44 protein-coding genes, 7 tRNA genes and 1 pseudogene (1 of these 52 only partly in view) are annotated in these 57,671 nt (G+C 67.9%); 33 read left to right on the top strand and 19 right to left on the bottom strand.

Annotated elements, in window-relative coordinates; translation table 11 throughout:
- Both Q9K23_RS18510 and Q9K23_RS18505 read right to left on the bottom strand, forming a co-directional pair.
- Positions 1-695, bottom strand: the beginning of a protein-coding gene (locus tag Q9K23_RS18510) for a serine/threonine-protein kinase (RefSeq protein WP_053778827.1). 1,114 nt of this gene lie to the left of the window's left edge; 695 of the gene's 1,809 nt are visible here — the first part of the coding sequence; it begins with the start codon at positions 693-695; its stop codon lies beyond the left edge, outside the window.
- A 60-nt stretch (positions 696-755) separates the two neighbouring features.
- The gene (locus Q9K23_RS18505; RefSeq protein WP_053778798.1) at positions 756-1,346 is read right to left on the bottom strand and encodes a hypothetical protein; all 591 of its coding nucleotides are present in this window, start codon (positions 1,344-1,346) and stop codon (positions 756-758) included.
- A gap of 102 nt (positions 1,347-1,448) precedes the next feature.
- Between Q9K23_RS18505 and Q9K23_RS18500 the strand changes: the two genes are divergently transcribed.
- Positions 1,449-2,606, top strand: a complete 1,158-nt coding sequence (locus Q9K23_RS18500) for a pyridoxal phosphate-dependent aminotransferase (RefSeq protein WP_053778799.1) — start codon at positions 1,449-1,451, stop codon at positions 2,604-2,606.
- Between the two features lie 23 nt (positions 2,607-2,629).
- Here Q9K23_RS18500 and Q9K23_RS18495 read toward each other — a convergent pair whose 3' ends face one another.
- Positions 2,630-3,256 carry a TetR family transcriptional regulator gene (locus tag Q9K23_RS18495; RefSeq protein ID WP_053778828.1) on the bottom strand — a complete coding sequence of 209 codons (627 nt, stop codon included), beginning with the start codon at positions 3,254-3,256 and terminating at the stop codon, positions 2,630-2,632.
- A gap of 24 nt (positions 3,257-3,280) precedes the next feature.
- Positions 3,281-5,545, bottom strand: coding sequence for an MMPL family transporter (locus tag Q9K23_RS18490; RefSeq protein ID WP_053778800.1), 2,265 nt, complete (start codon positions 5,543-5,545; stop codon positions 3,281-3,283).
- A 190-nt stretch (positions 5,546-5,735) separates the two neighbouring features.
- Here Q9K23_RS18490 and Q9K23_RS18485 point away from each other — a divergent pair, with 190 nt between their 5' ends.
- The gene (locus Q9K23_RS18485; protein WP_053778801.1) at positions 5,736-6,368 is read left to right on the top strand and encodes an alpha-ketoglutarate-dependent dioxygenase AlkB; all 633 of its coding nucleotides are present in this window, start codon (positions 5,736-5,738) and stop codon (positions 6,366-6,368) included.
- 9 nt (positions 6,369-6,377) lie between these two features.
- Here the strand turns inward: Q9K23_RS18485 and Q9K23_RS18480 are convergent, their stop codons facing one another.
- The 4 genes from Q9K23_RS18480 to Q9K23_RS18465 form a co-directional block, all read right to left on the bottom strand.
- Positions 6,378-7,250 (bottom strand): oxidoreductase, encoded by an 873-nt coding sequence (locus Q9K23_RS18480; RefSeq protein WP_020794149.1) that lies wholly within the window; start codon positions 7,248-7,250, stop codon positions 6,378-6,380.
- A gap of 51 nt (positions 7,251-7,301) precedes the next feature.
- Positions 7,302-9,026 (bottom strand): adenylate/guanylate cyclase domain-containing protein, encoded by a 1,725-nt coding sequence (locus tag Q9K23_RS18475; RefSeq protein ID WP_053778802.1) that lies wholly within the window; start codon positions 9,024-9,026, stop codon positions 7,302-7,304.
- 91 nt (positions 9,027-9,117) lie between these two features.
- Positions 9,118-10,227, bottom strand: a complete 1,110-nt coding sequence (locus Q9K23_RS18470) for a hypothetical protein (protein WP_053778803.1) — start codon at positions 10,225-10,227, stop codon at positions 9,118-9,120.
- 180 nt (positions 10,228-10,407) lie between these two features.
- Positions 10,408-10,483, bottom strand: a tRNA-Lys gene (locus tag Q9K23_RS18465).
- 184 nt (positions 10,484-10,667) lie between these two features.
- Here Q9K23_RS18465 and Q9K23_RS18460 point away from each other — a divergent pair.
- The 3 genes from Q9K23_RS18460 (at position 10,668) to Q9K23_RS18450 (ending at position 10,959) form a co-directional block, all read left to right on the top strand.
- Positions 10,668-10,740 (top strand) — tRNA-Glu (locus Q9K23_RS18460).
- A gap of 37 nt (positions 10,741-10,777) precedes the next feature.
- Positions 10,778-10,854, top strand: a tRNA-Asp gene (locus Q9K23_RS18455).
- A 28-nt stretch (positions 10,855-10,882) separates the two neighbouring features.
- Positions 10,883-10,959 (top strand) — tRNA-Phe (locus Q9K23_RS18450).
- 64 nt (positions 10,960-11,023) lie between these two features.
- Here Q9K23_RS18450 and Q9K23_RS18445 read toward each other — a convergent pair.
- Positions 11,024-12,973 carry a DUF222 domain-containing protein gene (locus Q9K23_RS18445; RefSeq protein ID WP_082366141.1) on the bottom strand — a complete coding sequence of 650 codons (1,950 nt, stop codon included), beginning with the start codon at positions 12,971-12,973 and terminating at the stop codon, positions 11,024-11,026.
- A gap of 152 nt (positions 12,974-13,125) precedes the next feature.
- On the opposite strand from Q9K23_RS18445, the gene Q9K23_RS18440 reads away from it, so the two are divergent.
- From Q9K23_RS18440 to Q9K23_RS18425, 4 genes are all read left to right on the top strand, one after another.
- Positions 13,126-14,202, top strand: a complete 1,077-nt coding sequence (locus tag Q9K23_RS18440) for a hypothetical protein (protein WP_020791527.1) — start codon at positions 13,126-13,128, stop codon at positions 14,200-14,202.
- An 80-nt stretch (positions 14,203-14,282) separates the two neighbouring features.
- Positions 14,283-14,355 (top strand) — tRNA-Glu (locus Q9K23_RS18435).
- Between the two features lie 35 nt (positions 14,356-14,390).
- A tRNA-Asp gene (locus tag Q9K23_RS18430) sits at positions 14,391-14,467 on the top strand.
- 48 nt (positions 14,468-14,515) lie between these two features.
- Positions 14,516-14,592: transfer RNA gene (locus tag Q9K23_RS18425), tRNA-Phe, on the top strand.
- A gap of 173 nt (positions 14,593-14,765) precedes the next feature.
- On the opposite strand, the gene Q9K23_RS18420 is transcribed toward Q9K23_RS18425, so the two are convergent.
- Positions 14,766-15,677, bottom strand: coding sequence for a cytochrome c oxidase assembly protein (locus tag Q9K23_RS18420; RefSeq protein ID WP_020791532.1), 912 nt, complete (start codon positions 15,675-15,677; stop codon positions 14,766-14,768).
- Between the two features lie 138 nt (positions 15,678-15,815).
- Here Q9K23_RS18420 and Q9K23_RS18415 point away from each other — a divergent pair, with 138 nt between their 5' ends.
- On the top strand, positions 15,816-16,457 hold the full coding sequence (locus Q9K23_RS18415; RefSeq protein ID WP_053778829.1) for a CoA pyrophosphatase: 642 nt from the start codon (positions 15,816-15,818) through the stop codon (positions 16,455-16,457).
- A 124-nt stretch (positions 16,458-16,581) separates the two neighbouring features.
- Positions 16,582-17,133 carry a YceI family protein gene (locus Q9K23_RS18410; protein ID WP_020791534.1) on the top strand — a complete coding sequence of 184 codons (552 nt, stop codon included), beginning with the start codon at positions 16,582-16,584 and terminating at the stop codon, positions 17,131-17,133.
- A 138-nt stretch (positions 17,134-17,271) separates the two neighbouring features.
- Here the strand turns inward: Q9K23_RS18410 and Q9K23_RS18405 are convergent, their stop codons facing one another.
- Positions 17,272-19,668 (bottom strand): helix-turn-helix transcriptional regulator, encoded by a 2,397-nt coding sequence (locus tag Q9K23_RS18405; RefSeq protein WP_152972934.1) that lies wholly within the window; start codon positions 19,666-19,668, stop codon positions 17,272-17,274.
- A gap of 8 nt (positions 19,669-19,676) precedes the next feature.
- The gene (locus tag Q9K23_RS18400) at positions 19,677-21,521 is read right to left on the bottom strand and encodes an Hsp70 family protein (protein ID WP_305950230.1); all 1,845 of its coding nucleotides are present in this window, start codon (positions 21,519-21,521) and stop codon (positions 19,677-19,679) included.
- Between the two features lie 447 nt (positions 21,522-21,968).
- Here Q9K23_RS18400 and Q9K23_RS18395 point away from each other — a divergent pair, with 447 nt between their 5' ends.
- The 5 genes from Q9K23_RS18395 to Q9K23_RS18375 all read left to right on the top strand — a co-directional run bounded on the left by Q9K23_RS18395 (position 21,969) and on the right by Q9K23_RS18375 (position 28,452).
- The gene (locus Q9K23_RS18395) at positions 21,969-22,634 is read left to right on the top strand and encodes an IniB N-terminal domain-containing protein (protein ID WP_305950229.1); all 666 of its coding nucleotides are present in this window, start codon (positions 21,969-21,971) and stop codon (positions 22,632-22,634) included.
- A 215-nt stretch (positions 22,635-22,849) separates the two neighbouring features.
- Positions 22,850-23,977, top strand: coding sequence for an IniB N-terminal domain-containing protein (locus tag Q9K23_RS18390; protein WP_053778809.1), 1,128 nt, complete (start codon positions 22,850-22,852; stop codon positions 23,975-23,977).
- Positions 23,978-24,260: 283 nt separating this feature from the next.
- The gene (locus tag Q9K23_RS18385) at positions 24,261-25,016 is read left to right on the top strand and encodes a hypothetical protein (protein ID WP_053778810.1); all 756 of its coding nucleotides are present in this window, start codon (positions 24,261-24,263) and stop codon (positions 25,014-25,016) included.
- 102 nt (positions 25,017-25,118) lie between these two features.
- Entirely contained in the window at positions 25,119-26,942 is a 1,824-nt protein-coding gene (locus Q9K23_RS18380) for a dynamin family protein (protein ID WP_053778811.1), read from the top strand.
- Positions 26,929-28,452, top strand: coding sequence for a dynamin family protein (locus Q9K23_RS18375; protein WP_053778812.1), 1,524 nt, complete (start codon positions 26,929-26,931; stop codon positions 28,450-28,452). The genes Q9K23_RS18380 and Q9K23_RS18375 overlap by 14 nt, the downstream gene beginning before the upstream one ends.
- Here the strand turns inward: Q9K23_RS18375 and Q9K23_RS18370 are convergent.
- Complete coding sequence (locus Q9K23_RS18370; RefSeq protein WP_020794195.1) at positions 28,439-29,347, bottom strand: alpha/beta hydrolase; 909 nt, start codon at positions 29,345-29,347, stop codon at positions 28,439-28,441. The genes Q9K23_RS18375 and Q9K23_RS18370 overlap by 14 nt on opposite strands.
- Before the next feature lie 102 nt (positions 29,348-29,449).
- On the opposite strand from Q9K23_RS18370, the gene Q9K23_RS18365 reads away from it, so the two are divergent.
- The gene (locus Q9K23_RS18365) at positions 29,450-30,367 is read left to right on the top strand and encodes an alpha/beta hydrolase (protein WP_053778813.1); all 918 of its coding nucleotides are present in this window, start codon (positions 29,450-29,452) and stop codon (positions 30,365-30,367) included.
- Here Q9K23_RS18365 and Q9K23_RS18360 read toward each other — a convergent pair.
- Positions 30,364-31,560, bottom strand: a complete 1,197-nt coding sequence (locus Q9K23_RS18360; protein ID WP_053778814.1) for a CaiB/BaiF CoA-transferase family protein — start codon at positions 31,558-31,560, stop codon at positions 30,364-30,366. The two genes, Q9K23_RS18365 and Q9K23_RS18360, sit on opposite strands and share 4 nt — an antisense overlap.
- A gap of 148 nt (positions 31,561-31,708) precedes the next feature.
- Between Q9K23_RS18360 and Q9K23_RS18355 the strand changes: the two genes are divergently transcribed.
- Genes Q9K23_RS18355 through Q9K23_RS18335 form a run of 5 tightly spaced genes read left to right on the top strand, consistent with a single transcriptional unit; the run spans position 31,709 to position 36,830 of the window.
- Positions 31,709-32,776, top strand: coding sequence for an MBL fold metallo-hydrolase (locus Q9K23_RS18355; RefSeq protein WP_053778815.1), 1,068 nt, complete (start codon positions 31,709-31,711; stop codon positions 32,774-32,776).
- Between the two features lie 48 nt (positions 32,777-32,824).
- Entirely contained in the window at positions 32,825-33,586 is a 762-nt protein-coding gene (locus Q9K23_RS18350) for a crotonase/enoyl-CoA hydratase family protein (RefSeq protein ID WP_053778816.1), read from the top strand.
- Positions 33,583-34,992 (top strand): family 1 glycosylhydrolase, encoded by a 1,410-nt coding sequence (locus tag Q9K23_RS18345; protein WP_261978130.1) that lies wholly within the window; start codon positions 33,583-33,585, stop codon positions 34,990-34,992. The genes Q9K23_RS18350 and Q9K23_RS18345 overlap by 4 nt, the downstream gene beginning before the upstream one ends.
- A 50-nt stretch (positions 34,993-35,042) precedes the next feature.
- Complete coding sequence (locus Q9K23_RS18340; protein ID WP_053778817.1) at positions 35,043-35,951, top strand: LysR family transcriptional regulator; 909 nt, start codon at positions 35,043-35,045, stop codon at positions 35,949-35,951.
- 3 nt (positions 35,952-35,954) lie between these two features.
- On the top strand, positions 35,955-36,830 hold the full coding sequence (locus Q9K23_RS18335) for a LysR family transcriptional regulator (protein ID WP_053778818.1): 876 nt from the start codon (positions 35,955-35,957) through the stop codon (positions 36,828-36,830).
- Between the two features lie 246 nt (positions 36,831-37,076).
- Here Q9K23_RS18335 and Q9K23_RS18330 read toward each other — a convergent pair.
- A protein-coding gene (locus Q9K23_RS18330; protein WP_305950557.1) for an IS3 family transposase occupies positions 37,077-38,353 on the bottom strand; the annotation gives its coding sequence in 2 pieces (ribosomal slippage) (positions 37,077-38,071 and positions 38,071-38,353; 1,278 coding nt in all).
- 490 nt (positions 38,354-38,843) lie between these two features.
- On the opposite strand from Q9K23_RS18330, the gene Q9K23_RS18325 reads away from it, so the two are divergent.
- The 4 genes and pseudogenes from Q9K23_RS18325 to Q9K23_RS18310 form a co-directional block, all read left to right on the top strand.
- Positions 38,844-39,902: an IS110 family transposase gene (locus tag Q9K23_RS18325; RefSeq protein ID WP_053778617.1), complete on the top strand. Its 1,059-nt coding sequence runs from the start codon at positions 38,844-38,846 to the stop codon at positions 39,900-39,902.
- Between the two features lie 196 nt (positions 39,903-40,098).
- Positions 40,099-41,193: an HNH endonuclease signature motif containing protein gene (locus Q9K23_RS18320; RefSeq protein WP_160319637.1), complete on the top strand. Its 1,095-nt coding sequence runs from the start codon at positions 40,099-40,101 to the stop codon at positions 41,191-41,193.
- Positions 41,194-41,324: 131 nt separating this feature from the next.
- Positions 41,325-42,635 (top strand): ISL3 family transposase, encoded by a 1,311-nt coding sequence (locus Q9K23_RS18315; RefSeq protein WP_305950137.1) that lies wholly within the window; start codon positions 41,325-41,327, stop codon positions 42,633-42,635.
- Positions 42,631-42,819 (top strand): annotated as a pseudogene (locus Q9K23_RS18310) (HNH endonuclease); the annotation flags it as partial. The gene Q9K23_RS18315 and the pseudogene Q9K23_RS18310, both read left to right, overlap by 5 nt.
- Positions 42,820-43,795: 976 nt before the next feature.
- Here the strand turns inward: Q9K23_RS18310 and Q9K23_RS18305 are convergent.
- Complete coding sequence (locus Q9K23_RS18305) at positions 43,796-44,932, bottom strand: thiolase family protein (protein ID WP_053778269.1); 1,137 nt, start codon at positions 44,930-44,932, stop codon at positions 43,796-43,798.
- Between the two features lie 320 nt (positions 44,933-45,252).
- Between Q9K23_RS18305 and Q9K23_RS18300 the strand changes: the two genes are divergently transcribed.
- Entirely contained in the window at positions 45,253-46,410 is a 1,158-nt protein-coding gene (locus Q9K23_RS18300; RefSeq protein ID WP_053778268.1) for an acyl-CoA dehydrogenase family protein, read from the top strand.
- A gap of 7 nt (positions 46,411-46,417) precedes the next feature.
- Here Q9K23_RS18300 and Q9K23_RS18295 read toward each other — a convergent pair whose 3' ends face one another.
- Both Q9K23_RS18295 and Q9K23_RS18290 read right to left on the bottom strand, forming a co-directional pair.
- Positions 46,418-48,478: an NAD(+) synthase gene (locus tag Q9K23_RS18295; protein WP_020793078.1), complete on the bottom strand. Its 2,061-nt coding sequence runs from the start codon at positions 48,476-48,478 to the stop codon at positions 46,418-46,420.
- 96 nt (positions 48,479-48,574) lie between these two features.
- Positions 48,575-49,978, bottom strand: coding sequence for a wax ester/triacylglycerol synthase family O-acyltransferase (locus Q9K23_RS18290; protein ID WP_053778267.1), 1,404 nt, complete (start codon positions 49,976-49,978; stop codon positions 48,575-48,577).
- A gap of 169 nt (positions 49,979-50,147) precedes the next feature.
- Here Q9K23_RS18290 and Q9K23_RS18285 point away from each other — a divergent pair, with 169 nt between their 5' ends.
- The 6 genes from Q9K23_RS18285 to Q9K23_RS18260 all read left to right on the top strand — a co-directional run bounded on the left by Q9K23_RS18285 (position 50,148) and on the right by Q9K23_RS18260 (position 56,725).
- Positions 50,148-50,681, top strand: a complete 534-nt coding sequence (locus tag Q9K23_RS18285) for a nuclear transport factor 2 family protein (RefSeq protein WP_020794157.1) — start codon at positions 50,148-50,150, stop codon at positions 50,679-50,681.
- A 207-nt stretch (positions 50,682-50,888) separates the two neighbouring features.
- Positions 50,889-51,881, top strand: coding sequence for an acyl-ACP desaturase (locus Q9K23_RS18280; protein WP_020794158.1), 993 nt, complete (start codon positions 50,889-50,891; stop codon positions 51,879-51,881).
- Positions 51,882-51,940: 59 nt separating this feature from the next.
- Positions 51,941-53,101, top strand: a complete 1,161-nt coding sequence (gene dusB / locus Q9K23_RS18275; RefSeq protein ID WP_261978059.1) for a tRNA dihydrouridine synthase DusB — start codon at positions 51,941-51,943, stop codon at positions 53,099-53,101.
- Positions 53,102-53,281: 180 nt separating this feature from the next.
- Positions 53,282-55,705: an LCP family protein gene (locus Q9K23_RS18270; RefSeq protein ID WP_305950228.1), complete on the top strand. Its 2,424-nt coding sequence runs from the start codon at positions 53,282-53,284 to the stop codon at positions 55,703-55,705.
- A gap of 123 nt (positions 55,706-55,828) precedes the next feature.
- Positions 55,829-56,485, top strand: coding sequence for a phosphate signaling complex protein PhoU (gene phoU / locus Q9K23_RS18265; RefSeq protein WP_020791567.1), 657 nt, complete (start codon positions 55,829-55,831; stop codon positions 56,483-56,485).
- Between the two features lie 93 nt (positions 56,486-56,578).
- On the top strand, positions 56,579-56,725 hold the full coding sequence (locus tag Q9K23_RS18260; protein ID WP_020791564.1) for a hypothetical protein: 147 nt from the start codon (positions 56,579-56,581) through the stop codon (positions 56,723-56,725).
- A 125-nt stretch (positions 56,726-56,850) separates the two neighbouring features.
- On the opposite strand, the gene pstB is transcribed toward Q9K23_RS18260, so the two are convergent.
- Complete coding sequence (gene pstB, locus Q9K23_RS18255) at positions 56,851-57,627, bottom strand: phosphate ABC transporter ATP-binding protein PstB (RefSeq protein WP_020791566.1); 777 nt, start codon at positions 57,625-57,627, stop codon at positions 56,851-56,853.
- Positions 57,628-57,671: the final 44 nt, after the last annotated feature.

The following is a 57,671-nucleotide window of genomic DNA, read 5'->3' as shown; positions in this document are numbered from 1 at the left end:
GCGGCCACCACATTGGTCTGGGTGCTGCCCTCGAACGGTGGCCGGCCGCACAGCAACTGGAACAACGTCGCGGCCAGCGAGTACTGGTCGGCGCGACCGTCGATCTCGGTGCCCAGCAGTTGTTCCGGGGCCACATAGGCGACGGTCCCGAGGAAGACGTTCGCCGACGTCAGGTTGCTGACGTCCTGCTGGGACTTGGCGATCCCGAAGTCGGCGAGCAACACCCGCGGGGCGGTCACCGGGACCGCCCCGGCGGCCTCCTCGACGAGGATGTTGGCCGGCTTCACGTCCCGGTGCAGCAGCCCGTGGGCGTGGGCCGCATCGAGTGCCGACGCCACCGACGTGGCGATCGCCGACACCATGGCGGGGTCGAGTCCACCCGGACGCCGGCCCAGCAGCGCACCGGCGTCCACACCGTCGATGTATTCCATCGCCAGCCACAGGTGGCCGTCGTGTTCCCCCGAGTTGTAGATGGTGACGATCGAGGGATGCACGATGCTCGAGGCGAGTTCGGCCTCGCGGATGAAGCGGCGACGGAACATCGGGTCGCGGGACAGGTCGGCCGGCAGGATCTTGACGGCTTCCTTGCGCGGCAGCGACGGGTGTTTGGCCAGGTAGACCTCACCCATGCCGCCGCGCCCGATCAACCGTTCGATCGTGTAGCCGGCAAACGACTCACCGGGTGTGTAGACCACCGTCACCCCTCCTCGCGTTCAGGCTCGAACATTACCGGGTGACGCGCGCGCAAGGAGCGGTCACACGACCTCACGCAGGCAGTATCCGACGGGGTGCGGTTGGGTGAATGACCACTTGGTGGCATCGGTATCGCATTCGACCGACACGTCACCGCGGCTGACCGTCTGTCCGATCACGGTGGCGTCGACGGCGCTCGCCCCGCAGTCGACCAGTCGGTAGTCGGCCAGACGCCCGCCCTCGACCGGGATCTGATAGCACTTGCCGGCCGTGAAGTTGGGGGTCAGGCAGACTCCCCCGTCGCCGCCGAAGGTCAGGGTGGAGGTGTTGTCGGCGCTGCAGGTGTCGCCGGCGGCCACCGTCGACGCGGCGTAGAAGGCCAGTGCATCACCGGTGTCGCAGTCGACCTTCGTGGCCGCGACCTTGGCGGGATCGTCGTCGGGTCCCAGCGTCAGGCATTCGCCGGTCGCGATGTCCGATGGTTTGTTGACGGCATCGCTGTCGGTGCCCACGCTGACCGAACAGGCCGCCAGGAGTGCGAAGCCCATGCAGCCGACGATCACCGCGGCGCGCCAGGCCAGGCGCGCTCCGGGCCGGATCAGGGACGGTTCAGGAGTAGAGAGTTCGGGGGCAGACGGTTCGGGGGCAGACATGGCAGGTCCTCTCGTGTCGGGTTTGTCTGGACCGACAGCGTCACGTGCGCCGCTTGCGGGACACTTGGGATCGCCATGGAAGCGGTGTGACAGCCTGAAGCCATGGCCACCGTCACCCGCCTACAACCGTTCACCACCACGATCTTCGCCGAGATGTCGGCGCTGGCGGTGACCCACGACGCGGTCAACCTCGGGCAGGGTTTCCCCGACACCGACGGTCCGGCGTCGATGCTGGCGGCGGCATGTGCGGCGATCACCGCGGGCGACAACCAGTACCCGCCCGGGATCGGTGTCCCGCGGCTGCGGCGTGCGGTGGCCGACGACCAGCGCGCCCGTTACGGCCTCGACTACGACCCCGACACCGAGGTGCTGATCACCGTCGGCGCCACCGAGGCGATCGCCGGTGCGGTGGTGGGCCTGACCGAGCCCGGTCGCGAGGTGGTGATGATCGAGCCGTACTACGACTCGTATGCGGCGACGGTGGCGATGGCCGGCGGGGTGCGGCGCACGGTTCCGCTGGTCGGCGACGGCGACGGGTTCCGGCTCGACCGGGGTGCGCTGGCCGCGGCATTCGGCCCGCAGACCGCGCTGGTGCTGGTGAACACGCCGCACAATCCCACCGGCACGGTGCTGTCCGACGACGACCTCGCCGAGATCGCCCGGCTGTGTGTCGAACACGACGTCGTCGCCGTCACCGACGAGGTGTATGAGCATCTGCTGTTCGACGGACGTACCCACCGGCCGCTGGCGACATTCCCCGGGATGCGGGAGCGCACGCTACGGATCTCGAGTGCGGCCAAGACATTCAACTGCACCGGCTGGAAGGTCGGCTGGATCAGCGGCCCGGCCGAGCTGGTGGCGGCGGCGCGCGCGGCCAAGCAGTTCATGACCTATGTGGGGTCGGGACCGTTCCAGCCGGCCGTCGCCGTGGCCCTCGAACAGGAGCAGGACTGGGTGCTCGCGAATGCCGCCGCGCTCCAGGACAAGCGAGATCTGCTGTCGGCCGCGCTGATCGACGCCGGATTCGAGGTACATCGCAGCGAGGCAACGTATTTCGTATGCGCCGACCCGCGTCCGCTCGGCTACACCGACGGCGCGGAGTTCTGCCGGATGCTCCCCGCACGGATCGGCGTGGCGGCGGTGCCGGTGAGTGTCTTCGCCGACCACACCGAACCGTGGGATCACATGGTGCGCTTCGCCTTCGCCAAGCGTGACGACGTCATCGCCGAGGCCGCCAGGCGCTTGCGCCGCCTGGCCTGACCCGGCCGCGGCCGGGGACCGGATCAGATCGGCAGTCCGGCCTCGAGCAGGTCCACCGCGTCGAGCAGGTGGTCGAGTACACCGTCATCCGACATGTCGGGCACACCGCACGCGATGTGGAACATCACTCCCCCGGCCGCGGCGACGAACACCTGCAGCCGCCGGTCGTCGGCCTCCACCCCCAGGTATCGCGCGAAGAACTCGGTGGCCTGTGAGATCGCGGCGTCGGCCTCGATCTGATTCGCCACCCGCAGGGTCGGCTCGCTCGTGATCAGCCGTGCCCGTACCGGACTGGACGCCCAGGGGTCGGCCATCGCCAGTCTGTAGTACGCCCGGATCAGCGCGCGCAGCAGATCGAAGCGACCGAGTCCCGGCGGGATCGCCGCGAGGGTCTCCTCCCGCAGGTCGTCTAGGTCGTCGGCGATCACCATCTGTTCCTTGGACACGAAGTACCGGAAGAAAGTGGTGTGCGAGACCCCGGCCTCGCGGGCGATCTGCTCGACGGTGGTCTGCGCGTACCCCTGACTCTCGAACAGGCGCAGCGCGGCCTCGCGGATCGCGGCCCGGGTGCGTTGTTTGCGTTGACCGCGCAAGCCCAGCGGGCGACCCGGGGACTTCCCCGGATCGCCCGACCGGCAGCGGTCCGACATCGTGGTCATGACCTCAGTTCTCTATCAGCTCGTCACGGTTGCTTCCGCCGAGGCGTCCCGCTCATCGGTGGACCCGTCGGACTCCGCGGCCGCCGACGGCACGCCACGGTTGCGGACCGCACCGCCCTCGATGTCGAAGTCGACGACCAGCTTGTCGAGCCACTTCGGGAGACCCCAGGCACGATCACCGAGCAGCGCGATCACCGCCGGGACCACCGTCATCCGGATGATGAAGGCGTCGAAGAACACCGCGATCGCCATGGCGAAGCCGAGCATCTTGGACGTGGTGTCCGGCGCGAGCATGAACGCGGCGAACACGCTGATCATGATGATCGCGGCCGAGGTCACCACGCGGGCGCCGTGCCGGTATCCGGCGATGATCGCATCCTTCGCCGACATGCCGTGGATGTACTCCTCGCGCATGCGGGTCACCAGGAACACCTGGTAGTCCATCGCGAGGCCGAACACCACACCGATCAGGAAGATCGGGAGGAACGACAGGATCGGCTTGGTGTGGTCGATCAGACCCAGCCAGCCCTCCTGGAAGATCGCGACGGTCACGCCGAAGGTCGCGAGCACCGAGAACAGGAAGCCGATGGTGCCGATCAGCGGAACCCAGATCGACCGGAACACACCGATCATGATCAGGAACGCGAGACCGACGACGACCAGCAGGTACGGGATCAGCGCCTTGTCGAGCCGGTCGGAGAGATCGGACATGATCGCGGTCTGGCCACCGACGTGCAGTTCGGCACCGGCCTTCTCCACGGTGGGGGCGTAGTCACGGATGTGTTCCATGAGGTCATGGGTGGATGCCGACGCCGGTCCGCCGTTCGGCGTGACCATGATCAGCGCGGTGTTGGCATCGACATTCGGGTTCTGCTGCGACGGGCCGTTGCCGATCCACGTCAGGGTCGCCGCATTCGCGACATCGGGCAGGGTCTTGATGTGGGCGACCGCGGCATCGGCGATGCCGGCCACCTGGCCGTCGTCGTCGTGCAGGACCACCAGCAGGGGGCCGTTGATGCCCTCGCCGAAGCCACGTTGCAGCAGGCTCTGCGCGGCCACCTCGTCGTCGCTGGTCAGCTCCATGCCCAGATCGAGTTTGGACGTCGGGATCGCGGCGACGATCAGCACTGCCAGGCCGGCGATGATGAACGGGATCGGGCGACGGGTGACGGTCCGGCCGAACTTGACGCCCAGCGTGTCCTCGGTGGCCGACTCCTCGGCGTGCTTGATCCACGGGATCCTGGGCGCGAAGGTGAACCGCCCGGTGGCCGAGAGCAACGCCGGGATCAGGGTCAACGCACTGAGGACGGCGACCGCCACCGCAACCGCGGCACCGGCACCCATCTGGGTGATCAGCGGGATGCCGACCACCATCAGCGCGACCACCGCGATGATCACGGTGAGACCGGCGAACACCACCGCGGTACCCGCGGTGCCCACGGCCCGTCCGGCGGCGTCGGCGCGATCACCGCCCCGGCGCAGCTCGCTGCGGTAGCGGGACACGATGAACAGTGCGTAGTCGATCGAGACGGCGATGCCGAGCATCGTGACGATGCCGGTGGCGGTCTCGTTGACCGTCATGAACTCCGAACCGAGGTACAGCAGCAGCATGGTCAGTGCCACGCCGACGATGCCGGTGATCAGCGGGATGAACGCGGCGACCAGTGCACCGAAGGCGACGATCATCACCACGAAGGCGATCGCGAAACCGATCAGCTCGGCGGTTCCCCCGGCCTCCATGACCTGCATCAGCGAGCCGGTGGCCTCCACCTGCAGACCGTTGCCGCGGTTCTTCTCGAGGATGTCGACGAGTTCTTTCTTCTCGTCGACGGTGAGGTCCATGATCTTGATGTTCTGACGGACCTGGATCAGACCCACCTTGCCGTTGTCACCGAGTACCGATGCGGCGAGTGCGGGTTGCGCCTGGGCCACGGCCACCGGGTTGGCGATCGAGTCCGCGTCGACGACGTCGGGCAGCGTCTTGAGGTCGGCGACGAGGGCGTTGATCTGCTCGGTGTGGTTGGCGAGGCCGTCGTCGGCGGCCACCAGCACGCTGGTCGATGCATGCTCCTGCTGCGCCATGACCTGCGGGAAGTACTCCTGCACCTGGCTGGTGGCGGTGCCGGAGTCGGTTCCGGGCAGGTCGAAGTCCTTGGCCAGGGTGGGTTTGAGTCCGGCGACGGCCGAGCCGACCCCGATCAGGACGATCAGCCACGCGGCGATCACCCACCACTTGTGTTTGAACGAGAACCGGCCGAGCCGGAAGAGCACTGAAGCCATGTGGGGGTTCCTCTGTCGACTGGACGCAAGGTGTCGGACACGATGTCAGCAGCACAAAGTGTGCATGACTAACACTTGGAACTTTCTACTCCACTTTTTCCCGTACGGCCACCATCGCCCTCGGTCTGTGAGCAAGGGCACGCCTCCGATCGGGCTAGAACATTCGTTCGACAGCCGCTACCCTGGCGGTATGACGTCCGTCGGCATGCAGGGTTCGATCTTCGATCTCGACGACACCGAACCGCAGATCGGGCGCCTGGGCCATACGGTGACCCGGCGCGAACTCACCGACGGCGCCTGGGTGGATCTGCGGCCGGGCTGGATCACCGGCGCGGATGCACTGTTCGACGCACTGCACGAGAACGCGGCGTGGCGTGCCGAGCGCCGCCGGATGTACGACCGCGTCGTCGACGTCCCCCGGCTGCTCGCCCAGTATCCCGCCACCGCGACACTGCCCGATCCGCTGCTCGCCGACGCGCGGGACGCGCTGAGCGCCCACTACCGCCCCGAACTGCCCGAGGGCTTCGCCACCGCGGGGCTGTGCCTGTACCGGGACGGGGCGGATTCGGTTGCGTGGCACGGTGACCGGTTCGGCCGGGGCGCCACCGACGACACCATGGTCGCGATCCTCTCACTGGGCTCGCCTCGCCCACTCGCGTTGCGCCCCAATGGTGGTGGGCCGTCGATACGCTTCCTCCTGTCGGCGGGCGACCTGCTGGTGATGGGCGGCAGCTGTCAACGCACCTGGGAGCACGCGATACCCAAGTGCACCGGTGTCGGCCCCCGCATCAGCGTGCAGTTCCGCCCGCCGGGTGTGTGGTGACCGGTTGCGCTACAGCGTGATCGAGGTCCCGGTGAGGTTCTCCGACGCAGTCCACAGGCCGGTACGGATCCGCTCGTCGCGGGCCCGTCCGCTGAACCCCGACTCCCCTGGCGCACCGCGCATGCCGAACAGCTTCGTCGGCCCGTAGAAGGTCCCGTTCACCGCGTCCGGCGCGGTGGCCGCGAACAGGGTGGGCAGCGCGCCGTCGGCGGCGGACTGGGCGAACAGATTGCCGACCACCATCACCTTGTCCATGATCGACTCGGTGTGTCCCTGGAGTCCGGTGGCCGCATAGCCGGGATGGGCGATCAGCGACTTCCTGCTGTCACCGGCGGCGGTCAGCCGTTCGGCGAGGACCTGCCCGAAGATCAGGTTGGCCATCTTGGAGTCGCCGTAGGCCTGCCAGGCTCGGTATCGGCGCCGTTCCCAGCCGAGATCGTCGAGGTCGATCCGCCCCAGCTGGTGCATACCCGACGACAACGTCACCACCCGGTCGGCGACCTTCGGCAACACCAGTGCGGTCAGCGCGAAGTGCCCGAGATGGTTGGTGCCCATCTGCATCTCGAATCCGTCGGCGGTGCGCCCCAGCGGCACCGCCATCACGCCGGCATTGTTGATCAGGACGTCGACGCCGGGCAGGCCGTCGGCGAAGGACCGCACCGAGGCCAGGTCGGCGAGGTCGAGGGCGGCCACCTCGGCCCGCTCACCGAGTTCACGTGCCACCGCGTCGGCCTTGACGGTGTTGCGGCAGGCGAGGATCACCCGCGCACCGGCGTCGATCAGCGCTCGCGCGGTCTCGGCCCCCAAGCCGCTGTTGGCGCCGGTCACCACGAAGGTCCGTCCGGACTGGTCCGGGATGTCCTTGGTCGACCATCCGCTCATGTCTCTCCCCCTGTGGTTGCCGCCCCGGTGCACCGGGGCGGGTTGTTCGATTCAGTCCGACTTCAGTACGCCCGCGGTGCCGAGCCAGCGTGCCGGGCGCAACAGCCCGGTGAGCATCTCGCCCACCGATGCCGGGCCGCGCGGCACCAGCGCCTCGGGCCCGTAGATCGCGGTCGGCTCGGCCCGGCCCCGCATCACCCGCTCCCCCAGCAGCGCCCATTCGCCCGCCTCGTCGGCGGCGTCGGCGATCGCGGCCCCGCTGGCGAGCACCGACACCCGGCTGGTCTTGGCCATCTCCGAGAGCCGCGCACACTCGTTGACCGGGTCGCCGATCACGGTGTACTCGTAGCGCCGCTCGGCGCCGATGTTGCCGGCGAAGGCCACCCCGAACGACACGCCGATGCCCCACTGGACGTCGAGGGCCTCGGTGAGCGCGCGGGCGAGTTCACGTGCCGCGGCGAGTGCGGCGCCGGCCGGGTTGTCGATCTTGACCGGCGCCCCGAACACCGCGAGCGCCGCGTCACCCTCGAATTTGTTGACGAATCCCGCGTGCTGGTCGACCACCTGGGCGACGATCTCGAAGAACTCGTTGAGCAGGGCCGCGGTGTCCTCGGGACGGCGTTCCTGGGCGATCGTCGTCGACCCGATGATGTCGACGAGCAGCACCCCCACCTCGGCGTTGGTGCCGTGCAGGCCCATCCCCTTCTCGATGGCGAGCTCGGCGACGGTGTCGCCGACGTGGCGGGCGAACAGTTCACGCATGCGTTCACGCTCGTCGAGGCCGGTCACCATCTCGTTGAAGCCGTGCTGCAGCACGCCGATCTCGGACGAGTCGTACACGTCGACATGGGCCTCGAAGTCTCCGGCGCGCACCTTCTCCACGGCCGTCCGTAGTTCGGTGAGCGGGTCACTGAGCGACTGCCCCACCAGCACCACCACACGCGCGCCCGACGCCAGCCCGACCACGGCGAGGACCAGTGCCGCCCAGTCCACCGAGCCGGTGACCCGGGGCAGCAGATCGAGGTGACGGCCCGTGTTGAGGATGACCAGACCGATCATCGGCACGGCCGAACTGACCGCCCACACCGCCAGCATCCGCCCGCGCACACTGTGCACGATGGTCGACGCGGGATCGTCGGCGAGGGCCACCATCATCAGCGGTCGCGACGCCCGCTCGGCGAACAGATAGGTCAGGCACGCGCAGGACGTCCCCGCGAGGGTGAATGCGACGGTGACGCCCAGCAGGGTGCTCGTGGTGAGATCGCGCGCCGACAGGATGACGTAGCTGAGCACCGCGGCCGCCCAGGCGATCATGGTGCCGACCACCTGTAGACCCGGAATATGTTGCACCGCAACACGCCTGGCATGATCGGCGGGCGATCCGAGCTCGAACCACCGGACCTGGGGCCGGAGCATCACCACCCCGAGCACCACGTTGACGACGATGCAGACGACGACGGCGGTGACGATGTCGGGGAAGTTCGGGGCGCCGATGGTTCCCTCGACGGTGAGCTGGCCGCCGTTGTAGGACAGCTGCACCAGCAGGAAGGTCTCCAGGCCGATCAGGGCGTTGCTGATCACGATGGATGCGACGGCCACCGCCATGGCGCGCCGGGCCAGTCGACCGCGATCGGCAGCACCGAGCCCCGCCCACTCCCGCGCGCCGGGCTCCCCGTCGACGCCCCAGACCCGCGCGGCGTAGCGCCGCCGGGCCCGAGTCCATCGGGTTCCGCCATCCGACGCCGGAGCCACACCGGTATTGCGTGCTGGCCTCATGCGCCTTCCCTGCCGTCGATATCACTGCAAAGCGTACCGAATGAGCAGGGTCACACCAGGGCCGATCGCCCTCTGGTCATACCGAACGCGGTCACCGAGGGAGTGCGGTGAACTCCTCGGTCTCCGGGGCGTCGTCGGAATCGGGGGTCGCATCGCCGGCGATCTCGTCGTCGGGGGTCTCATCGCCCGGCTGCCGGCCGTCCCGTCGCAGGACGCGGCCGACGACGAGCATCAGGATCATGACCAGAAGCGCCGACCCGCCACCGACGAGCAGTGCCGTCGCCGTGCGGTCGGAGTTGTCGACCTGCACGACGGGCGCCGCGAGAACGCCCTGCTCCCCGGCCGGGGTGAGGTTGTCGTCGGCCGATTCGAGGTTGTTGGAGATCGAGTTGAGCACCGTCGTGAGCTGGCCGACGCCCTTGCTGACCGAGTTCGCGGCGGCGACGGTGTCGCCGCGGGCCGATGCGAGTTGCCCCAGTCCGGTGTTCAGCTGCTGGGCGGCCTGCTGCGCCTGGGCCACCCCCTCGTCGAGGTGCCCACTCGCCTCGTCGACGGCGTCGCCGAGCGTCTTCATCTCCTTCTTGAGGTCGTCGAGGTTCCCGAGCTGACTCGAGATCTCCCGCGACGACGACTGCAGCGCGGTCAGGTTGGTGAGCAACTCGCCGCTGCCGGGAACCTTGTTCTTCTGCAGGAAGGTGATGACGGGGCTGATCAGCGAATCGAGCTGCCCGGCGGTGGAGGCCAGCGACTGCAGGTCGCCGAGGCCGTTGGACATCGCGACGGTCATGCTGCGCACATCGCCACCGGCGCCGGAGGTGCCGGGTGCGGCATCGAATGCCGACACGATCTGACCGGACGCGGTGTGGGCGGTGTCGACGGCGTCGAAGACACTGTCGGCCCCCTCCGAGATGCTCTTGATGCTGCCGGTGGCACTCCCGAGGGCCGACGTCATCAGTCCGAACATCATCTTGGCCGACGCCACCGACTCGCGGGCCGACTCGATCTGCTCTGTCGACGGGTCCGCGGCGGACGAATGCTTGTCCGGACCGACCGCGAGGAAGGTGACACTACCGGCGATGACGCCCACCAGCACCACGGTGAGAAACAGCGGGACACCGCCGAACAGCTTCCGCATCACAGGACCGAGTGCCCGCTTGCGGCGGGACGGTTCGTCCCCGAGTCGGTGACTGTTCGCGGACATCGAGTTCCCTTCAGGAGATGACATGACCACGGCCGGACATCACCTGCCCGGCCGGCGCCACCGTAGCGCCACTTCCTGAGAGCTTCTGACCTCACCGCGACCACGGACGCCCATAACGGCAGTTACGACGTGGTCGACGGTGCATGGCCGTCGATGACCGACGGCGATGCCGATGGATCGTGGTGCCCCCACCAGGGCTCGAACCTGGGACCTGCGGATTAAAAGTCCGTAGCTCTACCAACTGAGCTATAGGGGCAGGCAGGCCCCGCCGGAGCGGAGCCGAACAGAGTTTACCCCGACCGTCGGCGCGGTCACGCAACCCCCACCCCCGGTATGTCGGATTGGCCAAAATGCATGCCTGACCTGCCGATTTGTGTTTTTGTCGCGCGGTGTCCTAATCTGATTCAGCTCCCAACGGAGCGCCTCCGACCGGAGAACCGGCCCCCTTCGTCTAGCGGCCTAGGACGCCGCCCTTTCAAGGCGGTAGCGCGGGTTCGAATCCCGTAGGGGGTACGCCTGAACTCTCACGAGTTCGGACATAAATGAATATGGCCCTGTGGCGCAGTTGGTTAGCGCGCCGCCCTGTCACGGCGGAGGTCGCGGGTTCGAGTCCCGTCAGGGTCGCCAAGGTTTCGGTTCATGACCGGCACCGTTCGGCCAGGTAGCTCAGTTGGTACGAGCGTCCGCCTGAAAAGCGGAAGGTCGCCGGTTCGATCCCGGCCCTGGCCACCAAGAGATCACCCACCGGAAACGGTGGGTTTTTTCGTATCCGGGTTACGACCGGAGGTGACCGCCCTCAGAAGGGCGGGTCGGGCGAGTCCGTCTGGGTGGCGGGTGTCTGGGTGGCGGGTGTCTGGTTGCGGGCACGGTTGCGTTGCCGCTCGAGTCGTCGACGGCGATGTTTGCGGGCCAGTGTGGATTCCCGGTCCAGGATTCGTTCCCCATCCGGTTTGCGGTGCGTACCCGGCGGTCCGGGCGTACCCGGCGGTCCTGGTGGGGTGGGTGGGGCTTGTGGTGGGTCGTCGAAGCGGTAGCGGCGTAGGCCGGGGAAGAAATCTTCCATGGTTTCCGCCGGTCCGGGCAGGATCAACCCTTCCGGGGTGGTGTATTCGATGATCAACCGGCCGGTGTGGGGGTCGCGGTGTTGATCATCGACCCACTCGGAGTGTGTTTTGTGGAGATGGTCGAACCGGCACTTCGGATTCAACCCGATCGGGGTGGTCTGCCCACCCGCCGCCGGATTGTGGTGGTCGTATTCGGTGACATGATCGAGATCGGCATCGAATGAGCTCCGAGTACACGCCACATCGGCACACGTGCCATAGGACAGACGCACGTACTCGTCGAGGGCGGCGGACGGCCGGTACGGATCCGAAGGCAGGGTCGGCGGCAACACCACATCCTCGGGCCGCACACCCCGGGGGACGAGCCGCGTGAACCGGGCGTTCGGGTGGGAGGCGAGGTCCCGCACGAATTCCGGGGCGATCACACCCTTGCCGAACAGATACCCCGGTGCCGCACCGGCGGGTAGATCCGAGGAACCAGTGGACGCAACATCCGGTGTGACAACCGGATTCGCGGGCGTGTCGATACCGGCCGGTTCCGACTCGACCGCCTCGACCGCCTCGGCCGCCGCGTCACGCTCGAGGCGGGCCGACCGACGGGTGTCGTCAGGTGTGGGAGTGTCGTCGGGTGTAGCAGTGTCGTCGGGCCGCTCGGTGGCACCGGTCGCCGGGGCGCCGAGATCGAGCGGAGTCTCGGAACTGTTGCCGCTGTGTACTTCCGGCTCAGGTTCGGGTGTGGCAGGTGCGGGTCGGGGTTGGGGTCGGCCGGTGACGGTGTCGAGGTCGGCGACGGTGGCCTCGTTGGCCAACAGGTGGATCACGTACTGCACCTTCGGGATCGACCCGGCCTCGGGGATCTCGGCCGGGCAGTCCTCCCGCCCGCATTCACACTCGAACTGGGTCCCCGACAGTAGAGCGAACATGGCATCGGATTTCCGGTTCTGCGAGGATCGCCCATCATGTGGGCACACCGTGTTCGCGAGGGCACCGATCACGAGACCACACAGTTCGACCCGGTCGGCGGCCATGGTGCCGGTGATCTCCCCGGTCCCGTCAGTGCTGAACGAGGTCCACACACCCCGTTTGTCCAGGCATCGTTCCCGGGCTTCACGGACGGCGTCACGGTCGTGGCGGAACACGACTCGGTCGGTCATGTCGGTGATGGTCTTCTTCGACCACAGTCGTCGGCGTCGGCGGATCAGCTCGGCGATCTCGGCGTCGACCTTGGGTGCCGATTCGCGACCGTGGACCAGCGCGGTCCGCGATACCACCACCTTCATCAACTCGGGGGTGATCCAACCGTCCCGCAATACTTCCGCCACGTGGGGGAGGTGGTGGAGAACGGCGATGGATTCGTCCATGAGGAGTTCGGCGGCGCGTTGGGTGATGCCACGCACTCGGGAGATCTTCTTGGCCAGGTCGACGAACCCCGATGGTGCCCCGGCCACACCGCGGTCGGCGTCGACGTGGCGGCCGATGAGTTCCATCACCGACCGATAGGTCGACCAGGCGAGGAACGACCGCCCTCGATCGATCTCGCGTAACCCGATCAGTAGGTCGTTGGTGGAGGATTGTTCGGGTGTTTTCGGGTCGACCCCACCCAATAGATCGGCATTGTCGAGTGGCAATTGCGGCCAGCGGGAATCGGTGAACGACAGTGATGTCGTGGGTGTGTTCGTCATCTGATCACCTCCCCCAGAGTGCTTGTGACCTGCAGTAAAGAACTGTTGTTCGATTACAGATCACGGTACACGAGGCCACCGACAATACTCCGTCGTCACCGAATTTCCCCGACCCCTGTGGACAATTCCGGCAACGCGGCAATACTTCAGTCATGCCCGCGAGCCGTACCCCCGCCGTCACCCGCACCGTCAACGGGACATCGGCGGTCGAATGGTTCCTGATCTTCGCCGTCGCCACGATCCTGGTCACTCGCGGATATCTGGCGGCCACCGGCTATCCACAGGTCGGCGGCGGCACCCTGCACATCGCACATGCGCTGTGGGGCGGTGCACTGATGATGCTGGCCCTGGTGGCCGGCTGGATGTTCCTCGGACCGACGGCCCGAGCCGTGACGATCTTGTTGGGCGGCATCGGATTCGGACTGTTCCTGGACGAGGTGGGCAAATTCGTCACCAAGGACAACGACTATTTCTACGGCCCGGCCGCGGAGATCATGTATGTTCTCGTCCTACTGATCCTGGTGATCGGCAGAGCGGTTCGAGATCTTCGGAAGCCCTCTGCCGCAGAGGCATTGGCCAATGCCGCGGCCATCGCCGCCGACGGACTCACGAATGGACTCACCCCGCGCAGACGTGCGGCGGCCCTCCGATTACTCACCTACACAGGCGAAACCGATGCCGACGCCGAGATCGTCGCGCACATCCGTGCACTGGTGGACGCCGCACCCGACACCCCCGACCGTCTGTTGCAGCTCCGTGAGCGATGCATCCGGGCGATCCCCGGCGTGTGCCGCAGCCCCAAACTGCTCACCCTCAGCGGCTGGCTGCTGGTGGCCGGATCGGCGGTCGCGGTGATCGTCGGCATCCTGCAGTGGACGCTCGATCCCGAGCGCCTCGCCGAACTGAACATCACCCTGGAACTCGGCACCGACGACACCACCGGATGGATCCTGTTCCTCAGCGGCGCACTGACCCTTCCACTGGCGCTGCCGGCCATGATCGCACGCAACCGCACCACCGCGGCGTGGCCGCTGCGATCACTGCGGATCGGGGCGATCGTCTACACCTTCACCAACGCCCTCGTCGACTTCGCGACCGACGGTTTCGGGGCGATCGTCGGCCTGACGATCGGTGCGCTGACCCTCGCGGTGATCTCGTACCACCTGGTGGAGCGCGAGACCGCACACGCGACCCAAGACGCCGCCGAAGCCCCGGTTCCATCCCTCTGACCAGGCGATTTACTTTTTGGGCCGAATGTGTCCTACGCTAGTGCAGCTCCCATGCGGATAGCTTCCGCGTGTGAGACCAGGCCCCCTTCGTCTAGCGGCCTAGGACGCCGCCCTCTCAAGGCGGTAACGCGGGTTCAAATCCCGTAGGGGGTACGCCTGAACTCTCACGAGTTCGGACAACAGAATATGGCCCTGTGGCGCAGTTGGTTAGCGCGCCGCCCTGTCACGGCGGAGGTCGCGGGTTCGAGTCCCGTCAGGGTCGCCATCTCGGCGTCGGTCCGGTGCGCATCAGCGCATCGGACCGATGTCGTCCGGCCAGGTAGCTCAGTTGGTACGAGCGTCCGCCTGAAAAGCGGAAGGTCGCCGGTTCGATCCCGGCCCTGGCCACCAGCCGGGAGCGTCGCGCCACAGTTGCGCGGGTGATCCCCGGGCCGTACCGCGTCACCATTCCGGTGATCCACTCCACGCCCACCGGATTCGCACTGTGCACACCGACGATCGGTGGCCACCCGCCGTGCTCGGCGAGGTACGGGTCGCCACCGGTTTCCGAACGCGGCGGACGCTCACCGGAACCGCTCCCGCAACTCCGGATGCTCCTGCCACCACAGCGTCGGGGCCTGCTCGTCGGAATCCCGGGCCGATTCCTCCGCACGGGCGTCGACCACCTCCTCCACGAGACGTTCCTCCGCCCGGAACCGCGAGAACACGACGAGCAGGAACGGCAGCCCGATCACATCGCCCAGAATCCACAGGATGCCCGCCCCGATGGTCTGGTCCGTGCGGATCGACGGTCCCCAGGTGCGGTGGAGGGACTCGTAGTACGACGCCGCCACGATCGGCCCCTGCCACAGCACGACGCCGAGCACGCCGCCGCCGATGGTCTCCGCGAGCGAGAGCAGCAGGGTCAGCGACTGCGCATGCCGACGCGGCACCGGATCGAGCTGGAGGCGAGCGTAGAAGTAGCCGAGCCCACAGAGCACGAGCAGCAGCCGCGTCAGGACGTCGAGCACGTCGGACCGCAGCATCGCCGGATACCACCCGGTGAGGTAGATCAGCCACGGCGTCACGATCACTCCCGCCGAGGTCACCACCGGCGACGCCGACACCCGGGCGAACCGCGTGCCGAGGGCGGCATCCACCCGCTCCTGCCCTCGCGGCCCCAGCGCGGCGCGTATCACCGTCAGCGGCATCGCCAGGGCGAGACAGAACGGCACCACGAGCAGCAGCAGGACCACCTGCAGGGCCCGCACCCAGAACAGGGTGTCGGAGTAGACGCCGATGAAGCTGCACGCCGACACCAGCCACACCACCCCACCGGCGACACCGGGAACGGCCCGCGCCCAGGGCAGCCCCGAACGCCGCAGACAGACCAGATAGGCCCCGACGGCGAGGAGGACCACCGGAACCGTCACCACGTCGACCTGCCAGGAGGTCGGCACCGACCCGAGGTCGAGCGGCGGCGGAGTCGAGCTCATCCCTCGAGTATGCACTTCTCGGATCATGTTGCTCTGCAATCGATTCCACCAATATCGGATATCGACGACATAGCGCACGAACCCCACCTGGCGGCGGTGACCACCCACGTGTCGGGCCGCCGTGGTGAACTGGTGGACATGGTCCGCCTCGAACGCAGCGTCGCCACCGAACGCCTCACCACCTTCGATCGCCGCGCGGCATCGACGAGCGGCACCGCCGCCGCCGTCACTCTCGTGATCGTCGAGCAGGACGACCAACAGGGCATCTGGCTGCTGCGCCGACCGATGGGGATGCGGCGTCATGCGGCACAGTTCGCCCTGCCCGGCGGACGCCTCGATCCCGGGGAGAACCAGATCGACGCGGCACTGCGCGAACTGCACGAGGAGATGGGTGTCCGGCTCGACGCCGACACCGTGCTGGGCCGCCTCGACGACTACGCCACCCGCTCGGGCTATGTGATCACGCCGGTCGTGTGCTGGGCCGGACGGGCCCCCGAACCCACCCCCAACCCCGACGAGGTGTCGGAGTGGTACTTCATCCGCTTCGAGCACCTACTGGCCGAACCGCGCTTCATCTCCATCCCCGAGTCGCCGCGGCCGGTGATCCAGATGCCGATCCCCGGCGTACGTCGCGATCCGGCCGACACCTCGCCGAGCGGGCGCACCTCGCTGGTCCACGCCCCCACCGGAGCCATCCTCTACCAGTTCGCCGAGGTGGTCCTGCGGGGCCGGGACACCCGCGTCGACGGATTCGAGCAGCCGGTTTTCGCCTGGTCATGAGAACTTCGAAAAAAATTCTCCCGATCCGGGAATGAAATCGGACCGCAGTCCGCTTATAGTGGTGATGGGTCGAGGAGCGGCCCACCAGACCTCAGCAGAAATCCGCAGAGCGTAGGAGCACCCCATGAGCACCCCCACCGTCACCGCACCGATCGCAGCCGGCACCTGGACCATCGACCCGGTCCACTCGGCCGTCGCCTTCTCCGTCAAGCACCTGATGGTCAGCAAGGTCCGCGGCAAGTTCGACACCTTCAGCGGCACCATCACCATCGCCGAGGACGGCACCCCGTCGGTGCAGGCCGAGATCGACGTCCGCTCGATCACCACCGGCAACGACCAGCGCGATGCCCACATCCGCTCGGCAGACTTCTTCGACGCCGAGCAGTTCCCGACCGCCACCTTCGTCTCCACCGCAGTGACCCCGAAGGGTGACGACTACGTCCTCACCGGCGACTTCACCCTGCACGGCGTGACCAAGTCGGTCGACCTGCAGCTCGAGTTCAACGGCGTCAACCCCGGCATGGGCAACGGCCCGGTCGCCGGCTTCGAGGCGAGCACTGTACTCAGCCGCAAGGACTTCGGCATCGACATCGAGATGCCGCTCGAGGGCGGCGGCGTCGTGGTGGGCGACAAGATCACCATCACCCTCGAGATCGAGGCCGGTCAGGGCGCCTGATCAGACCTCTCACAGGAGGATCGGCCCACGACGAGTGGGCCGATCAGAAACGGGATCGGTACCGCATAACCCCGCGCGGTATCGGTCCCGTTTCGTCTGTCCGAGTAACCTCCGCGAATCTGTCGGGAAGCCGCCCGCTCATGCACTCAACTCGTCCCCGAGCTTCATCGCACGGAGCATCGCCAGCATCTCCGCCCGGCTCTGCGCACCGATGCGCTGACGGATTCGGGCCACATGGTGCTCGACGGTCTTGGCGGAGATGAACAGCCGCTCGCCGATTCCCTTGTAGGTGATCCCCGACAGCAACAGCGTCGCCACCTCACGCTCACGCTCGCTGAGGACGGCCACCGACGACTTCCGTTCGGCTTCCGCGTCGTCGGCGGCGACCGGCTGCCGATAGGTGCGCAGGGAGCGCGCCACCTGCAGCATCGCCGCCCCCACTCGCGGATCGTCGGCGATCAGGGCGGCCTGCCCGGCCAGGCGTGCCCCGTCCCAGGTGTACCCGAACTCGTCGAGGGTCCGTGCGGCCTCCTCCACCTGGTCCGGGTCGACCTCCCCACCGAGCACGTTGACCCACACCCGGCCGGCCCGCGCCAGCACCGCGGCCTGTGGGTCGGCCCGCCCCGCCTCGGCCAGTGCGCGTGCGTGGGGAACCAGATCGTTCGGTGCTCGACCGGCGATCGCCGCGTGCACCCCGTACCAGTGCACCGCCGCCGACCACTGTGGTGCGTCGCCGATCCCGGCGAGCACGGCGGTGATCCGCTCGACAGTCGGCGTCATCTCGTCGAGCTTCCCGAGTTGCGCCGCGGCGACCCACAATTCGCCGACGAACAACAGCCCGAACAGGTCGGGGGTGTACTCGCCGAGCGGATCGATCGCCGCATCCCACGCCGCCCGCAGCGTCCCGGCATCGCCCTTGCGCCGCGCCACCGCGACGCGCAGTGCGGCGACGGTGAGAATGTCACGCTGTCCGGTGTGTGCCTGACCGGTGGTCTCGCGTGCCACCGCCTCGACCTCTCGCGCCGCCGCGGCGACGTCTCCCTCGAACAGGGTGACCCACGCCAGCAGGATCCGACGGCGCAGCCGGTGTATCGGCGGCAGTGCGTCGGCGGGTGTCCGCGTCAGCACCGTCCGTGCCCTCGACGCCTGGCCGCGATGCAGGGCGAGGAGTGCTGCGGTGGCCGCAGCGGTGTCGGCACACAGCCGGGTAGCCGAGCAGTCCCGCTCCAGTGCGGCGGCACAGATCAGCGTGTGCAGTGCGGCGGCATCGGTTCTCGCGAACGACTCGGCGAGCCCCCGGGCGGTCATCGCCTCCACCTGTGCGGCCAGCCTGGGTGTGACGACCTGACCGTCGGCACCGTCGCCGAGCCCGCGGATGCGTCGCGCATCGCCCGCGGTGGCATCGACGATCGCCCAGATCCGGGAACACCCGCCCGCCGGCATCGGTGACCCGCCGTCGGCGGCGTCGGCCAGCCAGGCATACAGCCGTGCCGCGCGCGGTGCGTCGCCACGCACGATCGCGATCACCGACGCCACCTCCACCGAGCGCGCGCTCTGTGCCCGGTCCATCCGCCCCCAGAGCGCATCGATGGTCTCGGTGGCGCTGCGCAGATCGCCGGCCAGCACCTGAAGCCGCACTCCCTCGAGGCGGCTGTCCACCGACCGGTCCACGCCGTCGGAGGACAACTGCGCGGCCAGCCGGTCCGAGACACCACCCGCACCGGCCAGCAGATCTCGCAAGGCCACCTCGATGTCACGCACGCGGGTCCGCCCGAGAACCGCGATCACCTGCCGGTGCACCTCGGCGACAAAGGCTTCCGGGCCGCCGGCGAATCCGGAACAGCGCGCGGCATCCAGCAGTTCGGCGGCACGTCCGGCGTCGACGCCCAGGGTCGCGCAGACCTCGGTGGCCCCGATCGGGACGTCGAGCGTCGCCAGCGCCAGCACCGCGACCTCCGCCGGGTCCATCTCGTAGAGGCGCTCGCGGATCTCGTTGCCCGTCACCGCCTCCAGCCCCTGCACATCGATTCCGGCACGCAGGGCCGCCACCGCCGCCGCCACCAGACACTGCCGGCCCGCGGTCCGCGTGTGCAGCGTCGCGGCCACCCGACGGTCGGTGATGCCGACCTCCGCCGACAGCTCCGCCTCGATCTCCGCAGACGTCAACGGCGCCAACCGGATCGGTGGATACTCCCGGGTCAGGGCGGCGAGTACGGGTCGCAGCGCGGCCGAGTGCCGGGTGGGGCGGGTGGCCGCCACCACGACATGCGCACCACCGTCGACGATGCCCGCAACGGTCCGCAGCTCGGGTTCGGTGAGCAGATCCAGATCGTCGACGACGAGGGCGTCACAGTCCCCGACGGGCACGCGGGTGTGCGTGGCGACGCGTAGACCCGCCTCGCGCAACGCCTTTCGGACCTGCGACAGCAGCGAACTCTTCCCCGAGCCGGCCACGCCGAGAACGGCGAGGGCACGAGGCCGTCCCGGGTCCTCCGACAGCACCGACAACAGTTCGGCACCCTGCTCGGTCAACATGACCGGCACTATTCGGCACCGGGATTCGGCGCCGCGGTGGTCGCACCACCGCCGGCGCCACCGGTCGGGATCGGTTCGGTGATGACCGGGGGCGGCTCCGTGGTGACACTCACGCTCGGCTCGGTCTCCGACGGCTCGGTGGTGTGGGTGGCGGTCTCGGTGGGGACCTGCTGGTTGCCGACCTGCGGTTCCTCACCCACCTCGGGGGCGGTGGCCGCGGGTGTCGTCTCCGTGGTCGTCGTGCTCGCCTCGGTGGTCGTGGTCACGGTGGCCGGCGGTGTGGACCCGCCGCCGTCGTCGTGGGTCACCGCCCACACCGTCCCGGCCGACAGTGCCAGCACTATCGCCGTCCCCGCCACGATGAGGGCACGCCGTCGGTGTCCGCCACCGGTGTCCGCCTCGGCAGCGTCGTCGCCGCCACCGTCGTGGGTGTCGGTGAAGCTGAGCACCGGACGCCGTGGGCCGTTGCCGACGGGCGGTCCGCCCTCGGCATGCGCAGCCCGGTCGGCAGGTGGCGGGGTCGGCGGCGGGCGGTGTCCCGTGCCCGGGGCCGGTATCGCGCCGCTGCGCGGCTGTACCGGGAGGGCACTGCTGCGCGGCTGTACCGGGATGGCACTGCTGTGCGGCTGCACCGGGATGGCACTGCTGTGCGGCGACTCGGGTACCGACGCCCGCGCCCCGGCCGCACCGGCGAGGCCACCGGCGGCCGCACCCGCCACTCCCGCCGCACCGGCCATGCCGCGCCCCGACGCGGTGTCGGGGGCCCCGCGCACCGGGGTGTCGGCCGAACCGCGGGGTGCGGGCATCGGCGGCGCCGAACGCCCGGCGATCCGAGCGGCACCGCGGGCCACGGTCGACGCCGGATCACGCTCGGTGAGCACGGGCAGATGGAATTCACCGGACAGTTGCTGCGTGAGCAGGCCGATCGACGCACCGCCGCCGATCGCCGCGATCGCGGTGAGGTCGGTGGTCGCCCGCCCGGCCCGGTCGAGCGCCTCCCGGATGGCCGGTCCCAGCCGCGACAGCGGGTCGCCGAGCAGATCCTCGAACTCGGTTCGGGTGATCCGGACGTCGCCGCGGTAGACCGGCAGGTCGACGTCGACCATGGCGACGGTGGCGCGTGAGAGTTCCTCCTTGGCCGCCCGGCAGCGTCGGCGCAGACCGGTCAACGCCGCGGTGAGATTGGCATCCGGGTTGGACAAGACCGTCGGATCGTCGATGACCTCCGACAGCACGAACCGCATCACCGCATGGTCGAGATCGTCCCCGCTCGGCTCGTCGACGCGAACGACGTCGCCGAGGACGGAGCCCGTCGCCGGGTCGGCCACCGCGACCGACGTTCCCGACGCACCGGCATCGACCACGGCCAGCAGCCCGGTGCGCGGCATGTCGGCGAGGGTCCCCAGCTGTGCGAGTGCGCACGTGAGATCCGACTCGAGATGGGCATCGGCCCGCACCCCCGCCTCGGGCAGTGCACCGCGGAGGGCGTCGACGGCCTGCGCGGTCCAGTGTGCGGGATATCCGACGACGACCGGTGGGGACTGCCGGAACTGTGGGGCCAGGGTTCGCATCACGCTCGCCACCGCGGTCGCCGTGACCGCCTCCGGCCGGTGCGCGGATCCGTCCGGCGCGGTCAGCGGGACCGGGTCGCCGACCCGTTCGACGAACCCGGCGAGCGTCACACCACCGCGGCTGGATCTCGGATTCTCTTCTGGTGTACCGACTTCGGGCTTCTGATTGGGTATCGAGGTGAGTACCGCCGAATGTCGGGTGACCACCTCGACCGGCGGCGGGAAGGTACACGCACGCAGGTTGCGCGTCCCCAGTGAGACCCCAAGGGCTGTCGCGACCATCGATCCGTCTCTTTTCGTGCTGAACCGTTCCGGGGCCTCACACCCCGGACCGTGATGGCGGGTCGGCGCTCCCGTGGAACCGGCCCGTGGCCGTCCCGACGCGATCGATGATCGGTCCCGTCCGGCGACCTGAATCGAGTGAAGGCGCCCCCGGCGCCGGATGCGCGAGTAGCGAACTACTCGAATCCCTTGGGGGTTCCCCGCACATCCCCCATCGCGAACACTGCGGGTGCGGCGTTCGGCGGACCGGGGATCCCCTACGCATACCGAAAGCGTACTAGGCACAGGCCCCTAGTGGACAGCATCCGGGGTTCGGGCCGATACCCGTGATCGGGGGTCGGTCGCCGGACTACCCTCGGACTGGAGACGACGTCGCCGACACACTCCGACGCCGGCACTCGGCCCGCGTGAAGCGCACGCGTGACCTGAGCCGAGAGGGGAGAGACCGTGCCCGCCAATGCATTGCTGCAGTTCGTGATGGCGCTGGCACACGACCCCGCGGCCGCCGCAGCCTTCGCCGACCACCCGGAACAGGCCATCGCCGACGCCGACCTCCACGGCGTGTCCGTCGCCGACATCGAGAGCCTGCTCCCGATGGCCACGGGCAGTGCGCCGCCCCCGGGGGCCGCCGCGGCACCGGCCACCGACATCTGGGCGGGAAGCGGTGTGGCACACGCCTTCGACGCCCTCGACGACGTCTCCATGCCGATCACCCCCCACGACCCGGATGCGCTGCACACCGACGGTTCGGGCGCAGTGCACACCGACGGTTCGTCGGTACCCTTCGGCGCCGCACCACCCTTCGGCGCCGCACCACCCGTCGGCGCCACACCACCCGTCGGCGTCGATCCCCCCGTCGGGGACGATCCAGGCACTCCCCCGTTCGACCCACCCGGCTTCGACCAGCCGGCATTCGATCACCCCGGTTTCGACCAGCCCGGTTTCGACCAGCCGGGCTTCGACCAGCCCGGTTTCGATCACGCCGTCCCCGATCAGCCCGGCCCCGACGTCACGGACCACTCCGACATCACCGGCCACACCCACGGACTCGATCCAGATCTCGGCGAGAACGATTCCGCCGGATCACTTTTCGATTCGCTCCCGGATCTCTGATCCGGTCCGCCCGACATCCGGGTACCCACCCCCGCGCCGCCGCCGATCCCCCACGATCCCCGGCGATCCCCCACACCCCCCCGGTGATCGGCGTATCGATTCCCCTAACTCGCACCCCGAGGACGGTGGTTCGACCCCGTTTGGTGGCGGCCCGTCGGCTCATAGCGTGAAGTCATGTCTCCGCGAAGGGAGGCCGGAATCACAAGGAGATCCCCATGAGTTCGATGATCACCGAGAACGCCTTGGTCGAGTTCATCAAGAGCCTGTTCGACGACGAGAGCAAGGCCGCCGCCTTCAAGGAGAATCCCGGCAGATGTCTGGACGACGTCGGCCTCGGCGACGTGACACCCCACGAGGTGAGCCAGGCGATCACCGTTGCAGCACAGAGCGTTCCGGCTCCATCAGGCTCAGGGACGGGCTGGACGCCGAATATCCCCGATCACGGGAGCCCCGCACAGATCCTGCAGCAGGTGACGAACAACTACTACCAGCAGATCAGCAACACCACGATCATCGGCGACAACAACACCGTCGAGACCACCCAGACCAGCGCCAACGGCGACGGGTCGGTGGCGGTGGGCGGTGACGCCCACGGGCCGATCGCCACCACCGGCGGCGTCGCCGGCAACGACAACGAGGTGGGCAACACGACCGATGACCACAGCGTCGAGGTGGACAAGTCGGTGCACGGCAACAACAGCGGCAACACCCAGTCCACCGACATCGCCGACAACAGCTCCAACGACAGCCACAACAAGGTGGGGGTGACCACCGTTCCCACCGCGCCGGTGTCGCCACCCGTCGCGGTCACCACACCGCCGTTCCCGACGACCGCCGCAGTGGACCCGGCAGCCGCGGTGATGACCGGCGCCCAGCTGACCGGCGGGGAATCGTTCGCGCCCTTCGGCGACGTCCCGACCATCCTGCCCGGTGAGCACGGCCTGCCGTTCATCGCCGACCCCGCACCGGATTCCGGCTCGGGCACCGGCATTCCCGACATCACCGACACCGGGCACGACACCCCGGGCGATCCGTTCGACCTCCCGGGGACGCACGACCCGTTGGGTCCGACGAACACCGATCCCCTGACCACAGATCCGCTGACCACCGATCCGACCGCCGGCGGGCTCGGTGCGGAGCACGCCGACAACACCGGTGTCGATCACGTCCCAGACCTCGGCGCCGATCCCGGATACACCCCCGACCACACCGGATTCGTCCCCGACACCGGCGGGTCCGAGGTGTCCGCCGGCATCACCGATCCCGGCGGTGGAGACTACGGCGTCGGGGACCCGGGCGGGGGCGATCTGGGCGGGGGCGATCTGGGAGGCGGTGGATTCTGATCTCGGACAGCACTATTCGAACAACGTCACAGCGTCGACACGTCCGGCGGCCATCTCGGCGAGATGGCGGCCGGACGCCGTCGGGTGTGATGGGCGTGATGGGCGCAGGGGACCGATCCCCGATCGACACCCCTTCAGGCCCCCACCATCCCCCGACAACCCCCACCCCAGAGGGGGGACCAACCCCGTTTCGACTCCACGGCCGAGCCCATAGCGTTGGTCACATCGTTGAACACCACTCAGCGACTCCCCACCGAAACCCTTCCCCGACAAGGACAGAACAATGACCAACCAATGGACCGGCGGACAGCAGACAGCCGGAATCGATTCCTCCACAACCACTTCGGCATCCGGCACCGGATCGGTGGCGGTGGGCGGCGACGCCTCCGGACCGATCGCCACCACCGGCGGCGTGGCCGGCGACGGCAACTCGGTCGGCAACAGCTACGACGACCACAGCACCTGGGTCGATCAATCGGTACACGGCAACAACAGCGGCAACACCCAGAACACCCACATCGAGGACAACAGCACCAACGACAGCCACAACCAGCTGAACGTCCACGCCGGGGGCGGCGACGGCGGCGACGGTGGTGACGGCGGCGGCTGGGGCTTCGGCGGCGCCGGCGACGGTGGTGACGGCGGTGGCAACGTCGACCTCAGCGGAATCGATCTGGGATACACCCGTGGCGGCATCACCAGCGACAACAGCAACCACTACACCGAGACCCACGACTCGCACGACATCAGCGACTCGTTCAACGACGAGCGCAGCTACGACTCGCACGACGACAACTCGACCAACGACTCGTTCAACGACAACTCCCAGCACACCCACTCCGAGAGCGGCTTCGATCCGGGCGACCTGCTCGGTGGCGTGGCCGATGCGGCCGGCGGCGTCGCCGGGGCGTACGGGGACGTCGCGGGCGGCATCGCAGGTGGTATCGCCGGCGGTGTGGCCGATGCGGCGGGCGGGATCGCCGATGTCGCGGGCGACGCGGTCGACGCCATCGGTGACGCACTCGGCGACATCTTCTGAGCCGGTCACCGCCTCCCCGGCGGCCGCATGCCACCCGCGTCCGGCCGCCGGGGACGATCCCCCACCTGATCGCTTTCATCCGCTTCGAACACCGGGACCGACATGGACGCCAACACCGCGAAAGTCGTCAAGATCGTCGACCGTCTCGCCGACATGGCGGGCACCGCCGGTCGCGAGGACCTCACCGCCCGCATGGCCGCCACCCGCGATCGGGTCACCGACCCCCGCGCCCGGGTCGTGGTGGTGGGTCAGCTCAAACAGGGCAAGAGCCACCTGATCAATGCACTGCTCAACGTCCCGGTGTGCCGGGTCGGCGACGCCGAGACCACCTCCACCATCACCGTCATCGGACACGGTGAGCAACCCGCCGCCCGGCTGGTCGTCGCCGACACCGACGAGCACGGCGGCACCACGGGCACCGGCCGGGTCATCCCCCTGACCATGGACGACATCTCCCGCGATCTGTCCCGGGCCCCCGAGGCCGGCGGTGCCCAGGTCCTGCGGGTCGAGGTCGACATCCCGAGCCCGCTGCTGCAGCGTGGCCTGGTCCTGGTCGACACCCCGGGATCCGGCGGGGTCGGCTCCCCCCACGCCGCGGCCACCCTCGGCCTGCTGAGCGCATCCACCGCGATCATCGTCGCCTCGGACGTGAGCCAGGAGTACACCGCCCCGGAGATGGCATTCATCCGGCAGGCCACCGAACTCTGCGAGAACGCACTGCTGGTGGCCACCAAGACCGACCTCTACCCGATGTGGCGTGAGGTGGTCGCGGCCGACGTCGGCCATCTGCGCCGGATCGGCTCCCCCCTCGAACCGCATCCGGTGTCGTCGGTGCTGCGCTCGCATGCGATCCGCCTCGACGACACCGACCTGAACACCGAATCCGGTTTCCCCGGCATCCTCGACTTCCTCGGCGGCAAGGTGCTCACCGAGGCCGGCAACGCGATGCAGAAGTTCGTCAAGGGCGAGATCCGTTCCACCTGTGAACATCTCGCATTGAGCATGCGTCCGGAACTGACCGCGCTCAAGGATCCCGGGGTGAAGGCCGGACTCGTCGCCGAACTCGAGCGTGCACGCGCCGAGGCCAAGGAGCTGACCGCCCGGACCGCCATGTGGCAGCAGGTGCTCGGCGACGGGATCGCCGATCTGTCCGCCGATTCCGACTACGACCTGCGCAACCGGACGCGGCGGCTGCTCAAGGACTACGAGGCGAGGATCGATGCGACCGACCCCGCCCGGATCTGGGCGGAACTCGGCGAGAACCTGCAGAACGAGGTGGCCGAGGCGGTCGGCGACAACTTCATCTGGACCCACGAGCAATCCCTCGCACTGGCCGAGCGTGTCGCCGAATCCTTCGCCGACACAGGTGATGTCGCGATACCCCGACTCGATCTGGCAGCCGTGGGCCACGAGATCGCACCGGTCGACGGACTGTCCGATCTCGAGCAGGCGCCGTCGGGCATGGTGCACAAGCTCGTCACCGGACTCCGCGGTTCCTACGGCGGCATGATGATGTTCGGCATGATGTCGACGCTGGTCGGCATGACGATGATCAACCCGTTCTCGGTGGCCGCGGGTGTGATGCTCGGCCGCAAGTCCTACAAGGAGGACGCCGAGGCGCGGCTGACCCGACGCCGTGCCGAGGCCAAGGCCGCGGTGCGGCGCTTCGTCGACGACGTGCTGTTCGAGGTGGGCCGGGAATCCCGGTATCGGCTGCGCACCATCCAGCGTCTGCTGCGCGACCACTTCCGGGAGATCGCCGAACAGACCACCCGGTCGCTCACCGAGTCGATCAAGGCGATCGAGGAGTCGGCACGCACACAGGTCGCCGACCGTGAGACCAGGGCCAAGGCGATCGAGGCCGACCTCGCATTCCTGGGACAGATCTCGACCTGGGCGGGCGGAGGCGACCGTGAGCACGTCTGACCGTGTGCGGTCGATGACGGCCGCGGCCACCCAGGCATACCGGGAGACCTCCCGCGCGCCCGAGGACGCCCTCGACGACCTCGACCGCTGCTCCCGACGACTCGGCGAACCACTGCGGATCGCCCTGGCCGGTGCACTCAAGGCCGGGAAGTCGACGCTGCTCAACGCGTTGATCGGCGAGGAACTCGCGCCCACCGATGCCACCGAGTGCACCAGGATCGTCACCTGGTTCCACCACGGCCCCACCCCGACCGTCCGCGCACACCACATGAACGGCCTCAGCGCCCCGGTCCCCATCGCCCGCGTCGACGGTCACCTCGACTTCGATCTCGACACCCTCGACCCCACCGCCATCGACAGGCTCGAAGTGTCCTGGCCGACAACTGAACTCACACGCCGAACGATCATCGACACCCCGGGGACCGCCTCACTCAACTCCGATGTGTCCGCGCGCACCATGCGTCTGCTGGCACCCGAGGACGGGGTATCCGGCGCCGACGCGGTGGTCTACCTGATGCGGTCGACCACGGCGTCGGACGTGTCGACGCTCTCCGAGCTGAGCCGCCAGGTCGGCGGCAGCGGCGCACCCCTCGGCGTGATCGGCGTGATCTCCCGGGCCGACGAGATCGGGGTCGGCCGGATCGACGCGATGCTCTCGGCGAAGGAGGTCGCGGCGAGGTCGGCCGCCGACCTGTCCGCGTCGGGTCTGTGCCAGGCGGTGGTGCCGGTCGCCGGACTGCTCGCGCTGACCGCACGCACCATGCGCCAGCGGGAGTTCCGGGCGTTGTCGGCGCTGGCGTCGGCCCCGGCCGAGGACCTGCAGCTGGCGATGCTCTCCGCCGACCGGTTCACCCGCGACGAATCGACACTGCCGCTCGAGGCGGAGACCCGCACACACCTGATCCGGCGGTTCGGCCTGTTCGGCATCCGGATCGGTGTCGCGCTCGTGCAAGGAGGGGTGGCCGACGCGAACTCGCTCGCCGAGGAGTTGCTGGCGCGCAGCGGGCTGGTCGAACTGCAGCAGATCGTCGACGTGCAGTTCGGGCAGCGCGCCGAACAGCTCAAGGTGCATTCGGCGCTGGTCGAGCTGACCCGCATCCTCGCGCGCTATCCGACACCGGCCACCCGGCCACTCGCCGACGAGGTGCGCCGCATGCTCGGCGACGTCCACGGCTTCGAGGAGGTCCGGTTGCTCGGGATGCTGCGATCGCGGCGCACCACGCTCTCCGACGGTGAGATCGTCGACGCGACCCGCCTGATCGGCGGTTACGGGACCTCGGCCGACGATCGGCTGGGCCTCGACCCGTTCGAGACCATGACGTCCGGCCGGCCGGCGGCCATCGCCGCCGTACAACGGTGGCGGGGGCGGGCCGGGCATCCGCTCAACGACTCGTTCACCACCCGGGTCTGCCGCGCGGCGGCCCGCAGCGCCGAGGGGATCGTCGCGACGATGGACGCCGCCGCACACCGGGCGCACACAGCGCCGGGCGGGGAACTCAGGGCACGATGAGTCGCGGCGGCGCGGTCAGATCGGCCGCACGCACCACCGAGTCGACCGCCTTGAGGAACGGCGGCACGAACTTGTCGGCACCGATCACACAGCATGCGTGACCGCCGTCGACCTCGAACCGCTGAGCCCCGGCGATGCCGTCGACCAGCAACTGCTGACGGTCGGGATCGACGACGCGGTCACGGGTCGACACCACCACCGATGTCGGCACGTCGATCTCACCGAGCCACGGCCGGGAGTCGAAGCGCCCCAGCCCTTCCCCGAAGTCGCCGGTGTGCGAGAGCGGAGTCGAGAGGAACTGCTTCATCCCCCACACCATCGTCGTCGACGACGGCTTGTCCAGGCTCGCATCGGAGGGTCGCGGGATCACCTTGTACACGGGCTTGAGGAATCGGCCGGTGCGGTTGGCCTGCTCGCGCAGGTGGGGATCGTTGGTGCTGAAGAACGGACCGGTGGAACAGAGCACCAGTCCGCCCACCCGCTCACGATGCCGTTTCCACACCAGCTGCGAGATGCCGCCGCCCATGGAGAAGCCCGCGGTCACGAAGCGGTCGATGCCGAGCTGGTCGGCGAGGGCCACCGCGTCGTCGGCGCAGTCACGCAGATCGAACCGATCCGACCGGATCCCGCGGCCGTGCCAGCGGTGGTCGAGTGTGACGACCCGATAACGCTTGTTGAGTTCGGGGATCACCGGATACCAGCACAGCAGTCCGGTGGTCATCACCGAGTGCTGCAGGAAGATCGCGGGCGCCTCGGCGGGCCCGGAGTCGGTGACGAAGGTCGTCCCCCGGCCGGGCAGTTCCACCATGCGACCTGCGGGAAGATCACGGACGTCGGCATAGAGTCCGTCGACGCGCAGGGCCCGAGAAATCCGATCTTTGGCAGTTGAACTCACTCCTACGACGTTACGCGAATCGATGCGGACACGACCGGACTACGACGACGTGCCCCCGACCTGTCGAGCCGGCCTGTCGGGGCGACATGAGATGCTGATCACATGATGGGGGTCGATCGTCCGAAGATCGAGGGTTCGGTGGGGGTCGACGGGGGACGCCGTCGGATCGGCTTCGCCGAGTTCGGATCGGCCACCGGCCGCGCCGTGATCTGGTTGCACGGCACTCCGGGCGCACGGCGCCAGGTGCCCACCGAGGCGCGGCAGTTCGCCGCCGACAACCACATCCGGCTGATCGGCCTCGACCGGCCCGGGGTCGGCAGCTCCACGGCCCACCGGTACCAGCGGGTCATCGACTTCCCGGCCGACCTCGGCCCGGTGCTCGAGGCCCTCGGGATCGACGAGTTCTCGGTGGTCGGCCTGTCCGGCGGCGGGCCATATGCCCTGGCCACCGCCTATGCCTTCCCGACGCGGGTGGTCGACGTCGGCATCCTCGGCGGGGTGGCCCCGACGGTCGGCCCCGACGCCATCACGGGCGGGGCGATGACCTACGGCAGCCTCGCCGCACCCCTGGTGCGGGTCGCCGGTGCCCCGCTCGGTCAGGCGATCAGCTCGTTCCTGTCCATCGCGCGTCCGGTCGCCGACCCCGCGATCCGGCTGTACGGGCGGTTCTCACCGAGCGCCGACCGCGAACTGCTCGCCCGCCCCGAGTTCCGCGCGATGTTCCTCGACGACCTGCTCCACGGTGGCCGGCGCCGGATGGAGGCGCCGTTCACCGACATCCTCGTCTTCGCCCGCGACTGGGGTTTCCGCGTCGGCGACGTCACCGCCCCGGTGCGGTGGTGGCATGGTGACCACGACCACATCATCCCGTTCGATCACGGCCGGCACATGGTGTCGCTGCTACCCGACGCGAAACTCCTCGCGCTGCCGGGCGAGAGTCACCTCAGCACCCTGGGCAGCTCCGTCGACATCCTCACCGAGTTGCTGTCGGTGTGGGATACGCAGCGTCCGCCCGCCTAACCCGCCTGCTCCCCCAGTTCGGCCTCACCCAGTTCGGCGAGAATGGCCGCGGTGTGTTCACCGAGCGCGGGCACCGCACCCATCCGCAGTTCGACGTCATCGAAGGTCATCGGTGGCAGCACCGCCCGGATCGGGCCGATCTCGGTGTCGACGGTGCGCCAGCGGTCCCGTTCGGCCAGTTGCGGATGGTCGACGACGCCGCCCACGTCGCGGATCTGCGCGGCCGGGATGCCCGCGGCGGCCAGCTTCGCGTCGAGATCGGCGGTGGTGAAGGTGCGGGTGCGGTCGGCGACGAGTCCGTCCACCTCCGCCCGACGCGCCACGCGTTCGATGTTGGTGGCATATCGCGGGTCGTCGGCGAGTTCCGGTGCGGCCAGGACGTCGGTGACCAGCGTGCGCCAGCCACGATCGTTCTGCACCCCGATCAGGATCTCGCCGTCGGCGGTGGGATAGCCGTCGTAGGGGACGATGGCCGCGTGTCCCAGCCCACACCGCGGGATCTGCCGGCCGGCATGCATCCGGATGTACATCGGGTGCCCCATCCACTCGACCACGGCGTCGAACATCGACACGTCGATCCGCGCGCCCCGACCCGAGACTCCCCGGCGTACCAGCGCCGACAGCACCGAGGTGAGCGCGTACATACCGGCCGCGATGTCGGCGGTGGGAACCCCTGTCTTGGCCATCGTGTCGGCGGTGCCGGTCACCGAGATCAGTCCGGTCTCCGCCTGCACGAGCATGTCGTAGGCCTTGTGGTCGCGCATCGGGCCGTCGGTGCCGTAGCCGCTCATGCTGACCACGATCAGCCCCGGATGGCCGGCGCGCAGAGTGTCGGCGTCGAGGCCGAGCCGGTCGGCGGCACCGGGTGCGAGGTTCTGCAGGAAGACGTCGGCCCGGGCGATCAGCCGCCGCACCAGATCCTGTCCGCGCGGGGTCTTGAGGTCGACGGTGAACGATTCCTTGCCCCGGTTGAGCCAGACGAAATGCGAGGCCAGGCCGTCCACCGCGGCGTCATAGTGGCGGGCGAAGTCACCCTCGTCCTCCCGCTCGATCTTGATCACCCGCGCCCCCAGATCGGCGAGATGACGGGTGGCCAGCGGTGCGGCCACCGCCTGCTCGAGGGCCACCACGGTCAATCCGGTCAGCGGCAGGTCGTCCGCGCGTGCGGCCTGCGGTTCGGCATCGGTCACCATTGCACCTTCGCCGGTGCGCCCGAGCGGTGTCAACGCGCACCGCGGGTCCGGTCGCGCACGACCCGGACATCGCGTCATAGGAGCTGACTCACGGTCTGTGAACCGACCGATCTTTGCGCACAGCGGATTTCCGTGTTCAGATGCTGAGATGAGCGTCACCATCGAGATCACCGGCCATGCACAGCGCGAGGCATGGGCGCGCAAGGAGATTCCGCCCGTCGAAGAGGTCCGTGACGGGCTCTGGTCGATCCCGGTCTCGATGGGTCAGAACCCGTTGCGCTACATCCTCGTCTACGCGCTGGCCGCCTCCGACGGAACGCTGGCCCTGATCGACACCGGCTGGGACTCCGACGAGGGCTGGCAGATGCTCGTCGACGGCATCCACGCCACCGGACACGACGTCTCGGATGTGAAGAAGGTGGTCATCACCCACCTGCACCCCGACCACTTCGGGATGGTGCCGCGCCTGCTCGACCATGCCGACCCGATCCTCGGGATGCATCGCAACGACGCCCGGCACCTGCGGTTCCACACCGACGCCGAGGTCGGCCGCCAGCTCGCCCAGGGGCAGGCCGAACTGCTGCGGCTCGGCGTCACCGACAACGCCGTCGACATCGGCCTGAACCAGTTCACCCGGCTCCCCAAGGGCCGGACGATGGACGTCGAACTCGCCGACGGCGACCCGATCGGCGTGCCGGGCTGGGATCTGCGCGCGGTGTGGACACCCGGGCACACCGCCGGGCACCTGTGCTTCGTCGACGACACCGCCGGGGTGATCTTCACCGGCGACCACCTGCTGCCGCGGATCAGCCCGAACGTGTCGACCAATCCGTTCCAGGCCGAGAGCCCCCTGGCCGACTACCTGATCTCGCTGGCCAACACCGAGCAGCTCCCCGACCACGAGGCCCTGCCCTCCCACGAGTACCGCTTCCGCGGGCTGGCCACCCGGGTCGGCGACCTGCTGGCCCATCACGAGGAGCGGCTCGACGAGATCACCGCCGCCGTCGCCGCCGACCCGGAGATCACCGCATGGGACGTGACCCGCTCGGTGACCTGGTCGCGGCCGTTCGCCGAGCTGTCGGTGCCGCTGTCGCACATGGCATTGCGCGAGACCCACGCGCATATGCTGGTGCTGGCCGCCCGCGGCGTGCTCACCGCCACCGAGCCCGACGCCCAGACCGAGCCCGTCCGGTGGTCGGTGACCGCCCCCGCCTGACCCGCACGGCCCGACCCACCCGAGCTTCACCCGGCACGAGGAGTCCCGTTGAGTTCTGTCACCACCGAGTTCGCCGACGGCGTCGCCGTTTTCACCATCGACCGGCCCGACGCCCGCAATGCGGTGAACCAGGAGGTGGCCACCGAGCTCGCCGCCGCCGTCGACGAGCTCGAACGCCGGGACGACATCTCGATCGCCATCCTCACCGGCGCCGGTGGGACATTCTGTGCCGGAATGGATCTCAAGGCCTTCACCCGTGGTGAGCTGCCCTTCGTCCCCGGTCGCGGCTTCGGCGGTCTCACCGAGTCACCGCCCACCAAGCCGCTGATCGCCGCGGTCGAGGGGTGGGCGCTGGCCGGTGGCTGCGAGCTCGCGCTGTCGGCGGATCTGATCGTGGCCGCCGAGGACGCGAAGTTCGGTCTGCCCGAGGTCAAACGCGGACTGGTCGCCGCGGCCGGCGGCCTGCTCCGGCTGCCCAAGATCCTGCCCTACCAGCTCGCCTCGGAGATCGCCCTCACCGGCGAACCCGTCACCGCGCCGCGGCTCCACCAGTTCGGCGTGGTCAACACGATCACCGCATCCGGCGGGGCACTCGACGGCGCACGGGAACTCGCCGCACGTATCGCCGCGAACGGCCCACTCGCGGTGAAGGCCACCAAGCAGGTGCTGGGGATGGCCGTCCGCTACACCGACCCCGACCTCTTCACCGCCCAGAGCGTCCCCCTCGACCCGGTGTTCGCCTCCGCCGACGCGCAGGAAGGCGCCCTGGCGTTCGCCGAGAAGCGCGCACCGAACTGGACCGGCCGGTGAACCGCGAGCGGTCCCGCCGCGACGTCCTGCGCGCGGCGGGTGTCTACGCACTCGGTGCGGGCGTGCTCGGTACCGGTGCGCTCGGTACCGGTGTGCTCGGGGCCGGCGCATTGGGGTCGGGCCCGGCGACGGCAGCACCGTCCGGATTCGTCACCCCGCCACCGGTTCCCGGGTGGACCGACGGATTCTGCTTCGGTGCCGCGAACTCCGGGTTCCAGGCGGAGGGATACAACCCGGACTCCAACTGGAAGCGTTACACCGACCGCGCCTCGGCGACCGGTGAGGTCGACCCGGTCGGCAACGCCGTCGACTTCCGGCACCGCTACCGCGAGGACATCCGGCTCGCACAGGGTATGGGCCTCAACACCTTTCGCTTCGGTATCGAGTGGGCCCGGGTGGAGCCACGCCGCGGCCACATCGATCGGGAGGCACTCGCCTACTACGACGACGTCGTCGCCACCATCCGGTCGTCGGGTATGCGCCCGATGATCACGTTGCTGCACTACGTGTATCCGGGATGGGTCGTCGACCAGGGCGGTTTCCTCGGTGCCCGCACCCTCGACGACTGGACACGGCACGTCGAGATGATCACCGAACGCTATGCCGGTTCCGACACCATGTGGATCACCATCAACGAGCCGGTGGTCTTCTTCGGTCACGAGATGGAGGTCGGCACGGTCACCGCCACCGACCTGCCGCGCTTCCTCGACCGGGTGGCACAGGCGCATCGCGTCGCCTATCGCGCCGCGCATCGGGCCGATCCGGCGGCCCGGGTCGGCGCCAACGAGGCCTTCCTGCCCGCGGTCACCCCGGCCGTCGACGCCGTGTTCTTCGACCGCGTCCGCGACACCCTCGACTTCGTCGGCATCGACTACTACTACGGTGCGGCGCTGAGCAATCTCACCGCGATCTACGGGGCCACCAGCGATTTCGCGAAGATCCGCCCGCAGCCCGACGACATCTACCAGGCCTGCCACCACTATGCGCAGGCCTATCCGGGCAAGCCGATCTACATCGTCGAGAACGGGATGCCCACCGACGACGGCCGCCCTCGCGCCGACGGCTACACGCGCGGGAACTTCGTCGACGACACCCTGTTCTGGCTGCAACGGGCCCGAGGCGAAGGGCTCCCCATCGTCGGCTACAACCACTGGTCGATCACCGACAACTACGAATGGGGCACCTACAGTTCGCGTTTCGGCCTCTACCGGGTGGATGTCCGGACCGATCCCACGCTGACCCGACACCCCACCACCGGGGTGGCGGCCTACCGTCGGATGGCTGCCGGACGCGGCCCGGCCGCCGGATATCGTCCGGTGATGGCGCCCGCCGTCGGCTCGGCGGCGCGGATACCGCAATCGATGGTGTCGCCCAGCCGGATCGACGGACCGCGTGCACTGCTCTGATCTCCGCCCCGGTGCAGGTGCCGGGACGGATTCCTTTCTAGGATGAGCAGGTGGACCTGCATCTGACCGCCTACTTCGTCGCGGTCATCGACCACGGCGGGATCACGAAGGCGGCACAGGCCCTCTACATCTCGCAACCGTCGCTGTCGCAGGCCATCCGGACCCTCGAGAAACGTCTGGGCGTCACCCTGTTCGACCGCAGTGGCCGCCGGCTCGAGCTCACCGATGCGGGGCGTCGGCTCGAGGTGGCCGCCCGGCGCATCCTCGCCGACGTCGACCGCGCCAAGGACCGGGTCGCCCGGGTCCGCGAACTGCGTTCCGGGCGAGTCGACATCGTCACCAACTCCACACTCGCCATTGATCCCCTCGTCGGCATGGTCCGGGCGTTCCGGCAGCAGTTCGCCGACGTCGTCGTCCGGGTCGTCTCCGCCGACGGCCCCGCCGGCATCCTCGCCGCCCTGCGTCACGGTGAGGCCGAGCTCGGGCTGATCGACTCCGACGCCGACCACGCCAGCTTCGTCGCCCTCCCGCTGGGGACGCAGGAGATGGTGCTCGCCACCGATCCCGCACTGCTGCCCGACCGTTCCACGACGATCCTGCCGCGCGCCGCGGTCCGCGCCATCCCGTTGGTGGTCGATCATTCCGATCAGCCGACCGCGGCGATGATCGCCGATCTCGTCGCCGAGGACGCCCGCAACGTGGTGGTCGACTGCGCCCACCCGGCGGCGACGTGGGAACTCGTGTCGCGAGGTGTCGGTGCCACCGTCCTGCCCCGCCCCATCGCCGCCGAGACCCTGCCGCACGCCACGATCGTCGAGCTCGACCCACCACTGCGCCGCGACTACGGACTGGTCACGCGCTCGGGTCAGCCGTCGCCGGCGGCCGCCGCATTCATCGCGGTCGCCCGCGCCCACTGCGGGGCGCCGGACGTCTCCGCACTCGACGGCCGGGACTGGTGAGGCGTGGAACTCCGACAGATCGAGTACTTCTTGGCCGTCGTCGAACACGGCGGCATCGGCGGCGCCTCGGCCGCCCTGGGCGTCACCCAGCCCACGGTGTCCCAGGCGCTTCGGGCCCTCGAACGCGAACTCGGGGTGCCGCTGTTCCATCGGATCGGCCGCGGCATGGTGCCCAGTTCGGCCGGACGTGCACTGGTGGGCTCGTCACGTCAGATCATGCGCGACATCGCCGCCGTCGACGATGCGTTGTCGGCGGAGGGCGGTGAGCTGACCGGCCGGGTGGACGTGCTGGCCTCCCCGTTCGTCAGCGGTGGCGTCGTGACCGACTTGATCACCACCTTCCGCACCGAGAACCCCTCGGCCACAGTCCGTCTCGGGGAGCTGCGCGAGGAATCACAGGCGATGACCATGCTCGAGGAGGGCCGCTGCGAGTTCGTGATCACCCATCTACCCACCGTCGGTGACGATCTCGACGTGGTCGTGCTCGGCGAGCAGGAGTTCTGGCTGGTCTACCCACCCGGAACCGACCTGCCGCCCGGGCCGGTGGGCCTCGCCGACCTCCCGCTGATACCGATGATCATCGTGCCCCGCGGCGGATCGGTCGCCGAGGAGATCGCGAGTGCGATCCGCGAGGCCGGGGTACGCTTCCCCCTCGCCGTGGTGTCCGATCACCGTGAGGAGCGAATCCCCATGGTACTGGCCGGAATCGGCGGCACACTGGCCGAGCGTCGGGTGGCCGAGGCCGTCGCCGACCGCGCCGTCGTCCGCCCGGTCAATCCGCGCTTCGCCCGCACCTTCGCCCTCGTCTTCGACCCCGGCACCCTCTCCCTCGCCGGCCAGGCCTTCGCCGACATCGCACGCCGCGTCACCACCGACTGAACAGTCCTCTCCACTGGCCCATTGATGATGAGCCGCGCCTTCTACGATGATTGAGCCGGGACCGAGCATCGCGAGGACCCGAGTCGAAATCTCCGCAGCCTGCGTCGGGAAGTGACCACCTCCGAAGTGGCTGCGTTGGCGACGTCGGCCGTCTGAGGTTTCGACACGCCTCGTCGCTACGCTCCTCATCGGCTCAACCACCCACTGGGCGTTGATGATTGAACCATCCCGGCGTTTCCGGAGACCTCATCTTGTGAGTGCTTCCTCCGGTCTGAGGGCACGTCTGTGATCGTAGTGGAACTGTTCAGCCTCGTCTGGGGTCAGGTCGTCGCAGTAGGTGTGCGGCCGTTCCTGGTTGTAGAACGCGACCCATTGCGCGGTCGCCAGTGACAGTTCGGTGACCCCGGGGAACCGGGGCTGGTTGTCGACGAGCTCGTTCTTGTAGTCGGAGTTCACCGATTCGGCCAGAGCGTTGTCGTAGCTGTCTCCAACACTTCCGACTGAAGCGGCGATCCCGGCCTCGGCGAGGCGCTCGGTGAACGCGAGCGCCGTATACTGCGAGCCAGCGTCGTTGTGATGGGTCAAACCGTCCAGATCCGTTACGCCAGAACGCATTCGGGCCGCGGTAGCGTTATCGATGGCGGCGGTGACCAGGTCCGTCGTCATCTGTGAGGCGACCTTCCAGCCGACGATCTTGCGGGCGAACACATCGGTGACGAACGCCGTGTACGCCCACCCCGTCGCGATACGGCAGTAGGTGAAATCGGCCACCCATAAGCGGTTCGGTTCCGCCGCCCAGAACCGGCGATCGACCAGGTCTTCCGGCCGCTCGTGGTCATGGTTGGGGCGGGTGGTGTGCGGGCTCTTCTTCTTCAACGCGCCGTGCCACCCCATCTCCCGCATGAGGCGCTCGACGGTGCAGCGGGCGACGTCAATTCCGTTGCTGCGCAACTTACTCCACATCTTCCGCGAGCCGAGAACCTGGTAGAGCTGCTGCTCCTTCCGGAGTGAGTAGATCGCGTCGATGACCTGCGCATCGGCGACCATACGTGCAGTGGGCTGCTTGTTGACGTGCTCGTAGTATGTGGGTGGGGCGATGGGCAGACCGTGCTCGGTGAGCACTCGGCACATCGGATCGACTCCCCAGACAAGACCATCGCCGCCCACCCGGTTGCCCTGGTGAGCGGCGATGAACTCCACGATCAGCGGTGTGGCCGGTCGATCTCGGCCGCGAAGAAACTGGCTGCCGCCTTCAAGATCCCGTTGGCGCGTTTGAGTTCCGCGTTCTCCTTCCGCAGGCGTCTGACCTCATCACCGTCGACCGCTGCCTCCGACACCGCAGCGGCTGCTTCGGGGACGTTGCGGACCCATTTGCGTACCGTCTCCGCCGACCCGATCCCGAGTAGGCCGGCGGTCTTGTTCATTGCCGCCCACTCCGTCGACCCGTCGGCCACCAACTGGGCCACCATGTCCACCGCGTCCCGCTTCAAATCAGCCGGGTACCGCTTCGTTCCTGATGCCATGGCATCCATCCTTCCGTGAGACACAGTCTCCGGAAACTCCGGGATGGATCAGATTGAGCCGGGACCGAGCATCGCGAGGACCCGAGTCGAAATCTCCGCAGCCAACGTTGAGTGGTGACCACCTCAGAGATGGTCACCTCAGCGAGCCCGGCCGCCGGAGGTTTCGACACGCCTCGTCGCTACGCTCCTCATCGGCTCAACCATCAACGGCGAGTATCTGATTGAGCCGCGATCCCGTTGCTGATTTCAGTGTCACTCTTGTGGAGCCACCAAGTTGGTGGTTGTGTTCAGTCCACCGGGCATCTGGCTCTGTTGCTGGTTGACCATTCCCGACACCTGTTGGGGATTGGTCACGGCTCATTCTGCCGATGCCCGGGTGGACGGACCGACCGGATGTGACTTGATAGGAGCGTGGCAACCGCCCCCACTGAGATATGTCCTACCGGCCGGCCCGACTGTCACCATTCCGTTCGACAGGAAGGCATCTTCCATGATCATCGTTGGCGCCGATGTACAAAAGCGCTCACACACATTCGTCGCGGTCGATACCGCCGGCAGACAACTGGGCACCGTGACCGTGCCCGCCACCACGACCGGTCACCAGACCGCTCTGCGGTGGGCCCACGCCACGTTCGGTACCGACCTGGTGTGGGCGATCGAGGACTGCCGCAATATGTCGGCGCTCCTCGAACGTGACCTGCTGACCGCGAACCAAAAAGTGGTGCGGGTCGCCCCGCATCTGATGGCCGAACACCGCAAGACCGGCCGCCAACCAGGTAAGTCCGATCCGATCGATGCTCTGGCCGTCGCCCGGGCCGCTGCCCGTGAACCCAACCTCCCGATCGCCTCACACGACGAGGTCAGCTACACAGTGAAAGCACTCACCGATTATCGGGAATCGCTTGTCCACGAACGGACTTCGAAGATCAATCGGGTGTTGTGGCGGGTGCATGCGATCGATCCCGAACACGAAGTGAAGAAGGGGGGTTTGAACCGGGCGAAGCATCAGAAACTCCTCGCAGCCTGGTTGCAGACCTGTGACCGCGGCGCTGTCGATGTGCTGTTGGCGATCAAGGAGGTGGCTGCGATCGCGGCGTTGACCGTGGAGATCAACGAGGTGTACAAGCAGCTGTCGGCGTTAGTTACGGCGGCGGTGGCGTTGCCTGGTTGCGGGATCCTCAGTGCGGCGAAGTTGCTTGGCGAGTCTGCCGGTATTTCGCGTTTCGGTACCGAGGCTCAGTTCGCTCGGCATGCTGGGATCGCTCCGGTACCGGTGTGGTCGGGTAAGTCGGCGGGTAGGCATCGGTTGACGCGTTCGGGGAATAGGCAACTCAATGCGGCGGTCCATCGGATTGCGTTGACCCAGTCTCGTATGCCTGACAGTCTCGGGCATGCCTATTACGCGAAGAAACGTGCCGAGGGTAAGAAGTCTCGTGAGGCGATGCGTTGCCTGAAACGGCGACTCGTACGCACAATTTTTCATCGTCTGGTCACCGATCACGCTGCCCGCTCACACACCGAAATCCTGGTTCCACGAGCAGCCGCTTGACATAGGAGCGATGAGCCGGGACCGAGCCGGAAGGGCGAGGACCCGAGTCGAAATCTCCGCAGCCAACAATGTCCCCAACAACCCCACAGGTGAACCCGAAACCCCAGGGTGAACAGCTTTCACAACCTATCCACAAATACTGTTCTGCTTGCCAATTCGAGTAATCATCGCCTATACGTTCGCTACAATGGAACACATGCAGGGGGAGCTGGACACCGTGATCGACATACTCACCAATTGTCGTTTCGACGACGATCAGACCGGGCAGATCGTCTTCACGAACATGCGGAAACTGGTCACCATACGCAACCTCGTCGACTCGCTCACCGCCGCCGGCGCCGGGAGTCTCGACCGGCTGGAGGTCGCACAGAATCACGGGCACAAACCGATCGCGTTATTGATAGAGATGGGGCTCGCGCCCGCCGTCGCTGCGCGGATGCAGCGGATCGGCACCTCAGCAGTCGTGGAACGCACACTGAAACATGCTGCCGACGGGGCGATCTCCGGTGAACACGTCGACGCGATCGTGCGCGGACTCAACCAGATCGGCTTGCGCGCCGGCGAACCCCCGACCGCCGAAACCTGGGCCGAGTTCGAAGGCGATCTGTTGGCGCAGGTGTTGTCCGGTGCGAAGCCTGCTGAGGTGATGGCGCGAGCGCATCAGCTTGGTGACCATCATGCTGATGACGCCGAGGGTGGACGTCCAGCGAAAGAGGACCGCAACCTGAATGCCCTCGATATCGGGCGGACCGATGACGGCCGGGTCGCTGTCTCCGGGAGTCTGGATGTGGTCGTGGGTGAGAAGTTGGCGACGGCGATCGAGAAGCTGTCGGCGCCGGTCCCGCAACCGGATGGTTCGAAGGACCCGCGTGAAGCGCCTCGACGTCGGGCTGATGCGTTGGAGATGGTGCTCGATATGGCCGCTGGTGCAGGGGAACGGTCCGTCACCGCTCTACCTGCGGCGCTGATCAACCTGTCGGTCCCCGCGGATAAACCGGACAAGTCGGAATTGGCGTTCGGTGGGTCGATCACCCACAACACCTTGTTGGAAACGAGCTGTGACGGTGTGGTGGTCATGACCATCGTCGACGGCGAACGCGTCCCGCTGGACATGGGACGCTCGAAACGGTTGTTCACCGCTTCGCAGCGGCGTGCCCTGTTCGAGCGGGATCGGTGTTGTATCAAGTGTGGTGCCCCGGCATCGCGCACTCAGGCCCATCACATCGCGCATTGGTCGGATGGTGGTGCCACCGACCTGGCGAACGGCTGTTTGTTGGCTCTTCCTGATTGAGAGTGCCCGAATGGGTGTGCGAGTCCACTAGATGTAGGTCCGATTCGGTGGTGAGCCGCTGGGCTCGTGGCGGGTCCTGTGGTGTGAAGATGAAAGCTCTCACACACCCAATCCGAACACCAACAGGACCCATGACGCAGCGTAGCGCTATTGCCGACACGATTTGCCGCACGATCGAACTCGGCGTCACGATCACCGATGCCGCCATCGACGGCGAGGACCGTACCCACTTGTTTTGCCAGCTCCTGGACCCGAAGAACACCTGCCCGACGTGCGGGCAGGCGGGTCGGCTGCGTGATCATGTCGACCGTGAGGTCGCCGATCTGCCCATCGTCGGGCATCCGACCCGGCTGCACCTGTCGGTGCCGCGCTATGTGTGTGCCACCACCGACTGCACGACGTCGGTGTTTCGTGCCGACATCAGCGCCATCGTGGCGCCGAGGGCGCAGGTCACCCGCCGCACCACCACCTGGATCATGCGAGCGATGATCAGCGACAAGATGAGTGTGAAGGCCGTCGCGGCTGCGGTCGGGTTGAGCTGGAACACCGTCAACACCCTCGCCCTGGCCGCGGTCAAGAAGCTGGCTGCTGCACCGGCCCGGTTGGCCGGTGTGCGGGTCCTCGGGGTCGATGAGCACAAGTGGAAACACGTTCGCGGCAAGGGTGATCCGAATTTCGTGACCGTCCTGGTCGATCTCACCCCGATCGTGGATGGAACCGGCCCGGCCCGGTTGCTGGATATGGTCGCCGGCCGCTCCAAAGCCGCGCTCAAAGACTGGCTCGGCGCGCGGGATCAGGGGTTCCGCGACCGGATTCGGGTGGTCACGATGGACGGGTTCACCGGGTATCGCACCGCCACTGCCGAAGCCCTCGACAAGGCGCGTGTGGTGATGGACCCCTTCCACGTCGTGCATCTGGCAGCGGAGAAATTGACCTTGTGTCGTCAACGCGTGCAACAAGATACGTGCGGGCATCGCGGTCGATCCGGGGATCCGCTCTACGGCATCCGTCGCACCTTGTTGACCCGGATCGGGTTGCTCACCGACAAGCAGAAGACTCGGCTGCGCGGCGGCCTCGATGCCCGCGAGGAGCACGTGGCCGTTGCGGTCACCTACGCGATCTACCAGGAGTTGATCGATGCCTACGAGCAACCCACCAAGCGGGACAGCAAGATCGCAATGTACAAGCTGCTCAAGAAGATCAAGACCGGCGTGCCCGCCGGACTATCAGAGCTGGCCCAACTCGGGCGTTCGTTGTGGTCACGACGGGCCGAGATCCTCGCCTACTTCGACACCGGCGCCTCCAACGGCCCAGTCGAAGCCATCAACGGGCGCCTCGAGCATCTGCGCGGCATCGCCCTCGGGTTCCGTAACCTCACCCACTACATCTTGCGGTCGCTCATCCACTCCGGCCAACTCGCAGAAAGCCTGCGCGCACTCTGAATTAGGAAGAGCCTGTTTGTTGTGTGCGTCATGTCATGCCGATGTGCATCACAACGGATGGGACGTCTACATGGGTCCGGATGCTCATCCATGGTTGATCCCACCCGAGGTAGTGGATCGGCGTCGTCGTCCGATTCCGGCGTACAACAGGCGGTTTGCCGACGAACTACCGAATGCTGCCTGAGTCTTGATTGAGCTTGTGTTCTTTGAGAACTTCATAGAGATAGTGGTGTGTCGGAGCCTCCGTTGGTTGCGTTGGCGAGTTCGGCCGGCGGAGGTTTCGACACGACTTGTCGCTTCGCTCCTCGTCGGCTCAACCATCAACGGAGCGTGGCTAATTGAGCGCGCCTTCTACGATGATTGAGCCGGGACCGAGCGTAGCGAGGACCCGTGTCGAAATCTCCGTAGCCGACGTCGGGTGGTGAGCACGTCGGAGGTGGTCGGGTTGGCGAGTTCGGCTGTCTGAGGTTTCGACACGTCTCGTCGCTGCGCTCCTCGTCGGCTCAACCATCAACGGCTGCTTGCTGATTGAGCGAGGAGCCCTGTTGGTGATTGAGCCGGGACCGAGCGGAGCGAGGACCCGAGTCGAAATCTCCGCAGCTTGCGTCGGGTGGCGAGCACGTCGGAGGTGGTCACCTTGGCGACATCGGCCGGCGAAGGTTTCGACACGACTTGTCGCTGCGCTCCTCGTCGGCTCAACCATCAACGGCTGCTTGCTGATTGAGCGAGGAGCCCTGTTGGTGATTGAGCCGGGACCGAGCGGAGCGAGGACCCGTGTCGAAATCTCCGCAGCGTGCGTTGGGTGGTGACCACCTCGGAGGTGGTCACGTCGGCGAGTTCGGCCGTCTGAGGTTTCGACACGTCTCGTCGCTTCGCTCCTCATCGGCTCAACCACCAACCGCTGCTTGCTGATTGAGCGAGGGGCCCTGTTGGTGATTGAGCCGGGACCGAGCATCGCGAGGACCCGAGTCGAAATCTCCGCAGCCGACGTCGGACGGTGACCACCTCAGAGGTGGTCACCTTGGCGACATCGGCCGGCGGAGGTTTCGACACGCCTCGTCGCTACGCTCCTCATCGGCTCAACCATCAACGGGCAGTTGATGATTGCGCCGGTACTGGGCATCGCGAAGCCATCAGCGGCCAGCGGCCGGGTTCACGCGTCAGCCGACCAACTCGAAGATGGTCGCGTTGGCCATTCCTCCTGCCTCGCACATGGTCTGCAGGCCGTAGCGGATTCCGTTGTCGCGCATGTGATGGATCAGGCGGGTCGCGAGGATGGCACCGGAACCACCCAGCGGATGGCCGACGGCGATCGCCCCGCCGAGCGGATTCAGCGCCTTGTCCGCGGCACCGGTCTCGATCTGCCAGGCCAGGGGAACCGGCGCGAAGGCCTCGTTGACCTCGAACGCACCGATCTCGTCGATCGTCAGACCCGAACGGGCCAAGGCCTTGGCGGTGGCCGGGATCGGGCCGGTCAGCATGATGACCGGATCGTCGGCGGCGACCACGGTGGTGTGCACCCGTGCAATCGGGGTGAGCCCGTGCGCCGCAGCCGTCTCACTCGACATCACCAGCAGCGCGCCGGCGCCATCGGAGATCTGTGAGGCATTGCCCGCATGGATCACACCGTTCTCGTCGAATACCGTCTTGAGCTTGCCCAACGACTCCAGGGTGCCGCCACGACGGATACCCTCGTCACCCTCGAGAACACCGGGCAGGGTGGCGAGTTGTGCATCGAAGGCACCGGAATCGGCTGCGGCCGCCGCCAGCTCATGCGACCGCAACGAGTACTCGTCCACCCGGGTACGGTCCAGATCCCAACGGCGGGCGACCATCTCCGCACCGATCCCCTGACTGAACCGATCGACGCCGAAGCGGTCGAGCACCGTCGCCGGCTGGCTCTCCCCGTTCGGCGCGGCACTGCCCATCGGAACCCGGGACATCGACTCCACGCCACCGGCCACGACGATGTCGAGCTGGCCGGAGATCACCGCGGCAGCAGCCATCGCCAGCGTCTGCTGACTCGATCCGCAAGCACGGGTGACGGTGGTACCCGGAACCGACTGCGGCCAGCCCGCGGCGAGCACCGCGGTGCGGGCGATGTTGCCCGCCTGCTCACCGCTCTGGCTCACGCAACCCCACATCACGTCGTCGACGACTGCCGGATCGACACCGGTACGGGCAGCCAGCGCCTCGAGCACATGCGCCGACAGATCGGCCGGGTGGATTCCGGAGAGCGCACCCCCACGGCGTCCGATCGGGGTGCGGACTGCGTCCACGATCACTGCATCTGTCATGTCACGACTTCCTCGGGTATCGGCGATCTCGGGTACAGGCGATCTCGGGTGCGGGTGGGTTCCGGCGGCGCCGGTCGCCACTGCCATCGAATCGACCATGAAGCGGCGGCGATCTCAAGGAGTTTGATGCTCATACAGACATAGCCACGACCTATAGTGCCCGGTGATCCGCCCACACATTGCCTGTTCCTAAGGCACCGTTAGCCGAACTGCGGTACCAGGCACCCCCCCGACGCGGGGCATGGTGGGTGCATCGCACGGGACCGGCGAGTACCCACCGCGGCCGATCCACATCACTCACCAGGGGGAGACGACAACCGATGCAGCGCACCGTGTTCAACACCGATCATGAGGCCTTTCGCGCCACCGTCCGCGACTTCATCGCCAAGGAGGTGGAACCGGTCCACCACGAGTGGGAGAAGCAGGGCCACCCGCCGCGCGAGTTCTACAACAAGCTCGGCGAACTCGGCGTCCTCGGCATCGAGGCACCCGAGGAGTTCGGGGGTGGCGGGGCCTCGGACTTCACCTATTCGATGGTGATCAGCGAAGAATGCGCCCGGGCCGGGGTGACCTTCGGCAGCTACTCGGTACACGCCAACCTGATCCTGCCGTACCTGATGGAGTACGCCACCGACGAGCAGAAACAGCGGTGGATTCCCGGATTCTGTTCCGGTGACCTCATGTTCGCCATCGCGATGACCGAGCCCGGCACCGGATCGGATCTGGCCAACATCGCCACCACCGCCCGGCTCGACGACGACGGCAGCCACTACGTCCTCGACGGTGCGAAGACCTTCATCACCGGCGGTGCACTCGCCGACCGCATCCTCGTGGTCTGCCGCACCTCCCCCTTCGACCCCGCCGACCGGCGCGCCGGACTCTCGATCCTGGTGGTGGACACCACCTCCGAGGGATTCAGCGTGGGCCGGCGACTGGAGAAGATCGGCCTCAAGGCCTCCGACACCGCCGAACTCTCGTTCAGTTCGGTGCGGGTACCGGTGACCGACCGCCTCGGCGACGAGGGAGCGGGCTTCACCTACCTCACCCACAACCTCGCCCAGGAACGGCTGACCATCGCGATCGGCGCCGCCGCGACCGCAGCCGCCGCCCTGCAGCACGCCCTCGCCTACACACGCGAACGCGACGTGTTCGGCAGGCCGGTGGCGTCGTTCCAGAACACCAAATTCGTCCTCGCGGAATGCTCCGCCGAGGTCGAGGCCGTCCAGCAGTTCGTCGACCGCGCCCTCACCCTGCACAACGCGGGCGAACTCAGCGTGCCGGATGCCGCACGCGCCAAGCTCTTCGCCACCGACACCGCAGGCCGCGTCATCGACAAATGCCTGCAACTCCACGGCGGCTACGGCTACATCACCGAGTTCCCGATCGCCCGACTCTACGCCGACACCCGCGTCTCCCGGATCTACGGTGGCACCAGCGAGGTGATGAAGACGATCATCGCGAAAGATCTGGGACTCTAGCGGGTTCTCACTCCATACTGCGCAACTGATCCAGCCAGGCACGCGCCGACGCATCCGACGGCGACCGCCAGTCACCGCGCGGCGACAAGGAGCCGCCCGACCCGATCTTGGGGCCGTTGGGCATCGCGGTGCGCTTGAACTGGTTGCCCATGAACCGCTTGAGGAACACCCCCAGCCAGTGCTCGATGGTGTCGTCGTCGTAGCTGTTGCGGGACTCGACGGCCTCGGAATCCCACGGCAACCCCCGCGACCGCGGACCCCACGTCTGCTGTGCGAGGTAGGCGATCTTGGACGGCCGGTTGCCGTAGCGCGTCAGGTGATAGAGGAAGAAGTCGTGCAACTCGTACGGCCCGACGGTGTCCTCGGTGGACTGGACCGCCCCGTCCTCCCCCGGCGGGATCAGCTCGGGGCTGATCACGTCCTCGAGGATCTCCACCAGCGCCGCCGTGGTCTCCGACGCATAGGTACCGGTCGAGATCATCCAGCGGATCTGATGCTGGACAAGGGTTTTCGGTACCGACGAGTTGACATTGTAGTGCGACATCTGGTCGCCGACACCGTAGGTGCACCATCCGAGCGCGAGCTCGGACAGGTCACCGGTACCGAGCACGATCCCGCCGTGGTGGTTGGCCAGCCGGAACAGGTGCGAGGTGCGCTCACCGGCCTGCACGTTCTCGAAGGTCACGTCGAAGACCTTCTCGCCCCGCGAGTACGGGTGCCCGAGATCGGCCAGCATCTGCTCACACGACGGCCGGATGTCGAGCTCGGCCCCACTCACCCCGAGCGTGTCCATCAGCACGTGGGCACGGGCCAGGGTCGCACCACCGGTGGCGAACCCCGGCATGGTGTAGGCCAGGATGTTGGTGCGCGGCAGGCCCAGTCGGTCGAAGGTGTCCACCGCGACCAGCAGCGCGAGGGTGGAGTCCAGTCCCCCCGACACCCCGATCACGATCTTGTCGAGACCGGTGGACCGCAACCGGGCGGCCAGACCCTGGACCTGGATGTGCCCGACCTCGGCACATCGCTCGTCGCGGTCGGCGAGCCCGCTGGGCACGAACGGGAACCGCGGCACCGTACGGCGCAGGCTGTCGGCGTGAGCGAATCCCGGTTCGGCGGATTCGACGGCTGCGGTGTCGCGCCCGTCGAAGGCGAACTCGATGCGCCGCAACGACTTCAGCTCGGCGGAGAGGTCACCGGCCTGATCGCGCAGGCTGATCATCCGCATCCGCTCCTGCCGGAGCCGGTCGAGGTCGACGTCGGCGCTGATGATCTGGGAGTCCATCGCGAATCGTTCACTGCGGGCCAGCAGCGACCCGTTCTCGGTGATCAGCGCGTCGCCGTCCCAGGCGAGATCGGTGGTGGACTCGCCGAAACCGGCGGCGACGTAGAGATGAGCGGCGACGCAGCGCGCGGAATGGCTGCTGCACAACGACAGTCGGTAGGCCTCCTTGCCGACGGTGACCGGGCTGCCGGACAGGTTGGCCAGCACCGTGGCCCCGCCCAGCGCCGCCGGCACACTCGGCGGGATCGGCACCCAGCCGTCCTCGCAGACCTCCAGGTGCAGGACGAACCCGGGTAGGTCGGCGGCGGTGAACAGCAGATCCGGGCCGAACGGGACCCGTTGCCCCAGAACCACACAGGTGTCGACGGTGGCGTCACGTGCGGCCGCGAAGTACCGCTGCTCGTAGAACTCGCGGTAATTCGGCAGATACGACTTGGGCACCACGCCGAGGATCACGCCGTCCTGGATCGCGACCGCGGTGTTGAACAGACCGTCACCGACCACCAGCGGTAGCCCGACCGCCACCACCGACCGGATCCCGCGACTCGCCTCGACCACCGCGGCGAGGGCCTCCAGACAGCCGTCGAGCAGCGCATCCTGCTGGACGAGGTCGTCGATGCTGTAGCCGCACAGGCCCAGTTCGGGGAAGACGATGAGCGCCGCGCCGTCGGCGGCGGCTCGCCGCATCAGCTCGATCGTCGCCTCGGCGTTGGCACGCGGATCGGCGATGCGCACGACGGGTACGGCACCGCTGACCCGCACGAATCCATGGTCGTAGACAGACACGGGTCAAAGCCTAGTGCCCAGGGCACGCCACGCGGTCACCACCGCGACGACACCACCGCCCGACGACACCACCACCGCGACGACACCGTCACACGCTCAGTCGTCGCACGCCTCGATGAGTTCCTTGAGCTGGCGGTCGAAGGCGGCGGCGATCTCCTCGACGTCGGGCACCTCATCCGGGCAGGTCAGGATGCCGACGTTGAGGTGACCGTCCACCGAGAACACGGTGATGTTGAGGGCCAGCCCGTGGAAGATCGGGCCCAGCGGGTAGATCGCCGCGATCCGGGCGCCGCAGAAGTACAGCGGGAAGTCCGGTCCGGCCACATTGGACACGGTGACGTTGTAGACCGGCGGATGGTTCATCGACAGTTTCCGGTCGCCGTAGAACTTCATCAGCGTCGACAACGTCATCCCGGGCGCGAACTGCGCCCACGCCCGCAGGATGTTGGGGTCGATGTCGGCGTGGTGTTCCTTGGCGCGCCGGGAGAGCTCACCGGCCTTCTCCAGCCGTTCGACCGGATCGGCGATGTCGGAGGGCAGTTCGGTGAACATGCCGGTCACCTTGTTGGTGCCGTTGACCACCAGGCCGCTCTCGTCGGCGCCGTGCACCGACACCGGGACCAGCGCGACGAGCGGCCGGTCGGGCAGGTCCTGATGGGAGTCGAGGTAGTCGCGCAGCGCACCGCCGACCATGGCGAGCACGACGTCGTTGATCTTGACACCGAACCGGTTCTTCACCCGTTTGACGTCGGCGAGGGAGAGCTGGGTGGTCGCGATCGCCCGGTGCGGGGAGATCGGGCCGTTGAACACGGTGCGCGGGGCGGCGAACGGCACCGGCATGCTGGTCTTCGACCGTGACCGCCGGAGCCACTCGAACGGGACCGCGGCGGTGGTGGGGAGCAGCTTGGCCATCGAGATCGGCCGCTGCACGAAGTAGTTGACCGCACCCCGCAGCACCATTGCGGTGCGGTTGGAACCGCCGGCGGTCTGCATCAGCCGGTCGGGGTCGGGGTCCGGCTCGTCGGGACTGAGGGTGCACAGCTGGGCGAGGACGTCGGCGGTGGTCACGCCGTCGACGCCGGCGTGGTGCATCCGCAGCATGGCCGCGATCCGGCCGTCGGCGCTGCCCTCGATGATCCACAGCTCCCACAGCGGTTTGCCCCGGTCGAGGGTCTGCCCGGCCAGATGGCCGCACAGTTCGGCGAGTTCGGCCTTGCCGCCCGGCGCGGGCATCGCCACCCGGTGCACATGCCGTTCGATGTCGAAGTCGTCGTCCTCGATCCACACGGGGTGGTCGATGTTCAGTGCGGAGTTGTCGAGTTTGCGACGCAGCATCGGCATCCCGGCCACCCGGTGGGCGATCTGCGTCCGCATCCGAACGAAGGAGTACCCGCCGGACATCGTGGACGTGTCGAGTTCCATGATCCCGACCACATGCATCAGCTGCGACCTGGTCTCCATGTACAGAAATGACGCATCCAGGCCACTCAACCGCTGCATCTTGCCACCTCGTTCTGCTCACCCATGGGTGTCACCCCGACCCACCCGGGTCGGCACCACGCCCACCCCGTTGTCCATTCTGCTCTCCACCGGGCCGGATGCGCCGTCGGATCGCCGGAGAATTCGCGATCGGCCACGGCGATCGGTCCCACTCCCCTAGCGTGGACACGTGTCCACCACCTTCACCGCGACCGAACTCCACGACGCCTTCGCCGACTTCCAGAAGACGGTCGCCGAGATCGGCGACACCCGCGACTGGGATCGTTTCGCCGAGTTGTTCACCCCGGATGCGGAGTACATCGAGCACGCCCTGGGCACCATGCACGGCCGCGAGGAGATCCGGGAGTGGATCTGGCGCACCATGACCGCCTTCCCCGGCAGCCACATGACCGGGTTCCCGGCGCTGTGGCACGTCGTCGACGCCCCGACCGGCCGGGTGATCTGCGAGGTGGACAACCCGATGCGCGATCCCGGGGACGGCACCCACATCACTGCGACGAACATCACCATCCTCACCTATGCCGGTGACGGTCTCTGGTCCTGCGAAGAAGACGTCTACAACCCGATGGAGTTCGGGCACGCCGCGATGCGGTGGTGCGAAAAGGCCGCCGACCTCGGTACCCTCGACGACAGCGCAGCTCGATGGATGCGCCGGATCGGCCCGGCTTTCGCCTCTGGCCGACCGGCTGCGGATCGGCTGTGAGTAGTCCGACGGATGTGGACGGGGCCCCATCCGCCGGAGCACGATGGTGGCCGGCCCGGCCGACGTAACGCCGGCGGGCCAGGTTACGACTGCGTAGGTACGGGCTTGGGTTGATCTCCGAAGTGCCGTAACCTTGACCACTGATCATTTGACGTGCGGTCTGCCGAAGACCGGCTTTCACGCACGAACACCGTTCGGAGGAAATCAATGGCACGTGAACTGACACAGCTGGAGCTCCTGCAGGAACTCGCTCCGGTTGCAGAGGAGAACGTGAACCGGCACCTCAAGATCGCCCGCGACTGGAACCCGCACGACTACGTGCCCTGGGACGAGGGCCGCAACTTCGCCGCACTGGGCGGCGACGACTGGGACCCCGAGCAGTCCCGACTCGACGAGGTCGCCAAGGCCGCGATGGTCACCAACCTGCTCACCGAGGACAACCTGCCCTCGTACCACCGGGTGATCGCCGACAACTTCTCGATGGACTCCGCGTGGGGCCACTGGGTCGGTCGCTGGACCGCCGAGGAGAACCGCCACGGCATCGTCATGCGTGACTACCTGGTGGTGACCCGCGGCGTGGACCCGGTCGCCCTCGAAGAGGCCCGCATGATCCACATGACCAACGGCTACGACCCGATGCTGGCCGCCGCCGGGCGCGCCGACGAGCTCGAGGAGCACGCCGACGAACTCGGCCTGCTGCACTCGGTCGCCTATGTCACCTTCCAGGAGCTGGCCACCCGCGTCAGCCACCGCAACACCGGCAAGGCCTGCAACGACCCGATCGCCGACAAGATGCTGCAGCGCATCGCGGCCGACGAGAACCTGCACATGATCTTCTACCGCAACATCTGCGGTGCGGGCATGGACATCTCCCCGGATCAGACGCTGCGCGCGGTCACCGACATCGTCACCAACTTCCAGATGCCCGGCGCCGGTATGCCCAACTTCCGTCGCAACGGCGTGCTGATGGCCAAGCACGGGATCTACGACCTGCGTCAGCACCTCGAAGAGGTCATCCAGCCGGTTCTGCGCAAGTGGAACGTCTTCGAGCGCGAGGACTTCTCCGCCGAGGGCGAGAAGACCCGCGAGGAGCTCGCGGCCTTCCTCGAGCAGCTCGAGAAGGACACCGTCCGCTTCGAGGAGATGCGCGACCGTTCGCTCGCCCGCGAGGCCAAGAAGCGGGAGCAGCAGGCATCCTGAGTACCACAGCACCCCTGACCGCGCCGGCACCCTCGAGTTCTGACGAGGGCGCCGGTGCGCTGTCGTCTGCCCGACGACGCGCACCGTTGCGGATCGGGTCGATCGAACTGGCCAGTCCGGTGGTCCTGGCGCCGATGGCCGGGGTCACCAATATCGCCTTCCGCACCCTGTGCCGCGAGCTGGAGCTCGCCCGGACCGGCACCGTGTCGGGCCTCTACGTCTGTGAGATGGTCACCGCCCGTGCGCTGGTCGAGCGCCACCCGGTGACGATGCACATGACCGCATTCGGCCCGGACGAGAACCCGCGGTCGATGCAGCTCTACACCGTCGACCCGCGCTACACCTACGAGGCCGCCAAGATGATCGTCGACGAGGGGCTCGCCGACCACATCGACATGAACTTCGGCTGCCCGGTGCCCAAGGTCACCCGCAAGGGCGGCGGCTCGGCGATCCCCTACAAGCGCACCCTGTTCCGCAAGATCGTCGCCGCGGCGGTGCGGGCCACCGAGGGCACCGACATCCCGGTGACCGTGAAGTTCCGCATCGGCATCGACGACGAGCACCGCACCCACCTCGACGCCGGCCGTATCGCCGCCGAGGAAGGCGCGAAAGCCGTTGCGCTGCATGCCCGTACCGCGTCGCAGCGATATTCGGGCGAGGCCGATTGGGACGAGATCGCCCGGCTCAAGGAGCATGTGACCGACGTCCCGGTGCTCGGTAACGGTGACATCTTCGAGCCCGCCGACGCGGTCCGGATGATGGCTCGGACCGGATGCGACGGCGTGGTGATCGGCCGCGGCTGCCTCGGACGCCCGTGGCTGTTCGCCGAACTCGCCGCCGAGCTGGGTGGCCTGCCCGCACCGGCGGCGCCGAACCTCGGCGAGGTGTCGAAGATCATCATCCGGCACGCCGAGCTGCTCGCCGATCACCACGGCGAGGACAAGGGATGCCGGGAGATCCGCAAGCACGTCGCGTGGTATCTCCGCGGCTTCCCGGCCGGCTCGGATCTGCGCTCGCGGCTGTCGCTGGTCAAGAATCTCGACGAGCTGCGCGAACTGTTGTCGACGCTGCCCGCCGACGCCCCGTTCCCCGAGGACGGACACGGCCCCCGCGGCCGGCAGGGCACCCCGGCGAAGGTCGCACTGCCCGAGGGATGGCTCGACGATCCGTACGAGGACGTCGTCCCCGAGGGTGCCGAAGTGATGCACTCGGGCGGCTGATCTGCGCAGGCCGGAGGCCGGTGAGGGCCCTGGCGGCTTCGGTGACCGTCGTGGCCGCCGGGCGATCAGTATGATGACGCAAGGCCCTTGCCATGGCAGGGGCCGTCATCGTGAGGTGCCGCAGCGTTTCTCCCCGACGCAGCGGGAGCACACCGGCAGAGGGAATGAGGATCTTTCACAGTGAGTCGTTGGACGCCGAAACCGCGCCGCCGCGGGTCGGGTGATGACGCGGGCGACGACGCCCGCGCCGCCCGCCGCGAGCACTCCCGGGGCGGGTCCGACGATTCGTCGAGGTATGCCGCCCCACCCACCGGCGAGATGCCTGCCGCCGACCGTCTCCGCGAACCCCGGTCGGCCGACCGCTTCGTCCGCGGCCGGACCCGGCTGACCGTCCGCGAGCTGATGGAGCAGATGAACGCGGCCGAGCCCGAGGCCGGCACCGCCCCCTCCGCACCGGACGAGTCCCCCACCCAGGCGATCCCCACCACCCGCGGCCGCCGCAACCGGCCGCCGCGCCCCCAGACTCCTTCGGTACCCCAGACTCCCCCGGTATCCCAGACGCCCCCGGTATCCCAGACTCCCCCGGCACCGATCCCGGATCACCGGTCACCGGCTCCACGCCACGTCGACGACCCGAGCCGGCAGTTCGGCACCGGGATACCCGTCGGCAACGACGTCACCCAGAAGATCCCGCCGGTGGACGCCGGTGCCGAACCCGGTGTGGACCTGTCCGACCGGGCGACCACCCGCCGCGCGATCGAGGAGTCCCGGGCACAGGGCAGCCATGTCGCCCCGCCGGGTGCCGCGGTCCCGAACGGCCCGGGTGCCCAGCCCCCCACCTCCACCGGCGGTGCCGACACCGCGGGCGCCGACGACGTACCGACCGGTTTCGTCCCGGTCCCGCCCGACATCCCCCGCGCCGATACCTCTCGCGCCGATGCCCCCACCGACGCTCCGTCCGCCGATACCTCCGCCGCGGCCGGTACCCCCACGGTCGGCGAACCCGAACCGCTGCAGCGCACCCCCGACCTCACCGAGATCGCCCGCGGCCGGCCCCGGCGTGTGGCCGGGCGTTCCGCGGACCGGTCGCTGGCCCGGTCGGCCACGGTCACCGGCCGCATCCTGGTGTCGGTGGCCTGCGTCCTCGCCCTCGTCGGCACCGGCTTCGTCTGGGGTTTCCTCAAGTCGACCAACGGCAACTGGCACACGATCATGGCCGTCGACCCCGACGACACCAACATCCGCAACAAGGATGCGCAGTACGGCGACGAGAACTATCTGATCGTCGGCACCGACACCCGTGCGGGCAACAACTCCAAGGTCGGTGCGGGCACCACCGCCGACGCCGACGGCGCGCGCTCGGACACCGTCATCCTGGTGAACATCCCGGCCGACCGCAGCCGCGTCGTGGCCGTGTCGTTCCCGCGTGACCTGCAGGTCGACCGCCCCGAATGCCAGCAGTGGGACAACGCGAACGGCACCTACGGCGAGACCCTGCCCGCCGAGACCCACGTCAAGCTGAACAGCGTCTACGCGCTCGGCGGCCCGCAGTGTCTGGTGCGGGTGATCACCCAGATGAGCGGTCTGAACATCAACCACTTCATCGCGATGGACTTCTACGGCTTCGAGAAGGTCGTCAACGCGGTCGGCGGCGTCGAGGTATGCTCGACCGCCCCGATGTACGACTACGAGCTCGGCACCATCCTGAAGAAGCCGGGCACACAGAAACTGACCGGACGACGCGCCCTGAACTATGTGCGGGCACGCACGGTGTCCACCGAGGGCAACGGCGACTACGGCCGCATCAAACGCCAGCAGCTGTTCATGTCGTCGCTGCTGCGCGCCACGCTGTCGGGCAATGTGCTGTCCAACCCGGCGAAACTCAACTCGATCATCAAGACGTTCATCGAGTACAGCTACGTCGACAACGTCGACACCAACTCGTTGATCCAGCTCGCCGAATCGATGCAGGGCATCGACGCCGGCCGGGTCACATTCCTGACCATCCCCACCTCGGGGACGTCCACCGACGGCGAGAACAACGAGATCCCGCGCACCGACGACGTCGACGCGATCTTCAACGCGATCATCGACGACCAGCCGTTGCCGGGTGAGCAGAAGCGCAAGACCTCGACGACGTCCTCGGCCGGACCCAGCTCGCCGACCGTCACCGCCACCACTCCGAGCCGGGCCTCGGCCACCGCACAGAACCCGGGCAACGTGGGTGTGCGGGTGCTCAACGGCACCGGGCGCACCGGTGCCGCCAGCGAGGTCTCCGACCAGCTCAGCGCCCAGGGCTTCGACGTCCGCGGCGTGGCCGACGCCTCCGAGAACCGCACCGACACGGTCATCCGATACGGTGTCGGCGAGCTGGACTCGGCGGCGACCCTGGCCGAGATGTTCCCGGGTGCGAACGTCCAGCTCGACCGCACCGTGCGGTCCGGCGTCGAGGTGATCCTCGGCAGCGACTTCGACGGATCGGTGGGGTCGGCCCCCTCGGTGGGCACCACCCTGTCGGTCGAGCAGTTGCCGCAGGCGTCCAACAGTGGCAGTCTCCCCAATGACCTCGCCGTCACCAACGCCGGGGACACCACCTGCTCCTGAGGCGCGAAAGCCCTGGTCGGCGGCGGGTGGACCGGTGCTGCCCCGGACTCGACGGCGAGCGTTCACGGTGTGTTCACCACGTGGGCGGCCGGGTTGTTCCCCCGATGGCAGTAACCTTGGTCCATGCGCACCGCTTATCAGGAACAGCTGCACTCACTCAACGTGATCCTCGGTGAGATGTGCGACCTCGCCGGCTCGGCAATGTCCCGCGCCACCCAATCACTTCTGCAGGCAGATCTCGCCATCGCCGAGGACGTGATCTCCGAGAACGAGCGGATGAACGATCTGACCGGGCGGGCCGAGGAACAGGCCTTCGGTCTGCTGGCCCTACAGGCACCCGTCGCGGGTGATCTCCGCGGTGTGGTCAGTGCCCTGCAGATCGTCGCCGACGTCGACCGGATGGGGGCGCTGGCGCTGCACGTCGCGAAGGTCGCCCGCCGCCGCCATCCCGCGAAGGCCCTCCCCGAGGAGGTCGCCGGCTACTTCGCCGAGATGGGTCGCCTCGCGGTCCAGCTGGCCGAGAACGCCCGCGAGGCCCTCGACACCCAGGACCCCGCCTCCGCGATCCGCCTCGAAGAGGACGACGACGCGATGGACGACCTCCACCGTCACCTGTTCACCGTGCTGATGGATCGCGACTGGAAGCACGGTGTGGCCGCAGCGGTCGACATCACCCTCCTCGGCCGCTACTACGAGCGGTTCGCCGACCATGCGGTGCTGATCGGCCGCCGGGTGGTCTTCCAGGCCACCGGCAAGACCCCCGAGCAGCTCAACGCCTGATCCAGGTCACACGCCTCACCCCACTGACGGCTTCGCCCCACCGGAACACCATGGACGTGCATCCGGGCGGGCGGAGCCGTTAGTGTTACCGGCATGGGCGTCCATTATCCGAGCGAACCGGATTTCAATGCCGAGTCCGACGACGAACCGTCGCACCCGCGTGCACGTCAGATCATCATCTACACCGGCGCCATCGCGTCGCTGTTGGCGCTCCTGGTGATCTTGTACCTCAACATGTGAGCCCCTCCCGGCTCACCCTCCCCTACGACATCTGCACACGACATCTGCATACGACGACGCCCCGGCCGCTTGTGGCGACCGGGGCGTCTGTCATGCGGTGACCGGGGTGGACCCGGTGGTGCCGCCTAGCCGAAGCGACCCGAGATGTAGTCCTCGGTCTCCTTCTTGGTCGGATTGGAGAACATGGTCTCGGTGTCGTTGATCTCCACGAGCTGGCCGGGCTGGCCGACGGCCTCGAGGTTGAAGAACGCGGTCTGGTCGCTGACGCGGGCGGCCTGCTGCATGTTGTGGGTCACGATGACGATCGTGTACTCCTTCTTGAGCTCGCCCATCAGGTCCTCGATCGCCAGGGTCGAGATCGGGTCGAGTGCCGAGCAGGGCTCGTCCATCAGGAGCACGTCGGGCGAGACCGCGATCGCGCGGGCGATGCACAGACGCTGCTGCTGACCACCGGAGAGACCGCCACCCGGCTTGTCCAGACGGTCCTTGACCTCGTCCCACAGGTTGGCGCCGCGCAGGCTGCGCTCGGCGACCTCGTCGAGCTGGGACTTGTTGCGCACGCCCTGCAGCTTGAGGCCGGCGACGACGTTGTCGCGGATCGACATGGTGGGGAACGGGTTGGGGCGCTGGAACACCATGCCGATGGTCGCCCGCACGCTCACCGGGTCGACGCCCTTGCCGTAGACGTCCTCACCGTCGAGCAGCACGGTGCCGGTCGCGTAGGCGCCCGGGGTGACCTCGTGCATGCGGTTGAGGGTGCGCAGCACCGTCGACTTGCCACAGCCCGACGGTCCGATGAAGGCGGTGATGCAGCGCGGCGGGACCTCCAGGCTGACCTCCTTCACCGCGTGGAAGTTGCCGTAGTAGATGTTGAGGTTCTTGATGTCGAGTCGCTTGGCCATGGGAGTTCCGTGAAGTCCGTTCTGGGAAGATCTGGTTCGGGAGG

It is taken from the genome of Gordonia sp. NB41Y (genome assembly GCF_030718915.1).
GTDB lineage: Bacteria > Actinomycetota > Actinomycetes > Mycobacteriales > Mycobacteriaceae > Gordonia > Gordonia desulfuricans.
This window is presented reverse-complemented; position numbering and strand designations above follow the sequence as displayed.

Coding starts and splice junctions, on each gene's coding strand:
- Q9K23_RS18505 (WP_053778798.1), bottom strand. CDS start 1,346: ATGTCTGCCCCCGAACCGTCTGCCCCCGAACTCTCTACTCCTGAACCG.
- Q9K23_RS18500 (WP_053778799.1), top strand. CDS start 1,449: ATGGCCACCGTCACCCGCCTACAACCGTTCACCACCACGATCTTCGCC.
- Q9K23_RS18495 (WP_053778828.1), bottom strand. CDS start 3,256: ATGTCGGACCGCTGCCGGTCGGGCGATCCGGGGAAGTCCCCGGGTCGC.
- Q9K23_RS18490 (WP_053778800.1), bottom strand. CDS start 5,545: ATGGCTTCAGTGCTCTTCCGGCTCGGCCGGTTCTCGTTCAAACACAAG.
- Q9K23_RS18485 (WP_053778801.1), top strand. CDS start 5,736: ATGACGTCCGTCGGCATGCAGGGTTCGATCTTCGATCTCGACGACACC.
- Q9K23_RS18480 (WP_020794149.1), bottom strand. CDS start 7,250: ATGAGCGGATGGTCGACCAAGGACATCCCGGACCAGTCCGGACGGACC.
- Q9K23_RS18475 (WP_053778802.1), bottom strand. CDS start 9,026: ATGAGGCCAGCACGCAATACCGGTGTGGCTCCGGCGTCGGATGGCGGA.
- Q9K23_RS18470 (WP_053778803.1), bottom strand. CDS start 10,227: ATGTCCGCGAACAGTCACCGACTCGGGGACGAACCGTCCCGCCGCAAG.
- Q9K23_RS18445 (WP_082366141.1), bottom strand. CDS start 12,973: ATGACGAACACACCCACGACATCACTGTCGTTCACCGATTCCCGCTGG.
- Q9K23_RS18440 (WP_020791527.1), top strand. CDS start 13,126: ATGCCCGCGAGCCGTACCCCCGCCGTCACCCGCACCGTCAACGGGACA.
- Q9K23_RS18420 (WP_020791532.1), bottom strand. CDS start 15,677: ATGAGCTCGACTCCGCCGCCGCTCGACCTCGGGTCGGTGCCGACCTCC.
- Q9K23_RS18415 (WP_053778829.1), top strand. CDS start 15,816: ATGGTCCGCCTCGAACGCAGCGTCGCCACCGAACGCCTCACCACCTTC.
- Q9K23_RS18410 (WP_020791534.1), top strand. CDS start 16,582: ATGAGCACCCCCACCGTCACCGCACCGATCGCAGCCGGCACCTGGACC.
- Q9K23_RS18405 (WP_152972934.1), bottom strand. CDS start 19,668: ATGTTGACCGAGCAGGGTGCCGAACTGTTGTCGGTGCTGTCGGAGGAC.
- Q9K23_RS18400 (WP_305950230.1), bottom strand. CDS start 21,521: ATGGTCGCGACAGCCCTTGGGGTCTCACTGGGGACGCGCAACCTGCGT.
- Q9K23_RS18390 (WP_053778809.1), top strand. CDS start 22,850: ATGAGTTCGATGATCACCGAGAACGCCTTGGTCGAGTTCATCAAGAGC.
- Q9K23_RS18385 (WP_053778810.1), top strand. CDS start 24,261: ATGACCAACCAATGGACCGGCGGACAGCAGACAGCCGGAATCGATTCC.
- Q9K23_RS18380 (WP_053778811.1), top strand. CDS start 25,119: ATGGACGCCAACACCGCGAAAGTCGTCAAGATCGTCGACCGTCTCGCC.
- Q9K23_RS18365 (WP_053778813.1), top strand. CDS start 29,450: ATGATGGGGGTCGATCGTCCGAAGATCGAGGGTTCGGTGGGGGTCGAC.
- Q9K23_RS18360 (WP_053778814.1), bottom strand. CDS start 31,560: ATGGTGACCGATGCCGAACCGCAGGCCGCACGCGCGGACGACCTGCCG.
- Q9K23_RS18355 (WP_053778815.1), top strand. CDS start 31,709: ATGAGCGTCACCATCGAGATCACCGGCCATGCACAGCGCGAGGCATGG.
- Q9K23_RS18325 (WP_053778617.1), top strand. CDS start 38,844: ATGATCATCGTTGGCGCCGATGTACAAAAGCGCTCACACACATTCGTC.
- Q9K23_RS18320 (WP_160319637.1), top strand. CDS start 40,099: ATGCAGGGGGAGCTGGACACCGTGATCGACATACTCACCAATTGTCGT.
- Q9K23_RS18315 (WP_305950137.1), top strand. CDS start 41,325: ATGACGCAGCGTAGCGCTATTGCCGACACGATTTGCCGCACGATCGAA.
- Q9K23_RS18305 (WP_053778269.1), bottom strand. CDS start 44,932: ATGACAGATGCAGTGATCGTGGACGCAGTCCGCACCCCGATCGGACGC.
- Q9K23_RS18300 (WP_053778268.1), top strand. CDS start 45,253: ATGCAGCGCACCGTGTTCAACACCGATCATGAGGCCTTTCGCGCCACC.
- Q9K23_RS18290 (WP_053778267.1), bottom strand. CDS start 49,978: ATGCAGCGGTTGAGTGGCCTGGATGCGTCATTTCTGTACATGGAGACC.
- Q9K23_RS18280 (WP_020794158.1), top strand. CDS start 50,889: ATGGCACGTGAACTGACACAGCTGGAGCTCCTGCAGGAACTCGCTCCG.
- phoU (WP_020791567.1), top strand. CDS start 55,829: ATGCGCACCGCTTATCAGGAACAGCTGCACTCACTCAACGTGATCCTC.
- Q9K23_RS18260 (WP_020791564.1), top strand. CDS start 56,579: ATGGGCGTCCATTATCCGAGCGAACCGGATTTCAATGCCGAGTCCGAC.
- pstB (WP_020791566.1), bottom strand. CDS start 57,627: ATGGCCAAGCGACTCGACATCAAGAACCTCAACATCTACTACGGCAAC.